Raw genomic sequence first — 54,503 nt, 5'->3', positions numbered from 1 at the left:
CATTCTGCGCAACTCGAACGGCGAGCGCTTCATGGAGCGCTACGCGCCGACGCTGAAGGACCTGGCGCCGCGCGACTTCGTTTCGCGTTCGATGGGTCAGGAAATCATCGAGGGGCGCGGCGTGGGTCCGCACAAGGATCACATCCTGCTCGACCTCTCGCATATCGGCACCGAGACCATCACGAAGCGCCTGCCGTCGATTCGCGAGATCGCCATCCGGTTCGCCAACGTCGATCCGATCAGGGAGCCGATCCCGGTCGTGCCGACCATCCACTACCAGATGGGCGGCATTCCGACGAACATCAACGGTCAGGTCATTGGCACCGCGAAGGGTCACAAGGAAGTCGTGAACGGCTTCTATGCCGTGGGCGAATGCTCGTGCGTCTCGGTGCACGGCGCGAACCGCCTCGGCACGAACTCGCTGCTCGACCTCGTGGTGTTCGGCCGTGCGGCCGGCAACCACATCATTAAGCACGTGAAGGAACTGCGCGACCACAAGCCGCTGCCGGCCGACGCCGCCGACTTCGCGCTCTCGCGCCTCGCGAAGCTGGAAAAGTCCTCGTCGGGCGAGTACACGCAAGCGGTCGCCGGCGACATTCGCTCGACGATGCAAAAGCATGCGGGCGTGTTTCGCACGGAGAAGCTGATGGCCGAAGGCGTCAGCAACATCGAGGAAGTGGCCGAGCGCGTCAAACATGTGCACCTGAAAGACAAGTCGAAGGTGTTCAACACCGCGCGCGTCGAAGCGCTGGAACTGACCAACATGATCGAGGTGGCCCGCGCCACGATGGTGTCCGCTGAAGCGCGCAAGGAAAGCCGCGGTGCGCACGCGCCGAGCGAGCACAAGGAACGCGACGACGAAAACTGGCTGCGCCACACGCTCTGGTACAGCGAAGACAACCGCCTTGAATACAAGCCGGTTCACATGACGCCGCTGACCGTCGCGCCCGTGCCGCCCAAGCCGCGTACGTTCTAAGGCACCCGCCAGTCACAAGGAATCGGAAATGGCCAAACGTATTTTTGAAGTCTACCGCTACGATCCGGACAAGGACGCAGCGCCGCGCATGCAGACATACGAGCTGGAACTCACGCACGAGCGCATGCTGCTCGACGCACTGGTCAAGCTCAAGGCAGTGGACGAAACACTGTCGTTCCGCCGTTCGTGCCGTGAAGGCGTGTGCGGTTCGGACGCCATGAACATCAACGGCAAGAACGGTCTTGCGTGCCTCACGAATCTGAACGACCTGCCCGCGAAGATCGTGCTGCGCCCGCTGCCGGGCCTACCCGTCGTGCGCGACCTGATCTGCGACTTCACGCAGTTCTTCAACCAGTATCACTCGATCAAGCCGTACCTGATCAACGACACGCCGCCGCCTGAAAAGGAACGTTTGCAGTCGCCTGAGCAGCGTGACGAACTCGACGGCCTGTACGAGTGCATTCTGTGCGCAAGCTGCTCGACCTCGTGCCCGAGCTTCTGGTGGAACCCGGACAAGTTCGTCGGCCCGGCAGGCCTGTTGCAGGCTTACCGCTTCATCGCGGACAGCCGCGACGAAGCCACGGGCGACCGTCTGGACAACCTGGAAGACCCGTACCGGCTGTTCCGTTGCCACACGATCATGAACTGCGTCGACGTTTGCCCGAAGGGTCTGAACCCGACCAAGGCGATCGGCAAGATCAAGGAACTGATGGTCCGCCGCGCGGTTTGATGCGGCAGGCCGGTAACGCGGGGTCACGCCAGTCTGATCCCTGGCCTCGCGCGCCCTCCCCGGTGCGCGAGGCGTTGACGTAGACCTCATCGCGACTTCCGTCGCAACCACGCCCATCACCACACTCAAACCATCAGCATGCCGAAATAATCTTTCGGCATGCTGATGCTCTCAACCGGGCGAATCAGACCTTCCGGTCCACCCCATCGCCCGATGACGCGGGAATGACCGTCTTCTCGCCGCTAATCAAGTAATCAAGCAGGTGCGCACATGCGGACTCGTACACATGCGCCGGGACCAGTTGAAGCTGCCAGTCGTGCACGGTCAGCACGATCTTGAGCGCGTCGATATCGGCTTCGGCAAGCTGCCATGACCCGTCCTCGTCGGCGCGCAGGCTGCATTGATATAGCGCGGATTCCGCGTCCTGGAACACGTCCAGATCACAGCCCTGCTCGATGGCGTCGCGCAAGAGGTAGGTCAGATAGACAGTGCGAAAGAGCAGCGTGACATGCAGGCTCGCGCCGTAGCGGCTGCGCAGCGCCTCTAGCGCCAGATGGTTCTGCAACGAGGTCGCGCGAACCATTGACGCGGCGAGCGGCAAGAGTGTGTTGCGGGTCACGTGTTTGCAACCCGTTTTCCTGAATTTGGGGCGGCCCATGAATGCGTATCCTGATGGCTCACTGAACGGCCGGAGCGAAGCGCTCGCGGCGCAGGGTGCGATGTCCCGGTAGCGTTGGCCAGGCCGCTATGGCGCAACGAGACATTCGGGGAGTGACGTGGATGACGTCTGCTTCGAGGGGAAATAACACCGGACGGGGCCGGCAAGGCGGAAAGGGAATGAAAGGGAATGAGTGCCTGCCACGCTCCTCCATGTGAGCCGCAGGCTCTGCGGGTTGGGTAGGCAACACGGGCACTCACGCAGTAATCCCAGCGCGTTGGGGGTCAACGAATCCTGGTTCGGCCCCGCGGTGCGCCATCCCGCTTGCAACAAAACTTCTCGCACTCCTCGCATGCCTCGCGAAGCGGCCGACGCCGTGGCCAGGGCGAAGCGTCTTCTTAACGCGCGCGGCGCGCGATCTCAGCTACCGAAATAGATATTGCAGAAGCTGACCGGACCGACGCATTCGTCCTTCTTTGCGGGCTTCGCGCTCTCGCTACGGGCAGGGGCTTGCGCTGCCTGCGGGGCGGCGGATTGCACGACCTGTTGGGGAACACCCGCTGCCGGTGCCTCGCTCTGCGCATACGCAGCGGCGGCGGCAAACAGCGAACAGGCAACAACAGCGATCTTCAGGGACTTCATTTTCATCTCCAGTGCTAACGGGTACTGCGTAAGCAGTGATGTGACTATATGACCTGGAGTCGAAATGATTAAGGACGTGGCGTGGATCGCATCTTTGCAGACCGCAGCAAGATCGCGCGGGCCCTCTGCTTCAAGCGGCGCGCGTGCGCAGCGGACGGTGAAACGCGGCCTGGCGCGCAATCGCGCCGAGCGGCGTGTCGCGGTCGATGAGCGCGCTGCGGATGAAATGCAGGTGGCTCAGGAGCCGCTGCACGTCGTGGCGGCGCTCGCGGTCGTGGCGGACCGCGGGCAGCGCTTGCTGGGCGATCCAGGTGGCCGCGCTCACCGCCATCAGCGCGCGTTCGAGCTGCTCCGCGCCGGGATGCTCGAAAAGCCGCGCAATATCGCTTTTCACCTGTTCGAGGCATGCGGGCCACCGGCTGTCGGCGGCGCCTAACCACGCGGCGGTGTGCGCCTCGTGGCGCAGGTCGATGACGGCGTGCCCCACTTCCAGCGTGATCAGCATCCAGCGCAGTGCGCGGCGGTGCGCCTGCGCACGCCCGCTAAGCAGAAGCCGCAACTGGTGCATCAGATCGTGCGTGCCCGACTGAAACTGCTGATTGAGGCCATCCAGTTCGCCGTGGCACGCAAGCACGACCTGAGCGCGCAACGCCACGCGCATACGCTCGACAAGCCAGGTCATGTGAGGCGGGAACACCACCGCGAATGCGAGCGCGGCCAGGATCATCGCCGCGACGACCGCGATGCCGTTGTTGATCAGCAGATCCGGCGTATAGGCGATGACGTTGTCGGGGCCCGCGAGCAGACACAGGAACACGGAAAAGCCCACCCCGAAGCCCGCGATGCGCGGGCGCGTCGCGAGGAACGCGCCGAGCGCGAAGATCGGCGCGAGCACCGCGCAAAGCAGCGGAAAGCCGTCGATGTTCGGATACGCGTAGCACAGGAGCAGATAGCCCACCACGGCCGCGCAGCCCGCACCCGCGGCCATCTGGAAGGCCATGCGCGTGGCGCGCGGCGCGGACGACGTGAGCGCGCAGGTCAGCGCGCCCGCGATCATCGCGAGGCCGCCGCTCGGCCAGTCGGTTTCCACCCAGAACCAGCCGAGCGTGGCGACCACCACGGCCGTGCGCATGAACGTGAACGCCACCACGTACCAGCTCGTGCGCGGCACATAACGCGTGATGCGGCGCTCCGTGGGCAGGCCCGCCTGCCTGAGCGACGCCCAGGTGCGGCTGTAGCGGACGATCTCGGCCGTGAAGCGATAGATCAGTTCGGCCGATGTATCGAATTCCTGCAACGCATCGGGCGCGGTGGTTTCCAGCGGCCGGCGGGTCTCGCGCACGTGGCGCGGCAGCGTGCGCATGAACGTCTCCAGCCCTCGCGCGATGCGCAGCGCGTACGCGCGATCCGCTTCGCCCTGGCGCGGGCGCTGCGCGAGCAGCGCGGCAAGCTCGCTGAAATACGGCGCGAGCGGCGCGATGGCTTCCTCGCTCCAACGCAGGCGCTTTTTCAGTTGCCGCAACGCGTGCAGGCGCGCGCACACGTCCATGAACTCGCCGTTCAGCCGCGCCAGCAACTGGCTGCGCGCGCGCATGATCGGGTCTTCGAAAAAAGAGAATGCGCGCGTGGCCTCGAAGCCCACGATCTCATCAACGAGTTTCGCGAATCGCCCTTCGAACGCGCCTCTTTCGATCCCGCTCGACAACACGAGCGCCGCGAACGAGGTGAAGTCCAGATAGCGTGTGCGCAGCGTGCTCTCCAGCAGCGAGACCGTCTGCCGGGGCAAGATCACGGCGCTGACCACGCCGGAGCACAGAATGCCCACGGCCACTTCGGCCCCGCGCCCGAGCGCGGCGAGAAAGAGACCGTTGGGCTGCATCACGAGCGGAATGCCGATCAGCGCGGCGGTATAGCCCGCCAGCACGAAGGCGTACCAGCGAAAATGGCGGTTGCGCATGGCCGCCGCCGTGCAGGCGGCGACCCAGGCCGTGATGCCCATGATGTATAGCTCGGGCTGCTGGATAAACACCGCGCCCAGCACCACCGCCGCGATCATGCCCACCGCGGTGCCCACGATGCGATACACGCTCTTTGCGAAGACCATGCCGGACAACGGCTGCATCAGCACGAACACCGTCGTCATCGCGATACGCGGCTGCGGCAAGTCGAGCAGCATCGCAATGCCCATCGCGAGCAACGCGGCCGTGACCGTCTTGAGCAGGTGAAGCCAGATCGTGCCGTGACTGGCCCGCCAGTCACGCAGGCCGAGCCGCACCGCGCGCCAGATGACCCGGGCGCGATGAGGCAGGTTTATCGCTCGATTGACTGCTCGCTCGCGATTCATGAAAAAGCACGACACCCGGTTTGTTATGAAGAGAGCCGCTGCGCATGGCGAGCTCGGGCGCCGATTGTATGGGGCTCAATCGGGCGAATTAATGGGACTCAAAAAGAACCTCCCTTCCAGATCGCTCAACAATGGCGAATCACAACCAGCGACAATATCGCTTTTACAGCGAACAAAAATATTCACAAGGAAGTCTGGCAGGTCTGATGGATACCCTACAAAACATGCGGGTGCTGGTCCGCGTTGTCGAAGCCGGCAGTTTCACGGCGGCGGCCCAGTCGCTCAACTCACCCACAAGCGCGGTGTCACGCGCGGTCTCGGAACTGGAAGCCCGTATTCGCACCCGTCTGCTCAACCGCTCGACGCGCCGGCTCGCGCTCACGCCCGCGGGCGAGGTTTATCTGAAGCGCTGCAAACAGATACTCGCCGACGTCGCGCGCGCGGAAGACGAAGCGGGCGGCGCGCACGAACGCCCCGCAGGCGCGCTGCGCATGCACAGCTTCGCGAGCATCGGGCAGCAGTACATCCTGCCCGCCATCTCGCGCTATCGCATGATGCACCCCGAAGTGACGGTCGAACTCACCCTTTCGCAGTCGCTGCCCGATCTGTTCGAGGGCAGCAGCGACGTGTCGGTGATCACCGCCGCCTCGCTGCCGAACTCCGATCTCATCTCCCATCCACTGGGCAACTCGTGCAGCATCCTGTGCACATCGCCCGACTATGTGCGCAAGCACGGCGCGCCGCGCACCCCGGCGGATCTCACGCGTCATGACTGCCTGATCCTCAGGACGCCCGGCGTGCCCGCTCACGAATGGACGCTAGAAGGACCCGAAGGCAGCGTCAAGATGCACGTGAGCGGTCCGGTTCAGGTGAATATCGCGGAGTCGCTCGCGGTGGCGATACGCGAGGGCCTGGGCATCGGCATGCTGCCGGTGTATACGGCGATAGAGGGTTTGCGCGACGGCACGCTCGTGCGCGTGCTGCCGCGCCACGTGCTCCAGAAGAACAGCATTCACGCGCTCTATCCGTCGCGCAAGTTCGTGGATGCGAAAACGAAAACGTGGGTGGAATTCCTGCGCGCGCATCTTTCGCAAGTCATCGCCCGCGACATGACCTTGCTCGAAGAACTCACGCAGCAATCGCTCGCCGGTGCGGCCGCCGTGGCGTAGCCGGTTTCGTTTTCAGCCTTTCAATTCGTAATCCGAACATCATGCGAACCGGTCAATGCGCAAACTTCCGGCGACAGACCGAAAGCACCTGTTGCCTGAGCCAGCGATGCGCGGGGTCCGCTTCCGAACGGGGATGCCACATCTGCGACACGGTGATCTTTACCGTGGCGACCGGAAGCTCGAACGCATAGACATCATCGCAAGCGAGTCCCTGCCCGCCCTCCGTCCGGCTGCTCAGGAACGAGGCGGGCAGGAGCGCAACGAGATTCGAATCGCGCGCCACGGCCAGCGCGGCAGGAAAGCCCGGCACCACGGCGACGATCGTTCGCTCCAGTCCCAACGCGGCCAACGCATCATCCACGGGCCCGTTCGCCACGCCTCGCCGCGACGCGACGACGTGGTCGAACGCCACGTACCGTTCGGCGCTCACCTGGGCGTCGGCCTCCAGCGGATGGCCTTTTCTGACGACGCCCACGAAGCGATCGCGAAACAGCGCCTGCAAGCGCACCTCCGGACCCATTTCGCCCAGCACGCCGATTTCCAGATCGGCCGAGCCGTCGCGCAGGGGCGTCGCGGTCTTTTCCGGTTTCGGCGCGAAACGCAAACGCACGTGGGGCGCGACCGACATGGCCGCCGCGATCAGCGCCGGCCCGAAGGCTTCGACAAAGCCTTCGTTGGCGCGAATGGAAAAGGTCCGCCGCAACGTTTGAAGATCGAGTTCGGTCCTCGCGGGAAGCAGAACGGCGCGCGCCTCGTCGAGCGCCGCGCGCGTGCGCCCGCCCATTTCCTCGGCATAAGGGGTCAACACCATGCGCCGGCCCGCGCGAACCAGCAGCGGATCTCCCGTGGCCTCGCGAAGCCGGGTCAAGGTGCGGCTCATTGCCGAGGCGCTCAACCCCAGCCGCCGCGCCGCGCCAACCACGCTGCCATCAACGAGCAAGGCATCGAGCGCGACGAGCAGATTCAGATCGGGTTGCGGCATGTTGCGTCCTGGCATGGAGTATCGGGTCATGGCGTCCGGTGCACGGTATCAATGCAGCGCGCGCGTGTTCCGCCGCGATGCGGCCGCCGATATATTGCCTGTACCGCTTGATGCGCGCTTGATATGCGCTCGATACACGCTTGATGCGCTCCCTCCATTCTCGTTCACAGGAAACACGCCCATGCCGGACGCCACCATTCAAAAAACCGCCCTGATCATCGGCGCGTCTCGCGGCCTGGGATTCGCCATGGTCGAGGAATATCTCAAACGCGGCTGGCGCGTGATCGCCACGGGCAGAGAACACTCCACGGCGAAGCTGCGCCAGCGCGCGCAAAGCGCGGCGGGCGCGCTGGAAGTCGAAACGGTCGACATCACCGTGCCGGACCAGGTCGCCGCCTTGCACGAGCGGCTCGCAAGACGGCGGCTGGATCTCCTGTTCGTCAATGCCGGCGTCAAGAACGACGACGGCGAAACGATCGCGGATGTCTCGACGGAAGCATTCGTGCGCGTGATGGTGACGAACTCGCTGAGCCCGATGCGCGTGGTCGAGGCGTTTGAGGATCTCGTTCAACCCGGCGGCACGATTGGCGTGATGTCCTCGGGGCAAGGCAGCGTCACGAACAACGTGAACGGCAATTACGAGGTGTACAGAGGCAGCAAGGCGGCGCTCAACATGTTCATGCGCAGCTTCGCGGCGCGCCACGCGAGCGACCCGCGCACCCTGCTGCTCATGGCGCCCGGCTGGGTGCGAACCGACATGGGCGGGCCGCAAGCGAGGCTCGGCATCGAGGACAGCATTCCGAACCTGGTGAACACGATCGACGCTCACGCGGGCCGCGCGGGCTTGCATTACGTCGACTATCTCGGGCGCACCGTTCCGTGGTGATCCGCGTGGCCTTGAGCGGTTTTCGCACGAACGTGCGAAAAATGGGCCGCGTCGATCCTTCTGCCAGCCGGAACAGTGCCTTTGGAAATTAGGGGTTAACCCCAAGTCATACGACTTCTACACTTCTGGTCATGGGTTGCGGCAAATACCGCACCCAATACCAACCAAACTGGAGGTCGTAATCATGAAGTCGCTTATTCAGGCTGTTGCCGTAGCCGCTGCCCTTATCGTCCCGGTTGCTTCGTTCGCCCAGTCGAACGCGCCGCTGACCCGCGCCCAGGTGCGCGCCGAACTCATCCAGCTCGAAAACGCCGGCTATCGCCCCGGCGACGGCGACAACGCTCACTATCCGGAAGCGATCCAGGCCGCCGAAGCCAAGGTTGCCGCGCAGAACAGCGCCGTGGGCGGTGCCCCGGCGGGTTCGTCGGCATCGGGTGCGCCCGCCGTCTTGCGCCCCTCGGATGACGGCATGAAGCCGGTCTACTTCGGCCAGTAATTGCCGCGCGGCCCGCAAGTCCAGGTCGAGCGCGCGTGAAGCGCCCGTTCCTGGCGGAACCTCCGGCCGCAGCGCGCGCCCCGCGCTCCGGTCTTGCCCGGACCGCCAAGGTCCGGGTCTTTTTCGCCGCCGTGCCGTTCGTCCCCGCACGGCTTGACGCGACCCAGGCGCATGACGCTCAGCGCGCGGAGCTTGTGACCGGCTTCCACGCGCCGTCGCTCACCTGATACAGCGTACAGACGGCATGATTGCGGTCGCCGTTCTGCGCGAACGAAATCGCGCCCGTCACGCCGTTGAATTCGAGCCCCTTGAGCGCGCGGGAAATATCGCCGGGCGCAGCCGATTTCGCGGCCTGCATCGCCGCAATCGCCATGCGCGTGCTGTCGTAGGCAAACGGCGAATACGGCAGCGGATCGCCGCCGAAGCGCGCCTTGTACTGGTTCGCGAAACCGTTGCCGCCAGGCAGGCTTTGCAGCGACGGCCCGTTTTCCCAGGCCATCGCGCCTTCGGCCGCCGGTCCGGCCAGCTTCAGGAAATTGACGTCGGCAACGCCGCCGCCGGCCAGGAACTGCGCCTTCATCCCAAGCTGCTTCATCCGTTTCACGATCAGTGCGCTTTGCGTATCGAGGCCGCCGAAAAACAGCAGATCCGCGTTGAGCGACTTGATGTGCGTGAGCTGTGCGCTGAAATCCACCGCCTTGTCGTTCGTATACTCGCGATCGACTATCGTGCCGCCCGCGGCGTTCACCGCGCGCACGAATTCGTCCGCTTCGCCCTGACCGAATGCGGTCCGGTCGTCGAGCACCGCGATGCGCGTCGCTTTCGTGACCTTCACCGCGTAAGCGCCCGCGTTGCCGGCGTTCTGCGCGTCCGTGGCGATGATGCGGAACACGTTCGCATAGCCGCGCGCCGTGATCGAGGGATTCGTCGCCGATGGCGTGATCATCGGAATGCCCGCACGGTCGTAGAGCGTGGACGACGGCAGCGTCGTGCCCGAGTTGAAGTGACCGATCACGACAGCCACGCCGCCATCGACGAGCTTTTGCGCCACCTGCACGGCGGTGCGGGGGTCGCTCTGGTCGTCCTGCGAGACGATCTCGAAGCGCACGTCGTCGGCGCCGATGCGCGGGTGCTGCCCGTTCGCTTCGTCCACCGCCATGGTCACGCCGTTCAGGATGTCCTTGCCATAGCCGGCGTCCTGCCCCGTCAGCGGCCCGACCACGCCGACCTTCACGGTAAGGGCCGCCGCGTGCGCGAGGCCACCCGACAAGCCAAGGACGACGCAGGTACACAGGGAAGGCAGCAAGCGGAATTTTCGTTCAGTACACATGGGTCAATACTCCGTAGCGGGTTGAATACGTAGTTAGTACATCGAATCGTTGCTCATGCGACCGCCTTGTCATGAGGTCGCGTCACTCGATACGTGGCGGGTCGAGCGATGGTTCAGGCGGCGTTCATCAGGCCGCCGGGCGTGTTCCCTCGACAAAACGTAACGTTACGCCGTGCGCGGGCGCGCCTTCGACGCACACGGCCTGCGCGCTTCGTTGCGCCGCGACGCCGCCACGGTGCAGCACGTCCGCGAGGGCGTCGAGCGATTCGACCGTGAACGTAAGCGCGGAAAAGCATGGCAGCGCGCGTGAAACAGCAGCGGGCGTGGCGCTGTCCAGCCGCACGTCGACCTTGCCGCAACGGATCAGGCGGCTCGTCTCGCCAAGTCCGGTCGCGCTCGCCGCGAGCACGCGCTCGTAGCGGTCCGTGGCCGTCTCCATCAGCGCGGGCGGAATCGAAATCGTCACGCCCGCAAGACCTGTCACGCCGTTCGGATGCGCCGCCCGCCCAAGCTCGTAGACGAGTTCGGGCGTGAGGTGTTCGCACGCGAACACGCGGCCGCCAGGCGTATACGCCACGTCGACCTGCGTGATGCGAAAGCTTGCGTCCGCACTGCCCTGCGCGGTCGGCACGGGCCGCGAAAAGCTCGCGGGCGCCTCGACCGGAATGCCGGCGGCGTGCCAGTCGCGATGCAGCGCCTGCGCATCGTCGGTCGCGACCACCATGGCGGCGGCGCCGTCGCCGTGTTCGAGAAAGGCGGAGAAGAACGCCGTCACGGGGTGCGGGCGGCGCACCGTGAGCAGTTCGAGATAGTCGCCGCCGAACATCGCGCAATGGTTCTCGGAGCCCATCGTGTGATAGCCGCGAGGCGTGAGCGCAAAACCCATTCGCGTGAAGTCGTCGCGGGCGGCGTCGAGGTCGCGCACCGCGATGACGACATGGTCGATTCCAGATAAATGCCGTGCCATTGAAAGCTCCTAGTCGCGCTGGTCTTTCCAGCGGTAATAAAGCATCGCGCCGATCGCGAGCCGCTCGACGATCGCGTGGGCCGCAATGGGCCGAAGCGTGGAAAACGGCAGCCGCGAGCCGCGCTCGTCGCCGCTCAGCGCGACGTCCGCCAGCTCGGCGCCCACGGCCGTCGAAAGCGCGACGCCACGCCCATTGCAGCCGTACCAGGTGTAGAGCCCGTCGTCGAGTTTCGCAAAGCGGGGCATGCGATCGGGCGTCACCGCGAAATCGCCGTGCCACAAATACTCGAAACGCAGCGGCAGGCCGTCCAGTTGCGGGAACATGCGCCGCACGCGCGCGTCTATGCGTCGGCGCAACCGGTCCTCATAGCCGAACGGCACGACGAGCGCGCCGCCCGTCACGAGCCGCCCTTCGCGGTCGAAGCGCGCGAAGTGAAGATCGGACTGCGTGTCGGACATCGCGTGGTCGTGCGGGAGGATCGAGGCGCGCAAGTGCGCCGGCAACGGTTGCGTCGCCATCTGGTACGAGCGCATCGGCAGCAGCGCGTCCGCGATGCCGGGCCACGGCGCGCGCGCCGGGCGCCCCGTGTAGCTATGCGTCGCGATCAGCACCCGGCGGGCCTGCACGCGCGCGTCGCCGTGCGCCGCCACCCAGTGCGCGCTCTCGCGCGTGAGCGAGGAGACCGGCGTGCGCGTGTGGATGCAGGCGCCCGCATCCTGTGCGGCGCGCGCGAGCCCCCGCACGAAGGCAAGCGGGTTCAGGTGGCCGCCGGTCATGTTCTGCCAGCCGCCGTGCCAGAACGACGAGCCGGTCAGTTCGGCGGTGCGGTCGCGGTCGAGCAGTTCCGCCTCGACGCCGCGCCGCCGCCATTGTTCGACGCGCGAGCGCGCAAGACCAAGACGGCTTGCCCGGTGAGCGGGCTGGATCCAGCCGGCCTGCACCGCGCCGCAATCCATGCGGTGCCGCCGCGCCAGATCGAACACGGTATTGGCGGATTCGCCGATCAGCGAGACGAGCGCCTCGCCCTTCTCCGCGCCATATTCCGCGACGATCGCATCGGGATCGGCTCGCGTCATGGCGGGAATCACCTGCCCGTTGTTGCGCCCGGAAGCGCCCCAGCCAATTTCGGCGGCTTCGAGCACGACCACCCGGCTGCCGCGCTCCGCCGCGCGCAACGCGGCGCTCAGGCCGGTGAAACCCGCGCCGATGACGAGCAGGTCCGCGAAGTACGTGCCGGGCGGCAGCGGCGCGGTCGATACCGCCGCAGCGGTCGTGGCCGCCCACAGCGACGGGGGAAAACGGTCGGAATCGAGATTCGGGTCAGCCATCGCGAGAGTCGGGAATGAAGGATGTCGAGGGCCGCCACGCGAATCGTGGTTCATGTGTCGGCACCCGGAAATCTTATCGACCCCTCGGGAGAAGCCAATTTCTTAATTCCCTTCCACGCTGCGAATTTCCGGAATCCGTATCTAGCGATCAGGTTGAAGCCAGTTTTATTTTCCCTGAGTTGTGAAAACTCGCGATGTAAAAACCCGCTTGGTGCATGTTGGCGAACGATAGTGCGGGCCGCCTTGCACGCATGCCGGGCCGATTCACGCAGCGCCGCGTGTCACTCGCGGTCCAGCACGGCCACCGCGCGTGCCGTCGCGGACGGCATCAGCAACACGGCCACCGCGAGCGAAATCAGGCATCCGGCAAAGACTTCCTCGATACGCAGTTTCGCGAGCGGCATGATGGCGAAACCGAGCTGACCATAAACGAGGCCCACGAGCATCGTGATAAAGAACACGCCGCGCGCATACGCGTGAAGGATGTAATAGGCCCAGCCGAAAACCGACAAGGCCATCGCGGCCACGAGCACCCAGGGCTCTTGCCCGCATACGGTCACGACCAGCACGCTGGCCGCCGCGCCGGTCAACGTGCCCGCAATCCGCTTCATGACGCGCGTGCGCGTGCCCTGATGCGACGTGGTCCCGAGAAAAACGACGAACGTGGTGATGACGGCCCACATCGACCGGTCCTCAGACAACTCGCCGCCCGCCAGCATGGCGAGCAGCGCGGCGAGCGTGGCCACCAGCGCAGGCCGCCACGCGAGCCGGTGAAACCGGTGTGCGAGCATGGCCGTAAGTGGTTGCCAGGTCAGTTGCCCGGTCGGCCGACCGCTCACGATCAGGTCCGCGAGATAACGCAAGGCCGCGCCGGTCCATGCCTTCGCCGCCGCAACGCTGTGGGGCAACGCCTGCATGAACGACGGCAACGGCGCGCCGCCGCGCTCCACGGCTATGACGACGCGCCCGACGAACACCACGACGAGCAGCGCGATCGTCATTACGACCAGCATTTCCATCAGCCGCGCGTGGGAAGGATGCAGATAGAGGCCGAGGTAAAAACAGACCAGCGTGATCAGCGCCGCGCCTACCGCGCGCGTACCGAGCGTCTGGCACAGCATGCCCACGAACACGACCAGCAGCGAGCCGGTCATGCGCAGCGCGGGTTGCGAGGCGACTTCGGCCGCGCCCGCAAACGATGCGAAAGCGCAGAAGTAGAGAATGAGCAGCGAAACGAGCCAGCCCGACACACGCGCTTCGCGCAGAAACAGCGGCGCGATCATCGCGAACAACGCGCCGGGGACGGCGAGCGTCGGCGTGCCGTGATGCTGGAGCGCCCACGCCACGCCAAGGCCCGCCGTCAGCAGGCAAGCGAGCGTGGAGCGCGCGGCGGCGCGCAGGCGCGCGAATTCGGGGTCGTGGACCTGGGCGCGATTGAACGCGCGTGAGCAGGCGGCGGCGATCATGGTCGACGATATCCGTGCATGTCGGCAAGCCGGCTTGTGGCCGCGTGCCGATATCCGGGCGCAACAGCCCGGCGTTGAGTGGACGCCCCAAGGCGCACTCGTGCCGGGATCTCCGGCCTGGCGTGCGCCCGGCGAGGCGTGCTTCCCGGCCGCGCGCAGGCGGCGTCGAGGGTGCGACGCCCGGCACACGATACGGGTTTTCCCGCATGATAGCCGATCAAAATAATGTCGATGCCGCAATCGACAAAAAATCGCGCGGGCTACTATCGGGGTCGCCGCGACGGATTCCCCCGCAATACCACAGGAATCCTTATCAACCTTCGTCGTTCATGCGCTTCGCGGCAAAGGCGGCCACCCATGCTGTCGGGCAGACGGCCGCCTTGCCGGCCGCCCTGTTAGTGATGCAGGTATTCGCTGCGCGCGATGGGCGTCGCGTGGACCTTCGCGTACTGGAACGCCGGTATCGCCTTGACCGCGGCGCGCGTCGCGCCCGCCCAGACCAGCTTGCCGTTGGCGATATCGATTTGCGTGATCGGCACGGCAACGTCATGTTGCGACACCCCGAGGAACTGATGCGCGGCGACGATCGCAAAGGAAACGGCGTCGTTCGGCGCGACGATGATGTCGTGCAGCACGCCGACCTTCTCGCCCTGATCGTTATAGACGGGCTTGCCGAGGAGGCTTTGCTTCGCGCTCCAGCCATTCACGATCAGCGACGCCTGCTCCACGCTTACGCCGATGGTCTGGGCGCCCGCCACCTGCGCCTGGGCAAGCGGTGCCAGCAGGCCAAGCGAGGCAGCGGCGAGGGCTGCAACAGCCAGTTTTGCAACGTTCATCATTCACTCCCGGGTATCAATTGCGCTTGTCACGCTTCGTATGGAAAATCGCGCGGGGCTCCCGGTCCGCTCGCTCTGGCGGTCGAACCGGGGCCCTGCACGCGATACCACTGTGCCCGTGATCGCAACCCGTTGTTTTCGTATTCGCACGCTAACGTGAGGACGCCGCGCGCGAGCGCCGCGCCATCGCGATTCTTTCGACAGCGCCCCCGCATTCGCGCGTGCATTTGCTAAAGAAAGCGGGCCGGGAGTCGGCTAGATTGATGCGTTCTCCACGCATTCGCCCCACTGACCTCCTGAATCGACTCTATCGACTCCATCGGCCATGAATATCGATGACGACCGCCCCCTTCCCGCCCAGCTTCATCATTTGCGGTTCCAGTTGCCTTATGCCCATCTTTCCCCGGTATTCGGCAACGACTGGATCGCCCTCAAGGCCGAAGCGTTCGCGCGGTTTTTCGGAACCCCCTCGTTTCTGCTCGTGCAAACCCTCGTCGTCGCGATCTGGATCGCACTGAACGTGAGCGGCGTCACGCATTTCGACGCCTATCCTTTTGTCCTGCTCAATCTCGCTTTCAGCCTGCAATCGGCCTATGCCGCGCCGCTGATCCTGCTCGCGCAAACCCGCCAGGCCGACCGGGACAAGGCGCATGCCGACGCCGACGCGCGCCACCGCGAAGCCCTCGCCCTCGCGGCGGAACAGCGCGACAAGGCGCTGGCGCACCAGACCGGGCAACTCAACGCGCTGCTTCAGAAAAATACCGAACTGACGACGTTGACGCGCGACCTGACCGAGCAGATCGCGCGGCTCACCAACGACGTGCATGAAAAGATCACGCGCGACAAGCACGCGAAATCCGGGCCGGCCAGGTCCGCCGACACATTCGACCTTTAGGCCGGCGTCACTGCGAACTCCCGAGATACGGCGAGCTCGGCGCGCGCGGCGGGAACGGTTGCGCGCCCGACTGCTCGGAGAAGCTGTACCGCAAATACACGGCCGCGAGCCATTCGCGATATTGATACGCATTGCCAAGCGACGCCAAAGCGCCCACCGCCAGTTGCGGCCCAAGCTGATACTCGCCGCTCGCATGGAGCGAGTAGGCGAAGCTCGTCTTGCTTTGCCCCGGATAGATGGCGTTCGAATCGAGCGTGGCCGTCGTCGTGCTGTTCATGTTGCTTGCGGCGCTCGCCTGCAAGGCAGCGTCGAGCGGGAAATACGACACGGCGTCTTCGCGGTAGTGCTGCACGCCAATCGAGCCCTTCAGGTCGAACGTGAACGGCCCGCTGCGCCCCGCATACTCCACCGGAATATTCAGGATCACATATTGTTGCGGGCTGAAGTAGCCGCCCTGACCGTACGTGTAGTACGACTGGTTCTTGTTGAACATCATCCAGGTGGTGTTCACGCCGACGGTCAACGTCTCGTCCGTATCCTTGTAGACGCGCGTATAGAAGCCGCCGCCCAGCTTCGCGGCGAAGTTGCCCTGCACGTGGTGGCCGTCGTAGTAGGACACTTCGCCGTTCGCGTAGAGCCCGTTCGTGCCGTCGTCCCAGCCAAGCGCCGCGCGCGTGCCCGACTTCGTCACGCCGCCCCATTCGAGGCCCGCCGCCGCGTCGCGTGCGCCTGCATAGGACAGCAGACTGTCCGTGACGGCGCGCCGCGTGACCGCGAGCGAGTAGGCGACCTTGTCGGTTGCGTTGGCGTTGTACTCCAGCCCGCCCACCACGTCCTGATAGCGAAAGCCAACCGGCGTGCTGCCGATATCGGCCTTGACCGACTTGCTCTCGTAGCCGATGGAGAGCCCCACGCCGCTTGCCGTCTGCGAGCCGAAGCTGCTGCTGCCGGTCGCGCTTTGCGACAGGCCCGCCCCGAAGCGCGCGAGCGTCGGCAGGTCGGTCTGCGCCGTGCCCGCGTCGAGCATGACGGGCGTGGCCGTGACGACCACGTGGCCGTTGCCCGCCTTGATGCGGCCTTCGATGGGCGCTTCGATGTCGCTGAGATTCGACAAGCCGTCTTCACCCGCGCGATTGCGGAACACCACGCCGCCCGACACCGTGCTCGACTGCTCCCGATTCACCTGCGCGAGCTCGTCGGCGACATCGGACGCCTGCGAATTCGCCACCGGCCGCTGTGCGCTGGCCGCGCCGTTCACGCCCGCGACGGGCGCGGCGTAGGCCTGCGCGTAGCCTGCGGGCGGCTGTGGAATATAGGCCGGCGCGTTATAGCCCTGTTGCGGATACGGCGGTTGCGGCGTGTAAGGCTGGGCGTAACCCTGCTGGGCATAACCCTGCTGCGCGTAGCCTTGCTGCGGATAACCTTGTTGGGGATAGCCCTGCTGCGGATAGCCTTGCTGTGGGTAAGCCCCCTGCGGATAAGCACCCTGCTGCGCATAGACCGGCGCATTCGTCCGGCGCCTGGCGCTCTGCTTGCGCGCGGCGGCGCTTTTTCCCGTTGCGGGCTGCGCATAGCCCGCCTGGGCCGCCTGCGCGGCCGGTGACATCGGCCAGGGCGAAGCGACATACGGCTGCTGCACAGCGCCTGCCTGCGGGTAGCCGCCTTGCGCATACGGCTGCGGAGCCTGCGCATAAGCCGCGGGCGCATAGGCCTGCTGCTGCGGATAGGGCGCATATTGTGCATACGGCTCGCGCGGCGGCGCGGAAGCAGGACCGCCCGAGGCGCTGGAGCCAGAGATGTCCTGACCGTAGCCGCTGGAATCCACCGGCGCGACCGGCGCCTGGTAACCCGTCACGCCCGCGCTGGGCGCCGAATAGGGCGCCACGTACGGCGCGGGCTGCTGCGGGGGCGGCAATGAGGTAGGCACGGTCGATACGGGATGCAAAAGTTTGGACCACGAAGGAGAGCTCGGCGACGGCGTGGCGGCGCCGTTCGCGTTCGCGCCGGCGGCGTCGACGGCGGTCTTGCCTTCGAACGGATTGGTGCCCGGCAGCGGATTCGCGCCAATCGGCCGGCTGAGCGCTTCCCAGCCGCGCGGCACGAGGGCGGCTGATCCGGCAGCGGCGGTGGCGGCGCGCGCGCCAACCGGCGTCGTGCTGGCCACGAGCGACTTCTTCAGGTAAGTCGCCGCGAGCGAGAGCTTGCCCTGCGCGCGATACATGCGCCCCACGGCGGCGAGCACTTCGGGGGAATCCTGCGCGCCGTTCAGCGCGGCGTTGGCCAGTTGCTCGGCATAGCGCCAGTCGCGCGCGCTGGTGGCGGCATAGAGCGCGGCCAGTTGCAAACCGCGGTCGTCCGGGCGGCGCGCGAGCGCCACGCGGTAGCACTTGAGCGCGTTGGCCGGGTCGCCCGCCGACGTGTAAAGCCGGGCGAGCGCTGCCTGGAGGTCGGGGTTCTCGGGCATGGCCGCGAGCCACGGCGCGATCACGGCGTAGGCGCTCGCGAGATCGCCGCTCGTGCGCACGGCGTCGGCCTGGCGCACGACGATCGAGAGATTGAGGTTGTCGAAATCGGTGCGTTGCTCGGGCGTGAGCGGCATCGTCTGCAAGCGCCGCATGACTTCGCCGAGCAGCGCGTCCTGATGGCTCGCGAGCAGGATGCCCGCGTATTGGAGCTGCAAAGCGGCGTCGCCGGGCGCGGCCGCCATCGCGCCTTGCACGAGCGCGAGCGCGCGGGCCGGATCGCCCGCGCTCACGTAGCCGCCCGCCAGCACGCCGATCAGCGCGGCGTCGCCGCGCGCGACCGGCTCGACACCACGCAAAAGCGCGAGCGCCTGCGGGTTCTGGCCGCGCTTCGCCAGTTGCCCGGCGAGATCGACCTGCTGGCCAACCCACAGGCGATGCTGAAGCCCGGTCATCGCGCTCGTGCGCTTGTCCACGGGAATGCGTTCGAGCGTCTGCAAGCCGTTCGCGTAGTCGTGCGCCTCCTCCGACAACAGCGCGCTCGCATACAGCGCGTCCACCATGTCGGGATGCGCGGCCAGCAGGCTGTCCATCATGCTGCGCGCGGTGCCCGATGCGCCCTGGCGCACGTAGATGCGCGCGAGGTCCAGGCGCAGCCACGGATCGTCGGGATTGCCCGCGAGCGCGCTTTCGAACAGGCTGCGCGCGCGGCCCAGATCGCCCTGCGCTTCGGCCGCGCGCGCCTGCGCCGCCTCGGCCGTGCTGCGCAAGCGGTCGAGGCCGCCCGCCTTGTCCTGCTGCGCGGCGGTCAATTGCGTGGCGAAGGCGAGCGCCTCGTCGCCGCGCCCCTGCGCGGCGAGTGCGCCGACCAGCCCGCGAATCGCGTCCGGGTTGTCGGCCTGACGGCGCAGCGCCATGCGGTACGCCTGCTCGGCGCCCTGGGGATCGCGGTTGGCGAGCAGCAGTTCGCCCAGCATCACCTGCGCCGTGACATCCGACGGATTGAGCGCGATCGCGCGCTCGAACAGCGACTTCGCTTTCGCGGTTTCGCCGTTGCTTTGCGCGCCGAGCGCCGCGCTCGTGTAGCTCCAGTAGGTCGCGCTCGTGAGCGCCTCGCGCCAGCGCGCGGCGTCGCCCGCGCGCGAAGCCCGTTCCAGGTCGTTGCGCGCCGCTTCGAAATGCTCCTGCTTGAGTTCGACGATCCCCATGCCGCCCAGCGCGTCGGGGTCGTTGGGCGCGTTCGCGAGCACGGCCGCGAAGCGCGCGCGCGCCGTCGCGAGGTCGTTGCGGTCGAGCGCGGCGAAGCCTTCGCCCACCGCGCGCCCGCGCGCGTCGTTCGCGGCCGCCTCGCCGCCGCGCTCACGCGTGGCGCGGTCCTGCGCGACCATGCTGTCGTAGCGCGCCTTCACGGCGGGGTCGTCGGGGGCGAGCTTGAGATAGCCGTCGAAAAGCGCCTGGTCCGACGGCCGCGCCGCCAGCCAGAGCAGCGCCTGACGCCAGCTCTGGCGCGCCTCGCGCCCGTACTTGCCGTCGCTCACGAGCGTCGCCAGCCGCGCGATGCCGTCGCGCCGCGTGGTGTCGCGATACGTGAGGTGCTGCGCGTAGGCCAGTTGATAGCGCGGATCGTCGGGATTCTCGCGCGCGAGTTGTTCGAGGCCGCGGCGCGCCTCGTCCCAGCCATCGGGCGTGGCCGCGAGCGCCTGGTAATATTCGAGCCGCAGCCCCGGCGCGGCCGGCGCGCCCTTCAGCGCCTTCTGATACTGCTCGACTGCCTGAGCGCTCTTGCCCGTCTGCGCGAGCCGCCGCGCGTCGTCGACGGCCTGGTCGCGCGGGCTCGTCTGGCCCAGACGCCTGCCCAGTTCGTCGATGTCGGGATAGTTCGGCGCGACCGCGCGCAATTGATCGAGATAGCCTTCGGCCTTGCCGCCGTCCTTGCGGTCGGCCATCACCATGCCCATGCCGAACAGCGCGTCGGCCTGCTTCGCGTCGATGCGCAGCACTTTCTGCCAGGCCTGTTCCGCGAGGTCGCCGCGGCCGTGCGCCTGCCAGTACTTGCCCTGGTCGATGAGCGCCTTGAGCGCGTCGTCCGCGGCGCGCACGTGCGGCGCGTGGGCAGCGCTCATGAGGCCCGCGAGCGCGAGCAGCGCCGTGATGCGCGTCATTCGCATGCGCCCCTCCACGACGGCGTCAACTGGCCGTTCGCCTCGAAGCGGTAGCGGCCCTCGACCGCGCCGCCGCCAAAGAGCCCGAGCACGCGGTCGTAGTACACCAGCGTGTCGTCGCCGGGCGCGGCAAGGCGCGCACGCGCGAGCGCGAGTCCCGTCTGGTCGCCTAGCGCCGCGAAGTACGGCGCAAGCGCCCCCCAGTAGCCGGGCGGCGCCTCGCCCGTGCCCACTCCGCTCGTGACCGCAACCCGTTCCGGCGGCGCGCCGGTTTGGGCGACGCGCGCCGCCATGCCGCGCACCGAGTCGAGCCAGGGCCTGGCCAGCGGATCGGCGGCATTCGCGAGACCCGCCCACAGATACACACGGATGGCGTCGTAGCTGCCGGTGTCGCCGCTGTTGCGATCGACGACGAACTGGCCCGCGCGCCATGCGGCCCAGTCGGGCGCGAAGCCGTGCGGCGAGGTGGCCGCGATCATCGTCTGCGCGTTGCGCGCGAGCGCGTTCCAGGGACCGCCGCGCAACTCGTGCGCGAGGCCGCGCAGCACCGGCAACGGCAAGTAGCTCGGGTTCAGGCGTGTGACGTCGCCGGTCGCGAAGCCTTGCGGCCCCGGCAACAGCATGGGGCCCAGGCCCGCGAGATCGGCGACCTCGCGCCTCGCGATCTCGTCGGCGAGCGCGGCGCCGAGCGCCGTGTATTCGGGCGCGCGCCACAGCCGCCCCGCCTGCAACAGGTCATAGGCCATCCAGAGATCCGCGTCGGAGGCCGCGTTCGCATCGAGCACGCCCCACGAGCCGTCGGGCCGCCTGCCCCACTGCCACGCGGGCAGCCGCACGCTCTTGTCGTCGAAGTTGCCGCCCGCCAGATTGGTGCGCGTCCAGCCCAGCATCCTGTCGAAATTCGCGCGGTCGTTGGCAACCAGCGCGAAGAACATGCCGTACGACTGACCTTCGGAGGTGGATTGCTGCACGGGCGTCGAGGCGTCGAACACACGGCCGTCGGCCTGCATCGCGTGCGCGACGAAGGCTCGCCAGGCGCTCCAGTCGCCGCAGCGCGCGGCGCTGGCGTGCGCCACGGCGGGCGTGAGCGCCGCGCCGAACAGCGCGAGCGCGGGAAATAACGCGGATAAGCGCACGGATAACCGCACGGATAAGCGCGCGCGCTCACCGAAGCGCTTCGATGAGCGAGGGATGCGAGGCGTCATGTCATTCCTTGAGCCGGCGCGCAGCCACGCTGCGCAGCATCCGGTAAAACAGCGCGGCGATCACGAGCGCGGCGATCACGCCGCCGAGCAGCAACAGCATGGGGTGCGAGGAAAGCACCCAGCGCACGTATTCGAGCGGCGTGAGCTTGCCGACGTAATAGAAGTTGCCGTTCGAGGTCACCGTGACCGAGCGGCCGTGAATCACGGCCATCGCGCCCTGCACCTGCGGCAGCACGTCGGCGTCGAGCAGCGCCGAGGCCATGTCGGCTTCCGGCGCGCCGGGCGAGGTGATCAGCGCGACCACGCTGCGGCCCGGCTTCAACGGCGACTCGAAGCCCGCCATCAGCGCGCTGCCGCCGTTGCTCACGAGCGAGAGATCGGCGCGCGCCGTGGTGCGCTCGACGCCGTGCGGGCCGTGCCACCAGTCCTGGAACTGGTACACGGCGTCGGTGAGCGTGAAGCGGCTCGTGCCGCCGTCGCTCGAGAACGGCATCGACTTCGCCCAGCGCGAAAGCAGCGGCTGACGGCCGGGACCGCCGAGCACGATCAGGTCCTTGTCGGCGAGCGTGTCGACGTCGGCCGCGCTTGCCACCGTCGCGCCCGTCACCGGGTAGCCCGTCGACTCGCCCATGCGGCCCATGGCCAGCAGGAACAGGCTGTAGTCGCCGCCGGTCGGCTCGTCCGGCAGGATCACGGCCGTCTCGGAAAGGTCGGCCATGCGCGTGAACGGGAAACCGCTGTTGGCGAACGCCGCGAGGTCCGGCAACGCCATGTAGTGCGGGAACGACGAGAGGTCGATGGTCGAGTCGGGGTCGATCGTGCCTTCGACATCGCGCAGCAAACGCCCCGAGCATTCGCCCGTGTCGGGGATGTCGTAGAAGTAATGCAGGCGCAGTTGCGCGCGCGGCGTGAGCAGCAAGGGCGGAACATGGACGATGCGGCGCGCCGCGCCCGTCGAGTAAGCCACCGCGCCGAAGCGGCCGAGGAAGCGGTTGATGCTGAAGCGTGACGGATCTTCGGCCGGAATCTGCAACGCCTGCACGAAGGTGTTGTTGACGCTTATGTTCAGCGACGAGCGATCGGGCCGCGGGCGCACGGTGTAGCGGTAGAGCAGGTCGATCGGCGCGCCCTTCGTGTTCCAGGTGAAGACATCGGGCGGCACGTGCAGATTGATCGAGATCGGACCGGCGTCGTAGCCCGTCACCGTGAGCGCGCGTTCGTCGGCGAGTTCGCCAAAGCGCACCGGGCGGTCGGAGGGCAGCCAGTTCGGGGCGTCGTAGGGCACGCGCGGTTTGAGCGTGGTGAGCTGGCCGATCGTCACGCTCGTGCCCGAGAGCGTGTTCTGGCCGAGCGCGAGCGCGCTCGCGGCCGTCTTCAGCTCCTCGCTGTTGCGCCCGAGCACGAGCAGCAACTGGCCGCGCGCGGGCGCGGCGCGCTCCACCACGGCGAGCGTCGGGCCGCTCACGGGCGGCAGCGTCAGGCCGTCCGGATGCGAGTCGGCGAGCGCGAACACCACGGCGTTGCCCGAAAGCGGCGCGCTGCCGAGCTGCGCGGGAAAGAGCGCGCCGCGATAACCCGCGAGCGCGCCGAACCACGAAGCGAGCGTGCCGGCCGCCTCCAGCGTGCCCGCGTCGGGCTTGTCGGCGAACACGAACGGCAGCTCCAGCCGGCGCACGTCGCGGCGGTCGAAGAACGGCTGCGGCAGCGCGCCCAGGTTCGGCTTTTCCGGCAGCGAGGCGTAGGTGAGATCGAGCGAACTCGCGTTGCTGAGCGTCGCCCACAGCGTGGAGTTGGCGGGATCTTCGCAGCGGCGCGTGTAATGGCCGATCAACTGGACATTCAGGCGATTGAACTCGGTGATGAAGCGCGGATCGAGCGCGATGTCGCGCGCGATCGTCGTGCCCGCCTGCGCTTGCGGCACCGGCAGCGTGGCGGCCACTTCGCCGTTGATCAGCACCTTGAGCTGCGAGAGGTCCGGCAGCAGCGCGGGCGAGTAGCTATAGACGAGATGCAGCGTCGCGGCCGTCACCACTTCGTCGTTGCGCACCGAGAACGGCACGCCGTTCTGCCCGTCGACGCCGCGCAACTGCAACGGATCGATCGCGCCGAGGTCGGCGAAGGTCAGGGTCTGCCGGCGGCCGCCCGGCACGAGCGTGCCCGGGTTCGCCGTGGTGGGCGCGCGCACGCCGAGCAGCTTTTGCTGCCCCGGCGTGAGCGGCGGCGTTGGCAGACCGAGAGCGGGCTGTGCGCCCGCCTGGGCGTCGAACACACTGGCCGCGCCCGGCGGCGGCACGGCGCCAACTGCGGTCGCGCCATCGGCCGCGCGAGCGGCGGACGGCAACGGCACGGTATCGGCCGTAGCAGCGGTATGGGCCGTCTGGGCCGTATGGGCCGCCACGGATGCGCCAGGCTTGCCGTCCGCCGCCACGGCGAACGGCAGGCCGCACAGACCAAGCGCCAGGCCACACGCGAACACGCTCGCGAGGCGCGCTCGCGAGGGTGAAAATCCTCTCCCTTTCTTCATCTGCCTTAGCTGTCTTTTTGTGCGGTTCGTTTTGCGCCGCGCGTGGCCCATGCGCGGAAGTCGCCGTAGAGGTGTCCGAAGAATCCGCCGATGCCGTGCGCCCCCGCGAGCCACACCTGCGCGAGCGCGCGCAGCGGCCTGTCGGGCTCACGGCCCTGCGCCCAGCCGCTCCAGGCGTCGGCGCGCGAGAACGTCGCATTCACGAAGTTGAATTCCTGGTCCTTCGACATCTCGACGAACTGGAGCCCCGCGCGCCCCGGCTCCGTGAAGCTCACGGTCGCCCGGAACGCGTACTCCTCGTCGCCGCGAAAGAGCGACACCGTGACCGGCTCGTGCAGCGGCACCGAGATGTTCTGCGGCAGCTTCACGCCCACGCCGCCCTCGGAGTAGTCGAGCGTCTCGCAGGCGAGCGTGCGCCCGGTGCCGAAGCGCAGCATCACGGGCATCGTCATCGCGACGCGGTGCACGGAGCGCACCTGCTTGCGCTCGTTGGCGGCGGCCATGCTCGCGCCGAGAATCAGCGAGTTATAGGCGGTCCACGCGAGATTGAGGATCGTCGTGTTGACCTCGCTCGTGACGTGCCAGTACGCGTGGATATGCCAGATGCCGAACCCGAAGCCGAGCAGGTTGAGCAGCAGCAACACGAGGTAAGGGCGGGAAATCGCCCAGTCGAAGTAGTTCTCGGCGATCTTGCCGCCCTTGGCCGTCACGTTGAACTTGCCGAGCTTCGGGTTGATGAGCGCGAGCAGCGTGGGCGCGGTGATGTACGAAGCGAGCACCGACTCGTAGACCTCGGCCCAGAACGAATGCCGGAACGCGCCCTGCATGCGCGAGTTGGTCACGTTCGCATGGAACATGTGCGGCAACGCGAACAGCGCGATGGTCGCCGCCGACGCCTGGATCACGTGCGCCCCGAAGAACAGGAACGACAGCGGCGCCGTGAGGAAGACGAGACGCGGCACGCCATAGAAGAAGTGCATCATCGCGTTGAGGTAGCACAGGCGCTGGCCGAACGAGAGCCCCTTGCCCAGCAGCGGATTGTCGACGCGAAAGATCTGCGTCATGCCGCGCGCCCAGCGAATGCGCTGGCCGATATGCCCCGAAAGGCTCTCGGTCGCGAGTCCCGCGGCCTGCGGTATCGCCAGATAGGCCGTGGTGTAGCCGAGACGGTGCAGCTTGAGCGCCGTATGCGCGTCCTCGGTCACCGTCTCCACGGCGATGCCGCCGATCTCCTCGACCATCGAGCGGCGCAGGAGCGCGCACGAGCCGCAGAAGAACGTGGCGTTCCACAGATCGTTGCCGTCCTGCACGAGACCGTAGAACAGCTCGCCCTCGTTCGGCACCTTGCGGAACGTGCCGAGGTTGCGCTCGAACGGGTCCGCGGAGAAAAAATGGTGCGGCGTTTGCAGCATCGACAGCTTCTTGTCGCGCAGGAACCAGCCTAGGCAGACCTGAAGGAAGGAGCGCGTCGGAATATGGTCGCAGTCGAAGATCGCCAGGTATTCGCCATTGGTGATCTTGAGCGCCTCGTTGATGTTGCCCGCCTTGGCGTGGCGGTTGTGCGAGCGGATCGTCCAGTTGACGCCCACTTCCTCGCAGAACGCCTTGAACTCGGGGCGGCGGCCGTCGTCGAGCACGTGGATCGAGAGCTTGTCCGCCGGGTAGTCGAGCGCGAGCGACGCGTAGATCGTCGGCTTCACCACGCCGAGCGGTTCGTTGTAGGTCGGGATGAAGATGTCGACGGTCGGCCAGTCCGCGCGCGAGGCGGGCAGCGGCACGGGCTTGCGCCTGAGCGGCCACGCGGTCTGGAAGTAGCCGAGCAGCAGCACGAGCGCCGCATAGAGTTCCGCCGACACCAGCAGCAGGCCCCACAGCGCGTCGAGCGGGCGCGACCAGTAGGTGGTCTCGGTAAGACGCCAGTACATGTAGCGCCCCGACGCCAGCACCGAAAGCATGATCATCACGAGCGTCGCGTAGCTGCCTTCGACGCGGCGAAACAGTAGCGCGCAAATGAAGCAGCAGAGGGCGAACGCGAGTTGCTGGCTGTTCGCGAGCGGCACCGTGAACACGAAGAACATCGCGCCGAGCGAGAAAATCGTCAGCACGACGGCGACCGGCTTGTTGCCCCAGAAGCGCGCGTCGGCGAAACGTTCGAGGCGCGAAGCGGCCTTGCGCGGCGCGAACTCCGGCGCACAGTCCGGCGCGTGAGCGTCCTTGCGCGCGCTGCTCATGCGTGGCTCCTGCGCGCAAGGACCGGCGCTTCGAGCGCGCCCAGCAGCCACCGGCCCAGCTCGCGCATGTCGGCGGCGGCCTGGCACATCGTGTCGTAGCGCACCACGGTCGTATTGCAGGCGAGCGACTCGCTCACGCCTTCGTCGTCGTGGACGACGCCGGGAAACATGTGCGGGCCCAGCATGCCGCGCAACACGCGCAGCACGTCCTTGTTGAGCTGGCGCGACTGGTCGACCTGATTGACCACGTAGCCCTCGCCGAGAAACTCGGGCCGCGACGCGGCGTAGATGTCGATCATGCGCTGCATCTGCGGAATCGCCGCGTAGGAGGCGGCGTCCGCCAGCACGACGTTGATCGCGAAATGCGCGGCGCCGAGCGCGGCGCGCGTGTAGGCGGACGAACCCGGCGGCGTGTCGACGATGACGATGTCCGCTTCGCCGAGGCGCAACGTCGCGAGGCCTTGGGCGAGCCAGTGCGGCGTCTCGTCGAGATGGCGCTCGAACAGGTGCTGCTCCTCCTCGATCAGCGCGCCGAACGGCAGCACGGCCACGCCGTCGCTGCCTTCGAACATCGCGCTGCGCCAGGATGCGCCCGTGAACGCCGCGCGCGAGAGGCCGTCGACGCTGTCGAGCGAGCCGCCGAAATAAAGGCGCAGCGAGTTCTGCGGATCGAGATCGACCGCCGCCACGCGGCGGCCCTGCGCCGCGAGGACCGCGGCGAGGTTGGCGGCGACGGTCGTCTTGCCAACGCCGCCCTTGGCCGACACCACACTCACGACTCTCATGGCCCGCTCACTCCCTTGCCTGCTTCCCTGAGAAACCACGGTCGGTGTGACGAACCGGCGTGGTCCTGTGCTTGCGATTCGGTCCGCGCTTCTGACCGCGCTTCTGACCGCAATTCAGCTTGCGTCGGCTTGAGCGCGCCGCCGCGCAGCCGCGCGAACAGATCGTCGAGGCGCTCCGGGTCCTGGGGCGCACGCGCAGGCAACGCCGAAGGCTGGCCGCCCGCGCCCGCACGCGTATCGCCGAAAAGCCTTTTCAGCGGCGCGTTCGCTGGCGTTGCGCCCGGCTGAGCAATACGCGACGACAAAGGCATTGGCCTGGGCATCTCCGGCGTATCGGGCATGGCCGCGCCGGGCTGTGCGAACCCCACGCTCACTGCCGGATTGAAGCGCACGGTCTGCACGGGCGCAGGCGCGCGCGCAGATGCGGGCACGGCACCGCGATCATCGGCTTGCGACGCTTCGTCGCCCGCGCCCGGCACGGGCAAAAAGCGAAACTCGGCGCTCTCGGGCGCGGCGGGCGTTTCCCTCGCCAGCACGGGCGGCACGTCGCGGCGAGGCGAGCGCGTGAAGAGGGGCGCGGAGCGGCGCATCACGGCCTGCGAGTCCTCGCGCGCCACAGGCTCCCGCGCAGGCGTGTCGTCGCGCGCGGGCGTGGCGTCGCGATCCGCGTCCGCCGCCGGAAGTTCGACCTGACGCGGATCGATCATGCCAAGCAGCGGCCAGCGGCCGCGCGCCTCGTGCGCCTCGTTTTCCATTCCGATTTCCCGATAACTGGCTGCGTCCCCGCCGAACCGGTCGAAGAGCGCCTGGACGTCACGCGAGGGACTCATAAGATTCACCGCCGAGAAGAGAGCAAGGACGAGAGCCAGGACCGGACGCCGTGGCGCCGGACGCGATGACGGCTCGCCTCACGCCAGCGCGCGCGCCAACTGGAACGCCACGACGAAGCCGTCTTCCGGCGCGCCGGTCTGAACGACGGCGAGATCGGCGGCGCCCATCGCGTCGAGCCATGTCTGATAGGCGCCTTGCAGGAAGGCCGGGCTCCAGGCGAGCGCGTCGCCGCCGAACGCGGCGAGCGGCGCGCCATAGTGGGTGATGCGCAAGGAGTCGCCCGCGTCCGCGAGTTCGACGCAACCCCATTGAATCGCACTCCAGCGGGCATTGATCGCAACGGCGAGACCCGCCGTCGACTCGCAGGGCGGCAGCGGGTGGGCGGCGGCGAAGCGCGCCCCGATGCGAAACATCAGCTCGCGCAACTCGTCGCGGCTCAACTGCGATTCGAACTCGGCGGCCAGGGCGCGCAACAGACCGCGCCATTGAAGAGAAAGATGTTGTTCGAGCAGGACGTCGACGACAGTCGGCATGGGCACGCTGGTCCGGTTTGGTCTGAAGGACACCTTAGAACCGTTCAAAAAAAGCCCATGAGGGCGGCTTGTTCTTGCGCCGATCGGTGAATGCTCGATGCCTGCGACCTGGCAGGCGGGGCTCGACGGCATCCGCCTCGTGCACGACTGGGCCCCACTATAGCGGTTGCCTGAAAGGGTTCGAAACCGCGTAATTCGCCAAACCTTGGTCTGATTTCGCCATTCGTGCCGGCGCCCTGGCGCCGCTGGCTATTTCCCCGCTGCGCCGCCGAAGCATGCCTCCATCACGCCGAGCAACGCGCGCTTCGCGGGATTGTCGAGGCCGGTGTACGCGAGCCCGATGCCGGCGCGGTGATCGCGCAGATCGAGCGCGCGGGCCACGACTTTGGGCGGCAAGGCCGAGGCGGCCTCGGACGGAATCATGCCGATGCCCATGCCCGCCGCGACCAGCGCGAGCATGGTCGTGAATTCGCCCAGCTCCTGGGCGATCTCGAGATCGACGCCCCCGCGCTTGAGCGCGACGAGCAATTCGTCATGAAAGCCGGGCGCGTACCTGCGCGCCAGCACGAACGCGGGACAGCCTCGCAGATCCGCCGGCCGGATCAGTGCTTGCGCGGCAAGCGGATGCGCCTCCGGCAACGCCACGACGAAGGGCTCCTCAAGCACCGTGCGAATCTCAAGCCCGGCACTCGCCACGGGCAGGCGTATCAGCCCGAAGTCGAGCTTGTTGTCGTGCAGAGCGGCGATCTGGTCCGGCGTGGGCATGTCCTTCAGTTCGAGCGTCACGAGCGGGTAGCGCTCGTGCATGGTGCGAATGAGGGTGGGCAAGAGCTTGGGCAAGACCGACGAGACGAAGGCGATCCGCAGCGTGCCGATTTCCCCGCGCGCCGAAAGCCGCGCGGTCTGCTCGGCGCGCTGCGCCTGATGCAGCGTGGCGCGGGCTTCCGGCAGAAAGAGCCTGCCCGTTTCGCTCAACGCGACCTTGTGCCGGTCGCGCTCCAGCAGCCGCACGTCGAGCTCGTCTTCCAGCGCCTTGATCTGCATGCTCAACGCGGACTGCACGATGCACAGCCGCTGCGCCGCCCGGCCGAAATGCAGTTCCTCGGCGAGCACGACGAAGGCCCGCAGATGCTTCAGTTCCATGTTCACTCCTGCGGCCTTTTGGCACGAATCGCTGGCACGCAGCGTCGGCACGCATCGTTCCCGAGATTGGTTATCACGAATCATGATAACAGTGTCACGAAAGACCATTGGCGCGATGGCGGCGCTTCGAGTGAACTACGCGTAACGGAGACAACACAGGCGCGCATGGCGAGCGCCGGGAACCATGAACGACGCATTGCAACTCTTCAGCCTGAGCGGACGGCGCGCCCTGATCACCGGCTCCGGGCGCGGCATCGGGCTCGCGCTCGCACGCGGACTGGCGAGCGCCGGCGCGGCGGTCGTCATCAACGACCGCAACGAGCACAAGGCCGCCGCCGTCGCCGCGCAACTGCGCGAGGCAGGCTTCGAAGCGGATATCGCGGTTTTTGATGTGACGAAGCGCGACGAGGTCAACGCCGCGATCGACGCGGCCGAGGCGCGCCTCGGCGCCATCGATATTCTCGTGAACAACGCCGGCGTCCAGCGCCGGGCGCCGCTCGAAACGTTCGAAGCCGACGACTGGAACGCGCTGTTGCGCGTGAATCTCGACGGCGCGTTCCATGTGTCGCAGGCGCTCGCGCGGCACATGCTCGCGCGCGGGCGCGGCAAGATCATCAACATCTGCTCGGTGCAAGGCGAACTCGCGCGGCCAGGCATTGCGCCCTATGCGGCCTCCAAAGGCGCGATCCGCATGCTCACCAAGGGCATGTGCGCGGATTGGGCCGCTCGCGGCATTCAGGCCAACGCGCTTGCGCCCGGCTACTTCGCAACCGATCTGAACCGCGCGCTCGTCGACGACCCCGAGTTCTCGAACTGGATTTGCAAGCGCACGCCGGCGGGGCGCTGGGGCCGCGTGGAGGAACTGTGCGGGGCCGCGGTGTTTCTGGCGTCGTCGGCATCGGACTTCGTCAACGGGCAAACCCTCTTCGTGGACGGCGGCCTGACCAGCGTGGTGTGAGTTCACCGCGCACGCCAACCCACCACCCAACAAGAACGAACACAAGACAAAACATCGTCAAGGAGACACCGAAATGCACACACCCAAAGCGAACCGCACGCGCTGCGCCCAGGCGCTGGCCGGGCTGACCCTCGCGTTCGCGGCCTGCGCATCGCATGGCGCCGACTGGATCGTCTCCGGCAACGACGCGAAATATCAACGCGTAGAAGGCCGCGACACCTACCCCGACAACGCGAGGCCCGACACGCTGACGCTGCTCGACGCGAGCCGCTTCCCGCCCCAGGTCAAGGTGCAGGTCGAGGTGGAGAACGGCATCCAGGGGCCGCCCCAGGCCGTCGCGCTCACGCCGGATGCGCACGTCGCCCTGGTCGGCGCGCCGACGCGCTACGACCACGCGGCCCAGAAGCTCCTGATGGATTCGTTCCTGCAAGTGGTCGATCTCCAGGCGTCGCCGCCCACCGTCACGCGCCTCGATCTCGGCAGCCATCCCCAAGGCATCGCCATCGACCGCAGCGGCCGCCTCGCGCTCGTCGCAGGCCTCGACGGCAGCGTGACGGTGCTCGGCATCGAGGGAAACCGCGTGACGCTGGTGGACACATTGAAGATCGCGCAGAAGCGCCTTGCCGGCATCAGCTTCACGCACGACGGCCGCCACGCGCTGGTCTCGTTGCGCGACGAAGGCGGCGTGGCCGTCCTGAATGTCGCCGACGGCCACGTGAGCGACAGCGGCCAGCGTCTGTCGAGCGGCGTGGCGCCCTACACCATCGACGTATCGAGCGACGGCAAATGGGCCGTGGTGAGCGACGTCGGCCTGGCCGGCCTGCCCGCCTACGCAGGCAAGCTCGCGGGCGACGCCGACACCGTGACGCTCATCGACGTCTCGCATGAGCCGTTTCGCGCGGTCCAGCACCTCACCGTGCCGTCGCTGCCCGAGGGCGTGGCGATCTCGCCCGACGGCAAATGGATCGGCGTGCAGGCCATGGACGGTTCGAACCTGACACCCGACAACCCCGGACGCCATGCGCGCGGCAAAGTCGTCCTGTTCGCCATTCGCAACGGTCAGGCCGTGCAGGTTGCCGAGGCGCCGGGCGGAGAAGCCGCGCAGGGCATCGTCTTCACGGCGGACAGCCAGTATCTGATCGTGCAGTTCAACGTCGAAAAGCAGCTTGCCCTCTTCGCTGTCAACGGCGGGCATCTGCGCGACACCGGCGAGCGGATCGCGTTGAGCGGCGGCCCGTCGTCGCTACGCACGATGCCGCGCTGACATCACCACCTGCCGCACCTTCGTTTTTATCGTCAACATCCAACGATCATGCCTCACTCGATTCCCACCCTTTGCGGCTCGCTCGCCGGCCAACCGTTCACGTTCAACGTCAAGGTGCACAACGCCGCGTACCGCGTGCTCGGCGTGGACTATACGTTCGTGAGCTTCGGCGTGGAGGACATCGCCGGTGCGGTCAATGCCATGCGTACGCTCGGCATTCGCGGACTGAACGTCACGATGCCGCACAAGCAGGCCGTCATGCCTTATCTCGACGCGCTCGACGAAACCGCGCGCGCGATTGGCGCGGTCAACACGATCGACAATCGCGACGGCCACCTCACCGGCTACAACACCGACTGCGTGGGCGCGGTGCGCGCGCTCGAAGAGGCCACGCCGCTCGATGGCCGCCGCATTGCGCTGCTCGGCGCGGGCGGCGCCGCGCGCGCGATCGCCTGGGGCATGCAACGCGCGGGCGCGCGGGTGAGCGTATTCAATCGCACCGAATCGCGCGGACAGGCATTGGCCGACGACTTCGGCCTCGCATTCGGCGGCGACCTGGGCGCGTTCGATCCGGCCGCCTTCGACGGCGTGGTCAATGCGACGGCGGCGGGCTTTCGCGCCCCGGACGTCAATCCGTTGCGCGCGCAACAGCTTGCGCCGCATCTGTTCGTGATGGATGCCGCCTTCATTCCCGTGCGCACGAAGCTCATACGCGACGCCGCCGCCCTCGGCTGCCGGGTGGTCGACGGCACGCGCATGCTGCTGCATCAATTCTGCGGACAGGTCGAGCTGTACACGGGCAAGGCGGCGCCCCTCGACGCCATGAGCACGGCCTTGCTCGACGAAATTGCCCGCGTCGGCTAACCGGCGCGCACCGCAACGAAGCCGGAAAACGGGCCGGAGATTGCGCACCTTGCATCAAGACAAGGGCGCATCGCAATGCCGGCCCGCAGCGGTACCCCATCTGGAGGAGACGAGATGAAACACCCCCACCCCACCGCCGCCGCGCCGAGCGCCGGCCCCGGCAACACGGGCCCGGCCCGGCACGCGGTCGCCACCGCCGACCTGTACCGCGCGGCGTGGGCGGCGTCGCTTGGCAGCGCGCTCGAATACTACGACTTCGCGCTGTACAACCTGGCGTCGGCGCTGATCTTCGGGCCGCTGTTCTTCCCGTCGAGCGATCCCGCCATGGGCCTGATCGCGAGCTTCGGCGCCTACTTCCTCGGCTTTGCGATCCGCCCTGTGGGCGGCATTGTCTTCGGCACGCTCGGCGACCGCTACGGCCGCAAGTTCGTCCTGATGGCGACGATCCTGCTCATGGGCGTGGCAAGCACGCTGATCGGCCTGCTGCCCACGTATGCGAGCGCCAGGGTCTGGGCGCCCGTCCTGCTGGTGGGCTGCCGCCTGTTGCAAGGGCTCGGCGCGGGTGCGGAGCAAGCCGGGGCCGCCGTGCTGATGGCCGAATACGCGCCCGCGAAACGCCGCGGATACTTCGCGGCGCTGCCGTTCATGGGCGTGCTGCTCGGCACGGTGATGGCGGCCGCGATCTACTTCGCGCTGGTGCGCGTGGAGGACATTTCGCAAAGCTGGCTCTGGCGCGTGCCCTTCCTGCTCAGCGCCGTCATCATCGCGGTGGCGGTCTGGATACGCCTGAAGCTCAAGGAGTCGCCGTCGTTCACGCGGCTCGAAGCGCGCAAGCAGGTCAACGACAGCCCGTTGAAGCATCTCGTCACGCATGCGAAGCCGACGCTCCTCAAGGTCATCGGCCTGCGCATGGCCGAGAACGGCGGATCGTCGATCTACCAGTCGCTCGCCATCAGCTACATGGCGACGGCCACCGGCCTCAAAGGGCCGATCGGGCCGGTCGCGCTGCTGCTCGCGGGCGTATCGGGCGCGGTCGTCATTCCGCTCGCGGGCATGCTGAGCGACCGCTACGGTCGCGTTCCCGTCTATCGCGCCTTCGCGCTGTATCAACTCGTGCTGGCCTTTCCGACCTGGTGGGTGCTGAGTCTCGGCAACGCGAGCGCGAGCATCGCGATGCTTTGCGTCACGCTGGCCGGGGTCTGGGGCATGTTCGCCACGCAGGGCGCGCTGCTGCCCGAGTTGTTCGGCGCACAGCACCGCTACGCCGGTGTCGCCGTGGGGCGTGAAGTGTCGGCCGTTATTGCGGGGGGCGTCGCGCCGCTCATCGGCGCGTCCATCATCGCGTGGGCGACCCTGCGCTGGGGTGGCGCGCAAGGCACCGTTCTCGCGTGGATTCCGCTGGCGGCGTATGTGGCGATCCTCAGCGCGATCGGCGTGGTGACGACGTTTTACACGCCGGAGACGCGCGGCCGTGATCTCGACGATCTGCGCGATGCATCGGATGAAACGACGGTGGTGGGCGAGGCGTATGAGGCGCGGCGGTTTTAGCGGGGCCTCGCCAACAATCTGATTACAATTTAATAACGGCGCGCCTGGGCGAACGCGAATTCGTGTCCCGGACGGTTCCCTCGCAATGAGCGACACGTCCACCAGGCGCCCATAACAAATCGCGATATCGTTGCCGTCGCCGATCTTCTCGACATGTCGCTCCGGCGCAATGAACCCGGCGGCTGCATCGGATTGTGGCGGGGGTGCAAAGACAGTCGTGTGCCAGCGCTGCCTTGATCCCGACCGCGCCACACGGCGAATTCCGGCGTTCGCCGTCTCATAGCGCGTTTGCCCGCCTCCGCTATCGCCGCCAGCCAATCAGCAATAAGCACCACGCAATGGGCGGCCGACCACCTACACCGACCGCGAATACCCCCTACATGCCTGTCGGCTACTTTTGATTCCAATCAATGCTCGCAGACGCCCCCGGGGACTAAGATTCCGGTGCCTTTGCGCAGTCAGTTCTCCCACCGGTGCAGCAGTCGCCATACCGCCGGACGGCCGGTCGTTTCACGACCTGGCCGGAGGCTGCACCGCGCATGCGATCCGATCGAACCTCCGATCGACCAAATCAAGCATTTCGCCGCGTCGTGACTCGCCATGTCAGACCCACGATTCGCCAGCGCAAGCCGGCATCGTGTGTCTGCGCGTTCCTGCCGCGCGCGCAAAAAGATGGGGAGCGCTTCGTACATGGGTTCACGCACTACCGCGGCGATCGCCTCGCTAATCGTCCGGTCTCGCACCGGGCTCTCTTCATCCACGCCTGCCTTCGCGCCCCGCCGCGCCGCCCGCGCGCGGCAGTCCGCGCGATGCCCGTCGTTCGACCACCCGTCTTCCGGGACCCGCCCATGATCCGCACGATCACCGACCGCTTCCCCATGCGCGCGCTGTTCGTCAGCGACGAATTCGCCGAGTCCACCGCCGCGGGCCGCGCCGAGCGCATGCTCGACGAGGATCTCGCCAGCCGCCAGATCGACGTCGTCCGCTCACGCAGCGCCGAGGACGCCCGCGCAACGCTCGCCGCCGACGCTTCGATCCAGTGCCTGCTGCTCGACTGGGATCTGCACGACGACCCCGCGCACGCCGGAGCGATGAGCGTGCTTAGTGAAGCGCGCCAACGCAACGCGCACTTGCCGGTTTTCCTGCTCGCGAGCCGTCAGGCGGCCTCCGCCATCCCGGCCGAAGCGATGGAGAAAGTCGACGATTTCATCTGGCTGCACGAGGATTCGCCCGATTTCATCGGCGGGCGCATTCTCGCGGCGATCCACCGCTACCGCGAGCGCGTGCTCCCGCCCATGTTCCGCGCGCTCGTCGCGTTCTCCCAGGTCTACGAATACTCCTGGCACACGCCCGGCCACACGGGCGGCACCGCGTTCCTCAAGTCGCCGGTCGGCCGCGCGTTCTTCAGCTTTTTCGGCGAGGAACTGTTTCGCTCGGACCTGTCGATCTCGGTGGGCGAGCTTGGCTCGCTGCTGGATCACTCCGGCCCGATAGGCGAAGGCGAGCGCTACGCGGCGCGCGTGTTCGGCGCGCATCGCACCTACTACGTGACCAACGGCTCCTCCACGTCCAATCGCGTGATCCTCATGGCGAGCGTCACGCGCGGCCAGGTCGCGCTGTGCGACCGCAATTGCCACAAGTCGGTCGAACATGCGATGACGCTTTCCGGCGCGATACCGACCTGGCTGCTGCCCACGCGCAACCGCTACGGCATCATCGGGCCGATCCCGCCCGCGCGGCTCGCGGCGGCCGCGCTCGAAGCGGCCATCGCGGCCAATCCGCTCGTGCGTGACGGTGTCGACCCGACGCCCGTGCACGCGATCGTCACCAATTCCACCTACGACGGCCTGTGTTACGACGTCGCCCGCGTCGAGGCGCTGCTCGGCGAGCGGGTGGACCGGCTGCACTTCGACGAGGCGTGGTACGGCTACGCGCGCTTCAACCCGATCTACGCGCGCCGCTTCGCGATGCACGGCGAGCCGGGTGCTCACGACGCGTCGCGCCCCACGATATTCTCGACCCAATCGACGCACAAGCTGCTCGCCGCGCTCTCGCAGGCTTCGATGATCCACGTGCGCGACGGCCGGCGCCCGATCGAGCATGCGCGCTTTAACGAGGCGTTCATGATGCACGCCTCGACCTCGCCGCAGTACGCGATCATCGCCTCGAACGACGTGAGCGCCGCGATGATGGACGGCCCCGGCGGCCACGCATTGACCTCGGAGTCGATTCACGAGGCGATCGCATTCCGGCAGATGATGTCGCGCCTGCACGCGGAGTTTGCCGCGCGCGGCGACTGGTTCTTCGATGCCTGGCAGCCCGAATCGATCAGGGATGCCGAAGGCGGCAGCGTGCCGTTTCATCTGGCGGACCCGGAGCGGCTCGCCGCCGACGCGTCGTGCTGGACGCTGGAGCCGGGCGACGCGTGGCACGGCTTCGACGGGCTCGAACCCGGCTATTGCATGCTCGATCCGATCAAGGTGTCGATCGTCACGCCGGGCGTGCAGGCGTGCGGCGCGCCGGCCGAAACCGGCATTCCCGCGTCCATCGTCACGAGCTATCTGGACGCGCGCGGCATCGTCGCCGAAAAGACGACCGACTTCACGATCCTGTTCCTGTTCTCGATTGGCGTGACCAAGGGCAAGTGGGGCACGCTCGTCAATGCCCTGCTCGAATTCCACCGCGACTACGCAAGCAACGCGCCGCTCGAACAAGCATTGCCCGCGCTCGTACGCGAGCATCCCGCGCGTTACGCCGGGCTCGGCCTGCGCGACCTCGCCGCCTCGATGTTCGAAACGATGCGCGATCTGCGCTCGACGGACCGGCTCGCGCAGGCGTTCTCGGATTTGCCCGTGCCCGACATGAGCCCGGCCGAGGCGTATGAGCAACTGGTCAAGGGCTGCATCGAAACCGTCGCGCTCGACGCGCTCGCGGGCCGCACGCTCGCCACGGGCGTGGTGCCCTATCCGCCCGGCATTCCGCTGCTCATGCCGGGCGAGAACGCGGGTGCGGACAACGGCTCCGCGCTCGCGTACCTCAAGGCGCTCGAAGCGTTCGATCGCGCCTTTCCGGGCTTCACTCACGACATTCACGGCGTCGAAGTCGAAAACGGCGCGTACCGGCTGAGCGTCGTGACGTCCGGCGCTTCGCCCAACCGCAACTGATTCGACGGATCGCGCCCTTCTCATCCGTTTCCCGCACCCTTCTCGCACGCGTTGTAGCCGACCGCCGGCGCCAAGCCGCCGGCCCCCTTTCCCGGAGAACGATAATGAACCAACCCATCGCGGAAAAAACTGGCCTGACCACGCCCTCGCAACCGCCCGGCCCCGCCGCCGGGGGCGGCGGCCCGGACTCGCGCAAGCTCGGCGTCGTGCTGCTCAGCGGCATCGTCGTGGGCTCGATGATCGGCGGCGGCGCCTTCAATCTGCCGCAGAACATGGCGGCGGGCGCGGGCCTCGGCGCAATCGCCATCGCGTGGATCATCACGCTCGTCGGCATGTTCTTCCTCGCGAACTCGTTTCGCACGCTCGCCGACCAGCGGCCGGACCTGACCGCCGGCATCTACTCGTATGCGCGCGAAGGCTTCGGCAAGTTCGCGGGCTTCGAAATGGCATGGGGCTACTGGCTGAGTTCCGCGTTCGGCAACGTCGCGTTCGCGGTGCTCATCATGCAGACGCTCGGCTACTTCTTCCCCTCGCTCGACGGCAAGAACTGGCAGTCGATACTGGGCGGCTCCCTGCTGATCTGGGCCATGCACTTCATGGTGCTCTCGGGCGTGAAGCGCACCGCCATTCTCAATTCGATGGCGAGCGTGGTGAACATCGTCACGCTTTCGGTGGCGATCGTCGTGATCGCGCTGTTCTTCCAGAAAGGCCAGTTTACGTTCGACGTGTGGGGCCAGCAGCAGCACCTGGGCGGCACGCTCGCGCAGGTCAAGAGCACGATGATGGTCACGCTGTGGGTGTTCATCGGCATCGAGGGCGCCGTGGTCGTTTCGGATCGCGCGCGTAATCAGCATCAGGTGGGCACGGCGACCTTCATCGGCCTTGCGGTGTGCACGACGCTGTATTTCCTGCTTTCGGCGCTGCCCTTCAGCGTCATGCCGCAGAAAACGCTCGCCGGATTGCAGAACCCTTCGTCGGCGTACGTGCTGCAACAACTGGTCGGGCACTGGGGTGCGATTTTCGTGGTCGTCGCGCTGCTGTTCTCGGTGCTGAGCTGCTGGCTCGCGTGGACCGTGCTCGTTGCGGAGCTGCCGTTCGCGGCCGCGAAGGACAACATCTTCCCGCGCGTGCTCTCGCATGAGAACCGCCATCACGCGGCCGCGCCGTCGTTGTGGCTCTCCAGCGCCGTCATGCAGGCGATGATGTTCGTCGTGCTGTTCGCGCACGACGCGTGGATGTGGCTCATCAGCGTCGCGGGCGTGATGATCCTGCCGCCCTATCTCGCGAGCACCGGCTTCCTCTGGAAATGCGCGACGCAAAAGAACTTCCAGATTCACGCAGGCGAAGGCAAGCGCGCGTCGCTATGGACCGGCGTGCTCGGCACGGCGTATTCCGCCTGGCTCCTGTATGCCGCCGGCCCCACCTATCTGCTGATGTCGACGATCTTCTTCGTGGCCGGCATTCCCGTGTTCTGGTATGCGCAGCGCGAAAAGGACCCGCACGCGCCCGTGTTCACCGCGCGCGAGCGCGTGGCCGTGGTCGTGCTGGTCGTCGCGGCGATCGTCGCGTTCGTGCTGTTTGCCAAAGGCATCGTTTCCATCGGCTGAATTCGATCGGCATCCTGACGAGGTATCTTCATGTCGTACGATAGATTATTCGGCTTCCTGTTCTGCTGCGCCACGCCGCAGCCCAATACGTTTGCGCAGTCGCGCATCGGCCGCATCGTTGCCGAACTGACGCGGCAAGGCTACGAGGTCGCGCAGATGGCGACGACGGCCGACGCCCGCGGCGCCGTGCGCGGCGACGCGGCGATCGGTTGCATCGTCATCGAATGGTCCGTAGCCGAGCCCGAAAACGAGGTCGAGGCGTTCGTGCAGTTCGTGCGCGAGCGCGGCCTCGACGTGCCGGTGTTCATCCTCGCCGAGCGCCATCGGCTCGAAGAGATTCCGGTGCGCGTGCTCAGCCTCGTGAGCGGCTACGTGTTCGTCGAGGAGGACACGCCCGAGTTCGTCGCGCGCAATCTCGTGGGGCATCTGCACAACTATGCCCATTCGCTCAAGACGCCGTTTTTCGGCGCGATGGTCGACTACGCGGGTGAAGCCAACCAGATGTGGACCTGTCCCGGCCACAACGGCGGCGTGTTCTACCAGAAGAGTCCGATCGGCCGCGCGTTCGTCAAGCATCTGGGTGAAGCCGTGTTCCGCAACGACCTGGACAACTCCGTGGTGGGTCTCGGCGACCTGCTCGTGCACGAGGGCCCGGCGCTCGCCGCGCAGAAGGCGGCCGCGCGCATCTTCGGCGCCGAGCGGACCTACTTCGTGCTCAACGGCACGTCCACCTCGAACAAGATTGCGTTGAGCGCCCTCGTCGCGCCTGGCGACCTCGTGCTGTTCGATCGCAACAACCACAAGGCCGCGCACCACGGCGCGCTGTTGCTGGCCGGCGGCATTCCCGTTTATCTGCCGACCACGCGCAACGCGCACGGCCTGATCGGACCGATCGACTTCGCCGCGCTCGACGAAGCCGCGATTCGCGAGTCGATCCGCCGCCATCCGCTCGTGAGCGACACGCAGGCAGCCTCGCGGGCGCGCCCCTTCCGCGTCGCCGTGATCGAGCAATGCACGTACGACGGCACGATCTACGACGCGCGCCTGATCGTCGAGAAGCTCGGGCCGCTTTGCGACTACATCGTGTTCGACGAGGCGTGGGCGGGCTTCATGAAGTTTCATCCGCTCTTTCGCGGCCGCTTCGCGATGGGCGTGGAAGGGCTCGACGCGAACGCGCCCGGCATCATCGCGACGCAATCGACGCACAAGCAGCTCGCCGGTTTCTCGCAAGCCTCGCAAATCCACATCAAGGATTCGCACCTGAACGGCCAGCGCCGCCAGGTCAATCACTGGCGCTTTAACGAAATGTTCATGCAGCATTCGTCGACGTCGCCGTTCTATCCGCTCTTTGCTTCGCTCGACGTGGGCGCACAGATGATGCGCGGGCGTTCCGGCGAAGTGCTGTGGGACGACACGATCCGGCTCGGCATCGAACTGCGCAAGAAGATTCGCGCGCTGCGCGACGAGTACGCGGCCACGGAAACCGACCCGGCGCGGCGCTGGTTTTTCGATCCGTTCGTGGCCGAATTCGCACCCGAGCCTGCGCCGGGGTGCTCGCCGAACGCTGTGAACGCAAGCGACGTGCCGCGACGCTGGGAGGACCTGCCGACCGACGAACTGGCCTCGAACCCGCGCTGCTGGGCGCTCGCGCCGAACGCCGCGTGGCACGGCTTCGGCCCGCTCGCGCCCGGCTACGCGATGACCGATCCCAACAAGCTGACCCTGCTCACGCCCGGCTTCGACCGCGCGAGCGGGCAATACGCGGAGCACGGCATTCCCGCGCCGGTTCTGGCCGAGTTCCTGCGCGGCCAGCGCATTGTGCCCGAGAAGAACGATCTGAACAGCATCCTCTTTCTGCTCACGCCCGGCCTCGAATCGTCGAAAGCGGGCACGCTGCTCTCCGCGCTCGTGCGCTTCAAGCAGCTCCACGACGACAACGCGCCGCTCGACGTGGCGATGCCCGCGTTCGTGGCCACGCATCGCGAGCGCTATGCGGGTGTCGGCCTGCGCGACCTGTGCGCGCAGATGCATGCGTTCTATCGCGAATGCAACGTGAGCGCGCTCCAGCGCGAGCAATTTCGCGCCGAGCATTTTCCGCAGCCCGCCATGTCGCCGCAGGATGCCATGCACGCGCTCGTGCGCAACGACGTTGAACTGCTGCCCATCGAGCGCATTGGCGGGCGCATCGCGGCGACGCTCGCGCTCGTCTACCCGCCCGGCATTGGCGTGGTCGTGCCCGGCGAGCGCTACGACGCGCGCGCCCAGCCGATGCTCGACTATTTCCGCGTGTTCGAGGAAGGCGGCAACCGCTTTCCGGGCTTCGAGAACGAAATCCAGGGCATCTACCGTCAAACCGGCGACGACGGGCGCACGCGCCTCCATACCTATGTCGTCATCGAATAACCTCGCACAGGAGAACTGATCATGCCTTTCGGCGTTCATTCGGAAGCCGGCAAGCTGCGCACCGTGATGGTGTGCGCGCCCGGCCTCGCGCATCGCCGGCTCACGCCCGGCAACTGCGGCGCGCTGCTGTTCGACGACGTGATCTGGGTCGACCGGGCCATCGAAGATCATCATGCCTTCGTGCGCGTGCTGCGCGAACGCGACGTCGACGTGCTCGAATTCCATCATCTGCTCGCCGAAGTCTGCCTCGACCCGAACGCGCGCGACTGGATTCTCGACCGCCGCATCACCGAGGAGGAAGTCGGCACGGGCATGCTGCGCGAACTGCGGCTCTGGCTGGAGTCGTTGCCCGCACAACGTCTTGCCGACGCGCTGATCGGCGGCGTGGCGAAATCCGAGCTGCCGTTCGACGCGCGGGGGCTGTTCGGCGGCTATCTCGAACGCTCCGACTTCGTGATCCCGCCGCTCGTCAACCTGATCTTCCAGCGCGACACGAGCGCGTGGATCTACGGCGGCGTCACGCTGAACCCGATGTTCTGGCCCGCGCGCCGCAAGGAAACGCTGCTGCTCGCGGCGGTCTACGGGTTCCATCCGCGCTTCGCGGGCAAGGTGCGCACGTGGTGGGGCGACCCCGAGCGCGATCACGGCGCGCAAACGCTCGAAGGCGGCGACGTCATGCCGATCGGCAACGGCGTCGTGCTGATCGGCATGGGCGAGCGCTCCAGCCCGCAGGCGGTCACCCAGGTCGCGCGCGCACTGTTCGCGGGCCATGGCGCGAAGCGTGTGATCGCCTGCCAGATGCCCAAGGCGCGGGCGAACATGCATCTCGACACGGTGTTCTCGTTCCTCGACGCCGATTTCGTGAGCATCTATCCGGGCATAGCGGACGAGATCCGCTGCACGAGCCTCTACGCCGGCGACGCGCTCGGCCAGATCCGCTACGAGCGCCACGACGGCAAGTTCCTCGAAGTCGTGGCGAATGCGCTCGGCGTGGGTTCGCTGCGCGTGCTGACCACGGGCGGCGACAGCTATGAAAGCGAGCGCGAGCAATGGGACGACGGCAACAACGTGCTGGCGCTCGATCGCCGCGTGGTGCTCGCCTACGACCGCAACACGTGGACGAACCGCAAGATGCGCCAGGCCGGCATCGAAGTCATCGAGATCCCGGGCGGCGAACTCGGGCGCGGGCGCGGCGGCAGCCATTGCCTCAGTTGCCCGATCGAGCGCGACCCCATCGCCCTCTGAGCCGCGCACTCCTTCACGAAAAACTGTCACCATGTTCAACGTACACAATCGCAGCTACCTGACGCTCATCGACTACACGCCGCGCCAGATCCGCTATCTGCTCGACCTCTCCCGCGACCTCAAGCGCGCCCGCTATGCGGGCACCGAAACGCCCCGCCTCACGGGCAAGAACATCGCGCTGATCTTCGAAAAGACCTCGACGCGCACGCGTTGCGCCTTCGAAGTGGCGGCACACGACCAGGGCGCGCACGTCACCTACATCGACCCGACCGGCTCGCAGATCGGCCACAAGGAGTCGATGAAGGACACCGCGCGCGTGCTGGGCCGCATGTACGACGCGATCGAGTATCGCGGCTACGCCCAGGAAGTCGTCGAGGAACTGGCAAAGTATGCGGGCGTGCCCGTCTACAACGGCCTCACCGACGAGTTTCACCCGACGCAAATGCTCGCCGACATGCTGACGATGAGCGAGCACAGCGACAAGCCGCTCCACGACATCGCGTACTGCTATATCGGCGACGCGCGCAACAACACGGGCAATTCGCTGCTGACCGTGGGCGCGAAGCTCGGCATGGACGTGCGGCTGTGCGCGCCGCGCAACCTCTGGCCGCGCGACGACCTGATCGCGCAATGCCGCGAGATCGCCGCGAAAACGGGCGCGCGCCTGACGCTCACCGACGAGCCCGGCGAGGCGGTCAAGGGCGCGGACTTCGTCTATACCGACGTGTGGGTGTCGATGGGCGAGCCGCCGGAAAAGTGGGGCGAGCGCATCGACGCGCTGCTGCCTTACCAGGTGAATGCCGCGCTGCTCGCGAAAACCGGCAATCCGCGCACGAAGTTCATGCACTGCCTGCCCGCGTTTCACGACTCGCATACCGAAGTCGGCAAAGAACTCGCCGAGCGCTACGGGCTGCATGATGGCGTGGAAGTGACCGACGAGGTGTTCGAGTCGGAGGCATCGATCGTGTTCGAACAGGCCGAGAACCGTCTGCATACGATCAAGGCCGTGCTGGTCGCGACGCTTGCGCTCTGAGGGGAACGGCATGCGCATCGTGGTCGCCCTTGGGGGCAATGCGCTGCTCAGGCGCGGCGAGGCGATGACGCCGCAGACGCAGCGCCGCAACGTGCGCGACGCGGCGGCGCAGCTCGCTCGCGTCGCGCCGGGCAACGAACTCGTGATCGTGCACGGCAACGGCCCGCAGGTCGGGCTGCTGGCCGCGCTCGGCGCAAGCGCGCCGCCGGCGCAGCGCTTTTCGCTCGACGTGCTCGACGCGCAGACCGAAGGCATGATCGGCTATCTGATCGAACTCGAACTGCGCAACCAGATGCACGAGTCGCGCGCGTGCGCGACCCTGCTGACGATGGTCGAAGTGGACCGCGCCGACGCCGCGTTCGCGCGGCCGGACAAGCCCGTTGGCGCGATACTCACGCGTGACGAGGCGAGCGCCGCCGCGCAGGCGCACGGCTGGAGCGTCGCCGCGGACGGCAACGGTTTTCGGCGCGTGGTGCCGAGCCCCGCGCCGCAGCGGTTTCTCCAGCTCGATGCGGTGCGGGCGCTGCTCGCGCAAGGTTCGATCGTGATCTGCGCAGGCGGCGGCGGGGTGCCCGTGGTCCGCGCGCCGGGCGGACAATATGATGGCGTGGAGGCCGTGGTCGACAAGGATCGCAGCGCGGCGCTGCTGGCCCGCGCGATCGAAGCGGATCTGTTCGTGATCGCGACGGACGTGGACGGCGTTTATCTGGACTGGGGCACGCCGCACGTGCGCCGCGTGCGCCGCGCGCATCCGGACGCGCTCGCGGCGTACGATTTCGCGGCCGGGTCCATGGGACCGAAGGTCGAGGCCGCCAGCGATTTCGCGCGCAGCACCGGCCGGCGCGCGTCGATCGGCGCGCTGGCGGACATCGCACGCCTCGCCGCGGGCACGGCGGGAACATCGGTGCAGACAGGCGAGCCTGGCATCGTGGACGACGCAACCGGCGTGCCGCGCGCCGGATGAGAACAAGCAAAAGAGAAAGAGGCAGGTCATGAATGTGTTCGACAAGAAAATCGCGGAGCAAAACGATGCCCAGACGCCGGTGGCGCCCCCGTCTCGCTACCGGCCGTCCATTTATGCGGCGCCGTTCCAGAAGGGCGGGGACGGCGCGGCGGTCGAGTTGCTCTCCGCCGCGGACCAGGACGCGCTGATGGCCATTTCGCAACTCGTGAGCGTGCGCCGCAACGCGATGCTGTACGCCGAGGGCGGCGAGGCAAAGTTCGTCTACAACGTGATCAGCGGCGTCGCCAAGACGTTTCAGTTGCAGCCGAACGGCGACCGCCACGTCACGGCGTTTCTGTTTCCGCGCGATCTGCTCGGGCTCAGCGTCGACGGCCAGTATGTCGCGACCGCGCAGGCGCTCACTCCCCTGCTTGCGTACCAGATTCCCGTCAAGGCATTAGAGGCGATACTCGAACGCGATCCGCGCCTGAACATCGGCTTGTTGTGCAAACTATGTCATGAGCTGCGCTCGTCGCAGAGTCATGCCATTACCGTCTCAAAGCAGCATGCCAGCGCGCGGCTCGCGGGCTTCCTGTTGTGGGTCGAGCACGTGAGCGCGCAATCCGGCGGCGGCACGAGCGAATTCACGCTGCCGATGGGCCGTCGCGACATGGCCGACTATCTCGGGTTGACCATCGAAACGGTGAGCCGTGCGCTCAACGCGCTCGAAGCGGAAGGCGCGATTCTGCGCAGAGGTCCGCGCGCCATCGAACTCCTCGACGGCGGCAAGCTGCGCGAGGCGGCGGGGCTGGTTTAACAAGGCGGCGGGCGATCGACCGCACACCGAATGGCTCGCCATGCCTCTCGCGCCCTCTTGTGCCCTTCTGTGCCCTCTCGCCGGCCATTCGCGCGCCATCAAATCGGTGGCCAGCGTATATTCATGGCGCGAATGTCATGGGGCACATTCAACACGCTACGCAGGGTAGTTGATGAACAAGAAGCTTGGCTGGACGCTCGCGGCAGTCGCGATCGTTGCGGCGATCGGCGCGGCCGTCGTCTGGCAGCGCAACCAGGGGCGCGGTCTGCCGGATAACGTTGCGCACGCAAACGGTCGGCTCGAACTCGCGCGCGTCGATGTGGCGGTGAAGTACGGCGGCCGTATCGTCGATCTGCCGGTGCACGAGGGCGACATGCTCGCAGCGGGCGACGTCGTCGCCCGTCAGGACAACGACGAGTTGCGCGCCCAGCTCGACGCGGCGAAGGCCGCCCGCGAACGCGCGGCGGGCGCCGCCACCCGCGCCGCCGCACAGCTTGACGCAAGCGGCGCGCAGGTGCGCCTCGCGCAGCTCGAATCTTCGCAGGCAACCAAACTATTGGACGCCGCGCAGATTTCGCCGGTCGAACGTGATCGACGCCGCCTCGCGCTGGAAGGCGCGCAGGCGGGCGAAAGCGCCGCGCGCGCGGCGCGCGCCGAAGCGCAGTCCGCCATAGCGGAAGCCGATGCCCAGATCGCGCGGCTGCAAGCCGTGCTCAACGACACGACCGTGCGCGCGCCGCTCGCGGGGCGCGTCGAATATCGCGTGGTCGAGGTCGGCACGGTGCTCCCGGCCGGCGGCCGCGTGGTGTCGATGCTCAACCCCGACGACATCTACTTCACGATTTTTCTGCCCGGCCCGCAGGCGGGCAAGCTCGCCATCGGCGCGGACGCCCGCATCGTGCTCGACGCGTTCCCTCGCGAGCCCATTGCCGCGCGCATCGGCTATGTGTCGGACGACGCGCAGTTCACGCCCAAGTATGTCGAAACCGATAGTGAGCGAGCGAAGCTCATGTACCGCGTGAAGCTCCAGTTGCCGCTCGACGTCGCGCGCAAGCTGGCCTCGCGCCTGAAAGGCGGCATGACGGGCGAAGGCTACGTGCGCGTCGATCCGTCGCGCCCGTGGCCCGAGGCGCTCGCCGTACGCGGGAGCTAGGCGATGGCGCCTGGAGACGAAGCCACGGGGCTTCGTAAGGATGGCGAAGCGATTCGCATTGCCGGTGTCTCGCACCAGTACGGTGCGACGCGCGCGCTCGACGGCGTCTCGCTGGTCCTGCCCGCGCGCACGACGATCGGCCTGATCGGCCCGGACGGCGTGGGCAAATCGACGCTGCTCGGTCTCATCGCCGGAGTCAAGCGCGTGCAGCACGGCGAAGTGAGCGTGCTCGGCGCGGACCTGCGCGTGCGCGACGCGCGCGAGCGCGTGCTGCCGCGCATTGCGTTCATGCCGCAGGGGCTCGGGCGCAATCTCTATCCAACGTTGTCGGTCTACGAAAACGTCGACTTCTTCGCGCGGCTGTTCGGACTCGCCGAGGCCGAACGCGCCCGGCGCATCGCCCGGCTGCTCGACGCGACGGGCCTCGCACCCTTCCCCGACCGGCCCGCGGGCAAGCTTTCCGGCGGCATGAAGCAGAAGCTGGGCCTGTGCTGCGCGCTCGTGCACAACCCCGACCTCCTGATTCTCGACGAGCCGACCACGGGCGTCGACCCGCTGTCGCGCCGGCAGTTCTGGACCCTCGTCGACGACCTGCGGCGCGAGCACGCGGGCATGAGCGTGATCGTGGCGACGGCCTATATGGAGGAGGCCCAGCGCTTCGAGCATCTGGTCGCCATGGACGACGGCCGCGTGCTGGTGAGCGACAGCACCGAAGCGGTGCTGCGCCGCGCGGGGACGCCGAACCTCGAAGCCGCCTATGTCGCGCTCCTGCCGGAACAAAAGCGCGGGGACGCGGGCAAGCTGGTCATTGCGCCGCGCGAGCCCGTTGCGGGGCCGCCCGCGATCGAGGCCGTCGGGCTCACGCGGCGCTTCGGCTCGTTCGTCGCCGTCGATCACGTGAGCTTTCGCATCGAGCGCGCCGAAATCTTCGGCTTTCTCGGCTCGAACGGTTGCGGCAAGACGACCACGATGAAAATGCTGACCGGCCTGCTGGACGCGACCGAAGGCACGGCCACCTTGCTCGGCAAGCCCGTGAAGGCCACCGACATGAGCACGCGCATGAAAGTGGGCTACATGTCGCAGTCGTTCTCGCTGTACGAGGAATTGAGCGTGCGCCAGAACCTCGAACTGCACGCGAAGCTTTACCGCATGGAGGGCGAGCGCGCGAGGAGCGCGGTTGCACGCTCGCTTGAGGATTTCGAACTCGCGCCGTATGCGGACGACCGGCCGGCCAGCCTTTCGCTCGGCATCCGCCAGCGGCTGCAACTGGCCGCCGCCTGCCTGCACGGGCCGGAAGTGCTGATTCTCGACGAGCCCACTTCGGGCGTCGATCCCGGCGCGCGCGACATGTTCTGGCGGCATCTGGCCAGACTGTCGCGCGACGCGCACGTGACCATTTTCATCTCCACGCACTTCATGAACGAAGCCGCGCGCTGCGACCGCATTTCGTTCATGCATCGCGGGCGCGTGCTCGCGGTCGGCACGCCCGAGGCGCTGCGCGAAGCGCGCCACGCGGCGACGCTGGAAGACGCGTTCGTCGCCTGGCTCGAAGACGCGCAGCGCGATGAGGCGCAATCCGCCGGCACGGCGAAGGGCGCCGCTGCGGCAGCTCCCGATGCAGTGAAGGCGGCCAAAGCGCCCCGCCGCGCGTCCAGGATGGCCGGCGCGCTTGCCGCCGTGCCGCCGCTCGCGCGCATCTGGGCATTCGCGCGCCGCGAAACGCTCGAACTCGCGCGCGACCGGCTGCGGCTCGCGTTCGCGCTGCTCGGCCCGATCGTGCTGCTGCTCGCCGCCGCATGGAGCGTCTCGTTCGACGTGGACAACGTGCGCTTCGCCACGCTAGACCGCGACCGCACCGTGGCGAGCCGCGAACTGATCGAGCAGTTCGCGGGCTCTCACTATTTCGTGCCGTCCGGCGAGGCGCGCAGCGACGACGACGCGAGACGACTCTTGCAAGCCGCCGACGCGCAACTGGTGGTGGAAATTCCACCTGGCTTCGGCCGCGACCTGCTGGCCGGCCGCCGCCCGGAACTCGCCTTCTACGTGGACGGATCGAGCCCGTTTCCGGGCGCGACGATCGACACTTACGTGAACGCCGTGCTGCTGCGCTACGTGAGCACGCAGATGGCGCGCGCGCCCGTCGCCCAGCCCGCGCTGCCGATGAGCGTGGAAACCCGTTTCGTCTACAACGAAACGTTCCGCAGCATCTACGCCATCACGCCGGGCATCATCATGCTCGCGCTGATCCTGATTCCCACCATGCTGACCGCGCTCGGCGTCGTGCGGGAAAAGGAAATGGGCTCGATCACGAACCTCTATGCTTCGCCTGCGAGCGTAGGGGAGTATCTGCTCGGCAAGCAAATACCGTATGCGGCGCTCGCGATGCTGAGCTATCTGCTGCTCGTCGCGCTGACCGTGACGGTGCTGCGCGTGCCGCTCAAGGGCTCCTTCGTCGCGCTGTCCATCGGCGCGCTGCTGTTCGTTCTGGCGGCCACGGGGCTCGGCCTGCTCGTTTCGACGTTCGTGCGCTCGCAGGTCGCGGCGATCTTCGGCACGGCGATTCTCTGTCTCATTCCGTCCGTGAACTTCTCGGGGCTGCTCTACCCGGTTTCCACGCTCACCGGCACCAGCTACTGGGCCGGCGTTGGCTTTCCCTCGTCGTGGTTCCAGCTCGTGAGCCTCGGCAGCTTCACGAAAGGGCTGGGCATGGCGAGCTTCGGCACGATGTATGTCGCGCTGCTCGGCTTCGCGCTCGCCTACCTGTTCGGCGCGTGGTGCCTGCTGCCGAAGCAGGAGGCATAGGCGATGCTGCAATGGTTCAGAAACGTCGCCCGGCTCGCGCACAAGGAAATCTTCAGCCTGTTCGGCGACGCCACGCTGATGACGTTGATCGTGTTCGCCTTCACGTTCGCCGTGTACTCGGTGGCCAAAGGCATCAAGGCCGAAGTCTCGAATGCGTCGGTGGCCATCGTCGATGCCGACCATTCGGAGCTTTCGCGGCAACTGCGCGCAGCGATCCAGCCGCCCTACTTCAAGCCGCCCGTGGACGTCGAGCGGCGCGACATCGACGTGGCACTCGATCGCGGCACCTATATCTTCGCGATCGAGATTCCGCCGCGCTTCGAAGCCGACGTGCTCGCGGGCCGCGCGCCGAGCGTGCAGGTGCTCGTCGACGCCACGGCGATGACCCAGGCGGGGCTCGGCACCGCGTATCTCCAGCAAATCTTCGTCGCCGAAACGCTCGCGTTCCTGCGCGCGCGCAACGCGCAGGCGCAATTGCCCGCGCACGCGGTGGTGCATGTGCTGTTCAACCCGAACACCGAATCGTACTGGTTCACCTCCAGCATGCAGATCGTCGTGAACATCACGGTGCTCTCGATCATTCTCGTGGGCGCGGCCGTGATCCGCGAGCGCGAGCACGGCACGATCGAGCATCTGCTCGTGATGCCCGTGCGCGCGAGCGAAATTGCAGTGGCGAAGATTCTCGCGAATGGACTCGTCATTTTTGTCGTGTCGCTGCTCTCGCTCGTGCTCGTCGTCAATCTGTGGCTGCGCGTGCCGCTACAGGGCTCGCTCGGGCTGTTCGCGCTCAGCACCGCGCTCTACCTCTTTTCCGTCACGGCGCTCGGCATGTGGCTCGCCACGCTCGCGCCCGCCATGCCCCAGTTCGGCCTGCTCGCGGTGCCGACCTACGCGGTCGCGTATCTGCTCTCGGGCGCGGCCACGCCGGTGCAAAGCATGCCGGTCGCGATGCAACCGTTCGTGAAGCTGCTGCCGACCACCCAGTTCGTGTCGTTGACCCAGGCCATCCTGTTTCGGGGCGCGGGCCTCGACATCGTGTGGCCGCAGCTCGCGGGCGTGAGCGCTGCGGGCGCCCTTTTTCTGCTGCTCGCGCTCGCGCGCTTTCGCTCCATGCTCGCGCAACAAGGCTGACCCGCGATGATCCGTCCACGTTATCCCTCGCCCCCTTCCATGACGCTGCGCGCCGGCGCCCTGTGCCTCGCGGCCGCGCTTGCGGGCTGCACCTCGCTCGTCAAGGTAGACGTGCCGCCGCAGCGCGACGTTCCCGCCGCTTTCACGCAAGTGCCTGCCGCGCATGACGCCTGCGCCGATCTCACGAGCTGGTGGCGAACGTGGCAAGACCCCGAGTTGAGCGCGTATGTCGAAGCCGCCCTGCACGCGAACGACGACCTGCGCACGGCGCAGGCGCGTGTGCGCGAGGCGCGCGCGATCGCGGCGATGGCCGATTCGGCGCGCTACCCGTCGCTCGCCGCGCAGGCGGGGGCCGCGCACGGATTCGGCAATCTGCGCGATCCGTCCAGCGCTCCCGACGATACGCCGGACCTCGATGCCTGGGCGGGCGGCGTGAGCGCGATCTGGGAGGTGGACGTGTTCGGCCGCCGTGCGAGCGACGCCGAAGCCGCTTTAGCGATGGCCGACGCGGCGCAGGAGCAGTTGCGCGGGGCGCGCATCGCGATCGCCGGGGAAGTCGCGCAAAATTATCTCGCCGCGCGCGGGCTGCAACGGCGGCTCGCGGTGCTCGATCGCAGTCTCGACACGCTGCGCGCATTGCGAAACTACGCCGGTGCGCGCTTCGCGGCCGGGCAGGCGACGCGCTACGACCTGGGCCGCGTGGACGACCAGATCGCCCGCCAGGAGGCACAGCGGCCGCTCCTCGTGAGCGAGATCGCCGTGCGCGAACGGCGTCTTGCGGTGCTCACGGGACGCGCCGCGCAGGACGCCACGCCGCTCGGCACGCCCGGTGCGCTGGAAGTCCCGCCCGTGCCCGCGGGCGAGGTGCCGTCTTCCGTGCTCGAACGCCGTCCCGACGTGCGGGCGAGCGCGGCGCTCGTGCGCGCGCAGGCGGCGCGGCTCGGCAGCGCGAAGGCCGATCTCTTTCCGCGCTTCTACCTCACGTTCATCGGGCTCGACGGCCATATCCATCTCGACGGCCTGCCGGGCTTGTCGGGCGCCGGGGGACTCATCGGCGTGGGCGCGGATCTGCCGATCTTCAATGCGGGACGCCTGCGCGCCAACGTCGCCGCGAACGATGCGCGCTTGCAGGCGGCGCTCGCGCAGCATGACAAGGCGCTGCTTCAAACGCTCGAAGAAGTGGATGACGCGTACGGGCTGCGCCACGGCTTCGACGCGCGCAGCGCGCGGCTCGACGCGTCGCTCGACCTCGCGCGGCGCAATGCGCAGAGCGCGCGGCAGTTGTACGAAGGCGGACAGCGCACGCTCGACGACGTGCTCAATGCGCGTATCGACGCGTTGCAGCGCGAGGACGCGCTGGCGCAGGCGCAAACCGACGCTGCGCTCGCCACGGTGAAGCTGTATCTCGCACTGGGCGGCGGCTGGACGGCAGGCGACGATGCCACCGCCACCGCGACGGGCGGGGCTAATGCGGTTGATTGATCGCAGATCCGCTTTTGCTAATCATCGCTCTTGCTTATATTGCGCAGCGCGATCGATGTAGCGTTCAGACTGTGTTCACGACTTGTCCAACGAAGGAAGGCGACGCCGCCAAATACGCGTTCCAGATGCTCGTGAGCGAAGGCATTGTCGGCGAAAAGCTCTCTACCGCTGAAACCGGGCAAGGCGATATTCCGATGGACTATGTCGTCGAAGTCGGCGCGCAGGTCGCCGAGCGTTTCCCCGCATACGAAACCGCGGGCATCGCTTCGTCATGGACCGGCGTGTACGACGTCACGCCCGACTGGAACCTCGTGCTCGGCACCTTGCCGGGCATCGAAGGACTCGTGGTCGGCTACGGCTTCTCGGGCCACGGCTTCAAGCTCTCGCCCACGGTGGGGCGCGTGCTCGCGCAAGCGGCGCTCGGCCTGCCCACGGACGTCTCGCTCAAACCTTATTCGATCGAGCGCTTCGAAACCGGCGCATTGCTGACCGGCAAATATGGTCTCGGCGCGGTGTCCTGAGGACGCGACTCCGACCGGACCCGTGAGCACCGCAAGCGCGCAACCGAATGTTTGAATTAGAGGAACTGATTAAATGAAAGTGATTACCGCCGTCAAGCGCGTCGTCGATTACAACGTGAAGGTGCGCGTGAAATCCGATCAGTCGGGCGTCGATATCGGCAATGTGAAGATGTCGATGAATCCGTTCGACGAAATCGCCACCGAAGCCGCCACGCGCCTGAAAGAAGCGGGCAAGGCCACCGAGGTCGTGGCCGTTTCGTGCGGCGTCGCGCAAAGCCAGGAAACCCTGCGCACCGCGCTCGCCATCGGTGCGGACCGAGGCATTCTGGTCGAGACCGACGCCGAACTCCAGCCGCTTGCCGTCGCGAAGCTGCTCAAGGCCGTCGTCGAAAAGGAACAACCGCAACTCGTGATTCTCGGCAAGCAGGCCATCGACGACGACGCAGGCCAGACCGGCCAGTTGCTCGCCGCCCTGCTCGACTGGCCCCAGGCCACGTTCGCGAGCCACATCGAGATCGAGGGTTCGACAGCCACCGTCACGCGCGAAGTGGACGGCGGCCTCGAAGTGATCGCGCTCTCGCTGCCCGCCATCGTCACGACCGATCTGCGCCTGAACGAGCCGCGCTACGTCACGCTGCCGAACATCATGAAGGCGAAGAAGAAACCCATCGACACCGTCACGCCCGCCGCGCTGGGCGTGGACCCGGCGCCACGGCTCAAGACGCTCAAGGTGGTCGAGCCCGCCGCGCGCAAGGCCGGTGTGATCGTGCCGGACGTCGCGGCGCTCGTCGACAAACTCAAGAACGAAGCGAAGGTGATTTAAATGACGACTCTCGTTATTGCCGAACACGACAACGTCCAACTGAAGATCAGCACGCTGCACACGATCGGCGCGGCCCGACAACTCGCCAACGGCGTGCACGTGCTGGTCGCGGGCAACGGCGCGCAGGCGGTTGCACAAGCCGCGAGCAAGGTCGCGGGCGTGGACAAGGTGATTCATGTGGACGCCGCGCACCTCGCCGACGCGCTCGCGGAAAACGTCGCCGCTCAAGTCGTGGCGCTCGCGCGCGACTATTCACACGTGCTGTTCCCCGCGACCGCCGCCGGCAAGAATGTCGCGCCGCGCGTGGCCGCGAAACTCGACTCGGCGCAGATCTCGGACATCGTCGCGATCGACAGCGCCGACACGTTCCAGCGCCCGATCTACGCGGGCAACGCGATCGCCACCGTGCAAAGCGCCGATGCCATCATAGTCGCGACCGTGCGCACCACCGCGTTCGACGCCGCGGCGGCAACGGGTGGCGGCGGCGAGATCGTGTCCGCGCCCGCCGTTGCCGATACGGGTCTGTCGAAGTTCATTCGCCGCGAGATCGCGACGAGCCATCGCCCCGATCTAACCGCCGCGCGCGTGGTGGTGTCCGGTGGACGCGGGCTCGGCAGCGCGGACAACTTCACGCTGCTCGACCCGCTCGCGGAAAAGCTCGGCGCGGCGATCGGCGCTTCGCGTGCGGCCGTCGATTCCGGCTTCGCTGCCAACGATTTGCAGGTCGGACAGACCGGCAAGATCGTTGCGCCCGAACTTTATGTGGCCGTGGGCATCTCCGGCGCGATTCAGCACCTTGCGGGCATGAAGGACTCGAAGGTCATCGTTGCCGTTAACAAGGATGCCGATGCACCGATCTTCGGCGTGGCTGATTATGGCCTCGTGGGCGATCTGTTCGAGGCGGTGCCGGAACTTGTGAAGGCGCTGTAAGCGCTGGCACAGAGTGCGGCGGCGTGACGGATCAAACCGTCGCAGACGTATTAGATAATATGCGGAAACAGCGCCACTGCCGCCTTCACCGCGCGCTTGCGACGGCGGCGCAATGTGAGCGGCGCGCGCGGAATATCGAGCCACGTGCGCGCCGCAAGCCGCACCGCGCGATCGAACGATTCATCTTCCACGGTGCAGCGCCCGTCGATGGTGATCTGCCAGCCGTCGCGCGT

General features: G+C 67.2%; 40 protein-coding genes and 2 pseudogenes. 24 read left to right on the top strand and 18 right to left on the bottom strand.

The features are described 5' to 3' along the window. Both C7401_RS42735 and C7401_RS42730 read left to right on the top strand, forming a co-directional pair. On the top strand, positions 1–976 hold a 976-nt coding region (locus C7401_RS42735; protein ID WP_146758095.1), incomplete at its 5' end, for an FAD-binding protein. Positions 977–1,004: 28 nt separating this feature from the next. Then, positions 1,005–1,706 (top strand): succinate dehydrogenase iron-sulfur subunit, encoded by a 702-nt coding sequence (locus C7401_RS42730; RefSeq protein WP_112178092.1) that lies wholly within the window; start codon positions 1,005–1,007, stop codon positions 1,704–1,706. A gap of 184 nt (positions 1,707–1,890) precedes the next feature. Here the strand turns inward: C7401_RS42730 and C7401_RS42725 are convergent, their stop codons facing one another. The 3 genes from C7401_RS42725 to C7401_RS42715 form a co-directional block, all read right to left on the bottom strand. Further along, on the bottom strand, positions 1,891–2,364 hold the full coding sequence (locus tag C7401_RS42725) for a hypothetical protein (protein WP_146758094.1): 474 nt from the start codon (positions 2,362–2,364) through the stop codon (positions 1,891–1,893). Positions 2,365–2,784: 420 nt separating this feature from the next. After that, positions 2,785–3,006, bottom strand: coding sequence for a hypothetical protein (locus C7401_RS42720; protein ID WP_112178090.1), 222 nt, complete (start codon positions 3,004–3,006; stop codon positions 2,785–2,787). Positions 3,007–3,136: 130 nt separating this feature from the next. Continuing rightward, positions 3,137–5,350, bottom strand: a complete 2,214-nt coding sequence (locus C7401_RS42715) for an FUSC family protein (protein WP_112178095.1) — start codon at positions 5,348–5,350, stop codon at positions 3,137–3,139. 206 nt (positions 5,351–5,556) lie between these two features. Here C7401_RS42715 and C7401_RS42710 point away from each other — a divergent pair, with 206 nt between their 5' ends. Then, the gene (locus C7401_RS42710; protein ID WP_112178089.1) at positions 5,557–6,519 is read left to right on the top strand and encodes a LysR family transcriptional regulator; all 963 of its coding nucleotides are present in this window, start codon (positions 5,557–5,559) and stop codon (positions 6,517–6,519) included. Positions 6,520–6,571: 52 nt separating this feature from the next. On the opposite strand, the gene C7401_RS42705 is transcribed toward C7401_RS42710, so the two are convergent. Beyond that, a complete protein-coding gene (locus C7401_RS42705; protein ID WP_112178088.1) occupies positions 6,572–7,501 on the bottom strand; it encodes a LysR family transcriptional regulator in 930 nt (309 codons plus the stop codon). A 181-nt stretch (positions 7,502–7,682) separates the two neighbouring features. Between C7401_RS42705 and C7401_RS42700 the strand changes: the two genes are divergently transcribed. Together C7401_RS42700 and C7401_RS42695 are read left to right on the top strand one after the other, a co-directional pair. Next, positions 7,683–8,387: an SDR family NAD(P)-dependent oxidoreductase gene (locus C7401_RS42700; protein ID WP_112178087.1), complete on the top strand. Its 705-nt coding sequence runs from the start codon at positions 7,683–7,685 to the stop codon at positions 8,385–8,387. 184 nt (positions 8,388–8,571) lie between these two features. Further along, positions 8,572–8,883, top strand: a complete 312-nt coding sequence (locus C7401_RS42695; RefSeq protein ID WP_112178086.1) for a DUF4148 domain-containing protein — start codon at positions 8,572–8,574, stop codon at positions 8,881–8,883. Between the two features lie 178 nt (positions 8,884–9,061). On the opposite strand, the gene C7401_RS42690 is transcribed toward C7401_RS42695, so the two are convergent. From C7401_RS42690 to C7401_RS42670, 5 genes are all read right to left on the bottom strand, one after another. Next, positions 9,062–10,213 (bottom strand): branched-chain amino acid ABC transporter substrate-binding protein, encoded by a 1,152-nt coding sequence (locus C7401_RS42690; RefSeq protein WP_112178085.1) that lies wholly within the window; start codon positions 10,211–10,213, stop codon positions 9,062–9,064. A 127-nt stretch (positions 10,214–10,340) separates the two neighbouring features. Continuing rightward, the gene (locus C7401_RS42685; RefSeq protein ID WP_112178084.1) at positions 10,341–11,180 is read right to left on the bottom strand and encodes a VOC family protein; all 840 of its coding nucleotides are present in this window, start codon (positions 11,178–11,180) and stop codon (positions 10,341–10,343) included. Positions 11,181–11,189: 9 nt separating this feature from the next. Further along, positions 11,190–12,509: an NAD(P)/FAD-dependent oxidoreductase gene (locus tag C7401_RS42680; protein WP_112178083.1), complete on the bottom strand. Its 1,320-nt coding sequence runs from the start codon at positions 12,507–12,509 to the stop codon at positions 11,190–11,192. A 281-nt stretch (positions 12,510–12,790) separates the two neighbouring features. After that, complete coding sequence (locus tag C7401_RS42675) at positions 12,791–13,975, bottom strand: FUSC family protein (protein ID WP_112178082.1); 1,185 nt, start codon at positions 13,973–13,975, stop codon at positions 12,791–12,793. A 395-nt stretch (positions 13,976–14,370) separates the two neighbouring features. Beyond that, positions 14,371–14,811 (bottom strand): PRC-barrel domain-containing protein, encoded by a 441-nt coding sequence (locus C7401_RS42670; RefSeq protein WP_112178094.1) that lies wholly within the window; start codon positions 14,809–14,811, stop codon positions 14,371–14,373. A gap of 325 nt (positions 14,812–15,136) precedes the next feature. Here C7401_RS42670 and C7401_RS42665 point away from each other — a divergent pair, with 325 nt between their 5' ends. Then, entirely contained in the window at positions 15,137–15,706 is a 570-nt protein-coding gene (locus C7401_RS42665) for a DUF1003 domain-containing protein (RefSeq protein ID WP_112178081.1), read from the top strand. A 7-nt stretch (positions 15,707–15,713) separates the two neighbouring features. Here the strand turns inward: C7401_RS42665 and C7401_RS42660 are convergent, their stop codons facing one another. From C7401_RS42660 to C7401_RS42625, 8 genes are all read right to left on the bottom strand, one after another. Further along, a complete protein-coding gene (locus C7401_RS42660) occupies positions 15,714–20,336 on the bottom strand; it encodes a cellulose synthase subunit BcsC-related outer membrane protein (RefSeq protein WP_112178080.1) in 4,623 nt (1,540 codons plus the stop codon). Further along, on the bottom strand, positions 20,327–21,535 hold the full coding sequence (gene bcsZ, locus C7401_RS42655) for a cellulose synthase complex periplasmic endoglucanase BcsZ (RefSeq protein WP_112178079.1): 1,209 nt from the start codon (positions 21,533–21,535) through the stop codon (positions 20,327–20,329). The genes C7401_RS42660 and bcsZ overlap by 10 nt, the downstream gene beginning before the upstream one ends. Position 21,536: 1 nt before the next feature. Continuing rightward, on the bottom strand, positions 21,537–24,059 hold the full coding sequence (gene bcsB, locus C7401_RS42650; protein WP_258397466.1) for a cellulose biosynthesis cyclic di-GMP-binding regulatory protein BcsB: 2,523 nt from the start codon (positions 24,057–24,059) through the stop codon (positions 21,537–21,539). 5 nt (positions 24,060–24,064) lie between these two features. Beyond that, positions 24,065–26,290 carry a UDP-forming cellulose synthase catalytic subunit gene (gene bcsA, locus C7401_RS42645; protein ID WP_112178077.1) on the bottom strand — a complete coding sequence of 742 codons (2,226 nt, stop codon included), beginning with the start codon at positions 26,288–26,290 and terminating at the stop codon, positions 24,065–24,067. Next, complete coding sequence (bcsQ, locus tag C7401_RS42640) at positions 26,287–27,075, bottom strand: cellulose biosynthesis protein BcsQ (protein ID WP_112178076.1); 789 nt, start codon at positions 27,073–27,075, stop codon at positions 26,287–26,289. Before bcsQ ends, bcsA begins: the two co-directional genes overlap by 4 nt. Further along, positions 27,072–27,905: a cellulose biosynthesis protein BcsP gene (bcsP, locus tag C7401_RS42635; protein ID WP_146758093.1), complete on the bottom strand. Its 834-nt coding sequence runs from the start codon at positions 27,903–27,905 to the stop codon at positions 27,072–27,074. The genes bcsQ and bcsP overlap by 4 nt, the downstream gene beginning before the upstream one ends. Before the next feature lie 78 nt (positions 27,906–27,983). Continuing rightward, positions 27,984–28,439, bottom strand: coding sequence for a cellulose biosynthesis protein BcsD (gene bcsD, locus C7401_RS42630; RefSeq protein ID WP_112178074.1), 456 nt, complete (start codon positions 28,437–28,439; stop codon positions 27,984–27,986). 249 nt (positions 28,440–28,688) lie between these two features. Next, entirely contained in the window at positions 28,689–29,582 is an 894-nt protein-coding gene (locus C7401_RS42625) for a LysR family transcriptional regulator (RefSeq protein WP_112178073.1), read from the bottom strand. A gap of 184 nt (positions 29,583–29,766) precedes the next feature. Here C7401_RS42625 and C7401_RS42620 point away from each other — a divergent pair, with 184 nt between their 5' ends. The 18 genes and pseudogenes from C7401_RS42620 (at position 29,767) to C7401_RS42535 (ending at position 54,270) form a co-directional block, all read left to right on the top strand. Then, positions 29,767–30,540, top strand: coding sequence for a glucose 1-dehydrogenase (locus tag C7401_RS42620; protein WP_112178072.1), 774 nt, complete (start codon positions 29,767–29,769; stop codon positions 30,538–30,540). A gap of 73 nt (positions 30,541–30,613) precedes the next feature. Continuing rightward, positions 30,614–31,804 carry a YncE family protein gene (locus C7401_RS42615; protein ID WP_112178071.1) on the top strand — a complete coding sequence of 397 codons (1,191 nt, stop codon included), beginning with the start codon at positions 30,614–30,616 and terminating at the stop codon, positions 31,802–31,804. A 48-nt stretch (positions 31,805–31,852) separates the two neighbouring features. Further along, a complete protein-coding gene (aroE, locus tag C7401_RS42610; protein ID WP_112178070.1) occupies positions 31,853–32,668 on the top strand; it encodes a shikimate dehydrogenase in 816 nt (271 codons plus the stop codon). A 114-nt stretch (positions 32,669–32,782) separates the two neighbouring features. Beyond that, positions 32,783–34,216: an MFS transporter gene (locus C7401_RS42605; protein ID WP_112178069.1), complete on the top strand. Its 1,434-nt coding sequence runs from the start codon at positions 32,783–32,785 to the stop codon at positions 34,214–34,216. Between the two features lie 848 nt (positions 34,217–35,064). Continuing rightward, positions 35,065–37,380: an Orn/Lys/Arg family decarboxylase gene (locus C7401_RS42600; RefSeq protein ID WP_258397465.1), complete on the top strand. Its 2,316-nt coding sequence runs from the start codon at positions 35,065–35,067 to the stop codon at positions 37,378–37,380. Positions 37,381–37,484: 104 nt separating this feature from the next. Then, positions 37,485–38,987, top strand: coding sequence for a basic amino acid/polyamine antiporter (locus C7401_RS42595; RefSeq protein ID WP_112178068.1), 1,503 nt, complete (start codon positions 37,485–37,487; stop codon positions 38,985–38,987). Positions 38,988–39,017: 30 nt separating this feature from the next. Beyond that, on the top strand, positions 39,018–41,390 hold the full coding sequence (locus tag C7401_RS42590) for an Orn/Lys/Arg family decarboxylase (RefSeq protein ID WP_112178067.1): 2,373 nt from the start codon (positions 39,018–39,020) through the stop codon (positions 41,388–41,390). 21 nt (positions 41,391–41,411) lie between these two features. Next, on the top strand, positions 41,412–42,635 hold the full coding sequence (locus C7401_RS42585; RefSeq protein WP_181565828.1) for an arginine deiminase: 1,224 nt from the start codon (positions 41,412–41,414) through the stop codon (positions 42,633–42,635). Between the two features lie 31 nt (positions 42,636–42,666). Further along, positions 42,667–43,668 carry an ornithine carbamoyltransferase gene (locus C7401_RS42580; RefSeq protein ID WP_112178065.1) on the top strand — a complete coding sequence of 334 codons (1,002 nt, stop codon included), beginning with the start codon at positions 42,667–42,669 and terminating at the stop codon, positions 43,666–43,668. 10 nt (positions 43,669–43,678) lie between these two features. Beyond that, the gene (locus C7401_RS42575) at positions 43,679–44,632 is read left to right on the top strand and encodes a carbamate kinase (protein ID WP_112178064.1); all 954 of its coding nucleotides are present in this window, start codon (positions 43,679–43,681) and stop codon (positions 44,630–44,632) included. A gap of 28 nt (positions 44,633–44,660) precedes the next feature. Further along, a complete protein-coding gene (locus tag C7401_RS42570) occupies positions 44,661–45,428 on the top strand; it encodes a Crp/Fnr family transcriptional regulator (protein WP_112178063.1) in 768 nt (255 codons plus the stop codon). A gap of 172 nt (positions 45,429–45,600) precedes the next feature. Beyond that, complete coding sequence (locus C7401_RS42565; RefSeq protein ID WP_112178062.1) at positions 45,601–46,581, top strand: HlyD family secretion protein; 981 nt, start codon at positions 45,601–45,603, stop codon at positions 46,579–46,581. 3 nt (positions 46,582–46,584) lie between these two features. Then, complete coding sequence (gene rbbA / locus C7401_RS42560; protein ID WP_112178061.1) at positions 46,585–49,383, top strand: ribosome-associated ATPase/putative transporter RbbA; 2,799 nt, start codon at positions 46,585–46,587, stop codon at positions 49,381–49,383. A gap of 3 nt (positions 49,384–49,386) precedes the next feature. Further along, positions 49,387–50,514: an ABC transporter permease gene (locus tag C7401_RS42555; protein ID WP_112178060.1), complete on the top strand. Its 1,128-nt coding sequence runs from the start codon at positions 49,387–49,389 to the stop codon at positions 50,512–50,514. Between the two features lie 6 nt (positions 50,515–50,520). After that, positions 50,521–51,996, top strand: a complete 1,476-nt coding sequence (locus tag C7401_RS42550) for a TolC family protein (RefSeq protein ID WP_181565827.1) — start codon at positions 50,521–50,523, stop codon at positions 51,994–51,996. Positions 51,997–52,118: 122 nt separating this feature from the next. Continuing rightward, a pseudogene (locus C7401_RS42545) lies at positions 52,119–52,517 on the top strand (NAD(P)/FAD-dependent oxidoreductase); the annotation flags it as partial. 73 nt (positions 52,518–52,590) lie between these two features. After that, positions 52,591–53,340, top strand: a complete 750-nt coding sequence (locus C7401_RS42540) for an electron transfer flavoprotein subunit beta/FixA family protein (RefSeq protein ID WP_112178058.1) — start codon at positions 52,591–52,593, stop codon at positions 53,338–53,340. Then, positions 53,341–54,270: an electron transfer flavoprotein subunit alpha/FixB family protein gene (locus tag C7401_RS42535; RefSeq protein ID WP_112178057.1), complete on the top strand. Its 930-nt coding sequence runs from the start codon at positions 53,341–53,343 to the stop codon at positions 54,268–54,270. Between the two features lie 50 nt (positions 54,271–54,320). Here the strand turns inward: C7401_RS42535 and C7401_RS45275 are convergent. Beyond that, a pseudogene (locus C7401_RS45275) lies at positions 54,321–54,503 on the bottom strand (hypothetical protein); the annotation flags it as partial.

This window comes from Paraburkholderia unamae (assembly GCF_003268775.1).
GTDB classification, from domain to species: Bacteria; Pseudomonadota; Gammaproteobacteria; order Burkholderiales; family Burkholderiaceae; genus Paraburkholderia; species Paraburkholderia unamae.
The sequence above is the reverse complement of the archived record's forward strand: the minus strand, read 5'-3'. Positions and strand labels throughout refer to the sequence as shown.

What these genes read in the sequence shown, in the direction of transcription:
- C7401_RS42730 (WP_112178092.1), top strand. Translation starts at nt 1,005, where the DNA reads ATGGCCAAACGTATTTTTGAAGTCTACCGCTACGATCCGGACAAGGAC.
- C7401_RS42725 (WP_146758094.1), bottom strand. Translation starts at nt 2,364, where the DNA reads ATGGGCCGCCCCAAATTCAGGAAAACGGGTTGCAAACACGTGACCCGC.
- C7401_RS42720 (WP_112178090.1), bottom strand. Translation starts at nt 3,006, where the DNA reads ATGAAGTCCCTGAAGATCGCTGTTGTTGCCTGTTCGCTGTTTGCCGCC.
- C7401_RS42715 (WP_112178095.1), bottom strand. Translation starts at nt 5,350, where the DNA reads ATGAATCGCGAGCGAGCAGTCAATCGAGCGATAAACCTGCCTCATCGC.
- C7401_RS42710 (WP_112178089.1), top strand. Translation starts at nt 5,557, where the DNA reads ATGGATACCCTACAAAACATGCGGGTGCTGGTCCGCGTTGTCGAAGCC.
- C7401_RS42705 (WP_112178088.1), bottom strand. Translation starts at nt 7,501, where the DNA reads ATGCCGCAACCCGATCTGAATCTGCTCGTCGCGCTCGATGCCTTGCTC.
- C7401_RS42700 (WP_112178087.1), top strand. Translation starts at nt 7,683, where the DNA reads ATGCCGGACGCCACCATTCAAAAAACCGCCCTGATCATCGGCGCGTCT.
- C7401_RS42695 (WP_112178086.1), top strand. Translation starts at nt 8,572, where the DNA reads ATGAAGTCGCTTATTCAGGCTGTTGCCGTAGCCGCTGCCCTTATCGTC.
- C7401_RS42690 (WP_112178085.1), bottom strand. Translation starts at nt 10,213, where the DNA reads ATGTGTACTGAACGAAAATTCCGCTTGCTGCCTTCCCTGTGTACCTGC.
- C7401_RS42685 (WP_112178084.1), bottom strand. Translation starts at nt 11,180, where the DNA reads ATGGCACGGCATTTATCTGGAATCGACCATGTCGTCATCGCGGTGCGC.
- C7401_RS42680 (WP_112178083.1), bottom strand. Translation starts at nt 12,509, where the DNA reads ATGGCTGACCCGAATCTCGATTCCGACCGTTTTCCCCCGTCGCTGTGG.
- C7401_RS42675 (WP_112178082.1), bottom strand. Translation starts at nt 13,975, where the DNA reads ATGATCGCCGCCGCCTGCTCACGCGCGTTCAATCGCGCCCAGGTCCAC.
- C7401_RS42670 (WP_112178094.1), bottom strand. Translation starts at nt 14,811, where the DNA reads ATGAACGTTGCAAAACTGGCTGTTGCAGCCCTCGCCGCTGCCTCGCTT.
- C7401_RS42665 (WP_112178081.1), top strand. Translation starts at nt 15,137, where the DNA reads ATGAATATCGATGACGACCGCCCCCTTCCCGCCCAGCTTCATCATTTG.
- C7401_RS42660 (WP_112178080.1), bottom strand. Translation starts at nt 20,336, where the DNA reads ATGCGAATGACGCGCATCACGGCGCTGCTCGCGCTCGCGGGCCTCATG.
- bcsZ (WP_112178079.1), bottom strand. Translation starts at nt 21,535, where the DNA reads ATGACGCCTCGCATCCCTCGCTCATCGAAGCGCTTCGGTGAGCGCGCG.
- bcsB (WP_258397466.1), bottom strand. Translation starts at nt 24,059, where the DNA reads ATGAAGAAAGGGAGAGGATTTTCACCCTCGCGAGCGCGCCTCGCGAGC.
- bcsA (WP_112178077.1), bottom strand. Translation starts at nt 26,290, where the DNA reads ATGAGCAGCGCGCGCAAGGACGCTCACGCGCCGGACTGTGCGCCGGAG.
- bcsQ (WP_112178076.1), bottom strand. Translation starts at nt 27,075, where the DNA reads ATGAGAGTCGTGAGTGTGGTGTCGGCCAAGGGCGGCGTTGGCAAGACG.
- bcsP (WP_146758093.1), bottom strand. Translation starts at nt 27,905, where the DNA reads ATGAGTCCCTCGCGTGACGTCCAGGCGCTCTTCGACCGGTTCGGCGGG.
- bcsD (WP_112178074.1), bottom strand. Translation starts at nt 28,439, where the DNA reads ATGCCGACTGTCGTCGACGTCCTGCTCGAACAACATCTTTCTCTTCAA.
- C7401_RS42625 (WP_112178073.1), bottom strand. Translation starts at nt 29,582, where the DNA reads ATGGAACTGAAGCATCTGCGGGCCTTCGTCGTGCTCGCCGAGGAACTG.
- C7401_RS42620 (WP_112178072.1), top strand. Translation starts at nt 29,767, where the DNA reads ATGAACGACGCATTGCAACTCTTCAGCCTGAGCGGACGGCGCGCCCTG.
- C7401_RS42615 (WP_112178071.1), top strand. Translation starts at nt 30,614, where the DNA reads ATGCACACACCCAAAGCGAACCGCACGCGCTGCGCCCAGGCGCTGGCC.
- aroE (WP_112178070.1), top strand. Translation starts at nt 31,853, where the DNA reads ATGCCTCACTCGATTCCCACCCTTTGCGGCTCGCTCGCCGGCCAACCG.
- C7401_RS42605 (WP_112178069.1), top strand. Translation starts at nt 32,783, where the DNA reads ATGAAACACCCCCACCCCACCGCCGCCGCGCCGAGCGCCGGCCCCGGC.
- C7401_RS42600 (WP_258397465.1), top strand. Translation starts at nt 35,065, where the DNA reads ATGATCCGCACGATCACCGACCGCTTCCCCATGCGCGCGCTGTTCGTC.
- C7401_RS42595 (WP_112178068.1), top strand. Translation starts at nt 37,485, where the DNA reads ATGAACCAACCCATCGCGGAAAAAACTGGCCTGACCACGCCCTCGCAA.
- C7401_RS42590 (WP_112178067.1), top strand. Translation starts at nt 39,018, where the DNA reads ATGTCGTACGATAGATTATTCGGCTTCCTGTTCTGCTGCGCCACGCCG.
- C7401_RS42585 (WP_181565828.1), top strand. Translation starts at nt 41,412, where the DNA reads ATGCCTTTCGGCGTTCATTCGGAAGCCGGCAAGCTGCGCACCGTGATG.
- C7401_RS42580 (WP_112178065.1), top strand. Translation starts at nt 42,667, where the DNA reads ATGTTCAACGTACACAATCGCAGCTACCTGACGCTCATCGACTACACG.
- C7401_RS42575 (WP_112178064.1), top strand. Translation starts at nt 43,679, where the DNA reads ATGCGCATCGTGGTCGCCCTTGGGGGCAATGCGCTGCTCAGGCGCGGC.
- C7401_RS42570 (WP_112178063.1), top strand. Translation starts at nt 44,661, where the DNA reads ATGAATGTGTTCGACAAGAAAATCGCGGAGCAAAACGATGCCCAGACG.
- C7401_RS42565 (WP_112178062.1), top strand. Translation starts at nt 45,601, where the DNA reads ATGAACAAGAAGCTTGGCTGGACGCTCGCGGCAGTCGCGATCGTTGCG.
- rbbA (WP_112178061.1), top strand. Translation starts at nt 46,585, where the DNA reads ATGGCGCCTGGAGACGAAGCCACGGGGCTTCGTAAGGATGGCGAAGCG.
- C7401_RS42555 (WP_112178060.1), top strand. Translation starts at nt 49,387, where the DNA reads ATGCTGCAATGGTTCAGAAACGTCGCCCGGCTCGCGCACAAGGAAATC.
- C7401_RS42550 (WP_181565827.1), top strand. Translation starts at nt 50,521, where the DNA reads ATGATCCGTCCACGTTATCCCTCGCCCCCTTCCATGACGCTGCGCGCC.
- C7401_RS42540 (WP_112178058.1), top strand. Translation starts at nt 52,591, where the DNA reads ATGAAAGTGATTACCGCCGTCAAGCGCGTCGTCGATTACAACGTGAAG.
- C7401_RS42535 (WP_112178057.1), top strand. Translation starts at nt 53,341, where the DNA reads ATGACGACTCTCGTTATTGCCGAACACGACAACGTCCAACTGAAGATC.